At 67.1% G+C, this 55,573-nt stretch carries 61 protein-coding genes (1 of these 61 cut by a window edge); 18 read left to right on the top strand and 43 right to left on the bottom strand.

What is annotated here, in order from left to right:
* The 4 genes from IRT45_RS22980 to IRT45_RS22965 form a co-directional block, all read right to left on the bottom strand.
* On the bottom strand, window positions 1-702 hold the 5' portion of the coding sequence (locus tag IRT45_RS22980) for an LLM class F420-dependent oxidoreductase (RefSeq protein WP_194807892.1). The gene continues 162 nt to the left of window position 1, outside the view; only the first 702 of its 864 coding nucleotides appear in the window; it begins with the start codon at window positions 700-702; the stop codon falls past the left edge of the window.
* A 119-nt stretch (window positions 703-821) separates the two neighbouring features.
* Window positions 822-1,085 (bottom strand): hypothetical protein, encoded by a 264-nt coding sequence (locus tag IRT45_RS22975; protein WP_194807891.1) that lies wholly within the window; start codon window positions 1,083-1,085, stop codon window positions 822-824.
* On the bottom strand, window positions 1,082-1,516 hold the full coding sequence (locus IRT45_RS22970; protein WP_194807890.1) for a PIN domain-containing protein: 435 nt from the start codon (window positions 1,514-1,516) through the stop codon (window positions 1,082-1,084). Before IRT45_RS22970 ends, IRT45_RS22975 begins: the two co-directional genes overlap by 4 nt.
* Complete coding sequence (locus tag IRT45_RS22965; protein WP_194807889.1) at window positions 1,513-1,752, bottom strand: CopG family transcriptional regulator; 240 nt, start codon at window positions 1,750-1,752, stop codon at window positions 1,513-1,515. Before IRT45_RS22965 ends, IRT45_RS22970 begins: the two co-directional genes overlap by 4 nt.
* A 109-nt stretch (window positions 1,753-1,861) precedes the next feature.
* On the opposite strand from IRT45_RS22965, the gene IRT45_RS22960 reads away from it, so the two are divergent.
* Entirely contained in the window at window positions 1,862-2,452 is a 591-nt protein-coding gene (locus IRT45_RS22960) for an HdeD family acid-resistance protein (protein WP_039778780.1), read from the top strand.
* A gap of 124 nt (window positions 2,453-2,576) precedes the next feature.
* The gene (locus IRT45_RS22955; protein WP_194807888.1) at window positions 2,577-2,840 is read left to right on the top strand and encodes a GlsB/YeaQ/YmgE family stress response membrane protein; all 264 of its coding nucleotides are present in this window, start codon (window positions 2,577-2,579) and stop codon (window positions 2,838-2,840) included.
* 58 nt (window positions 2,841-2,898) lie between these two features.
* On the opposite strand, the gene IRT45_RS22950 is transcribed toward IRT45_RS22955, so the two are convergent.
* The 7 genes from IRT45_RS22950 to IRT45_RS22920 all read right to left on the bottom strand — a co-directional run bounded on the left by IRT45_RS22950 (window position 2,899) and on the right by IRT45_RS22920 (window position 10,474).
* Window positions 2,899-3,942, bottom strand: coding sequence for an MCE family protein (locus IRT45_RS22950; protein ID WP_194807887.1), 1,044 nt, complete (start codon window positions 3,940-3,942; stop codon window positions 2,899-2,901).
* A gap of 213 nt (window positions 3,943-4,155) precedes the next feature.
* Window positions 4,156-5,358, bottom strand: a complete 1,203-nt coding sequence (locus IRT45_RS22945; protein ID WP_194807886.1) for a hypothetical protein — start codon at window positions 5,356-5,358, stop codon at window positions 4,156-4,158.
* A gap of 217 nt (window positions 5,359-5,575) precedes the next feature.
* Window positions 5,576-5,926 carry a hypothetical protein gene (locus tag IRT45_RS22940; protein WP_194807885.1) on the bottom strand — a complete coding sequence of 117 codons (351 nt, stop codon included), beginning with the start codon at window positions 5,924-5,926 and terminating at the stop codon, window positions 5,576-5,578.
* A gap of 105 nt (window positions 5,927-6,031) precedes the next feature.
* Window positions 6,032-6,943, bottom strand: a complete 912-nt coding sequence (locus IRT45_RS22935; protein ID WP_309241108.1) for a short-chain dehydrogenase/reductase — start codon at window positions 6,941-6,943, stop codon at window positions 6,032-6,034.
* The gene (locus tag IRT45_RS22930) at window positions 6,940-8,457 is read right to left on the bottom strand and encodes an NAD(P)/FAD-dependent oxidoreductase (RefSeq protein ID WP_194807884.1); all 1,518 of its coding nucleotides are present in this window, start codon (window positions 8,455-8,457) and stop codon (window positions 6,940-6,942) included. Before IRT45_RS22930 ends, IRT45_RS22935 begins: the two co-directional genes overlap by 4 nt.
* A 53-nt stretch (window positions 8,458-8,510) precedes the next feature.
* Complete coding sequence (locus IRT45_RS22925) at window positions 8,511-9,602, bottom strand: PDR/VanB family oxidoreductase (protein WP_194807883.1); 1,092 nt, start codon at window positions 9,600-9,602, stop codon at window positions 8,511-8,513.
* On the bottom strand, window positions 9,599-10,474 hold the full coding sequence (locus IRT45_RS22920) for a metal-dependent hydrolase (RefSeq protein ID WP_194807882.1): 876 nt from the start codon (window positions 10,472-10,474) through the stop codon (window positions 9,599-9,601). Before IRT45_RS22920 ends, IRT45_RS22925 begins: the two co-directional genes overlap by 4 nt.
* A 119-nt stretch (window positions 10,475-10,593) precedes the next feature.
* Between IRT45_RS22920 and IRT45_RS22915 the strand changes: the two genes are divergently transcribed.
* The 5 genes from IRT45_RS22915 (at window position 10,594) to IRT45_RS22895 (ending at window position 14,918) form a co-directional block, all read left to right on the top strand.
* On the top strand, window positions 10,594-11,256 hold the full coding sequence (locus IRT45_RS22915) for a TetR/AcrR family transcriptional regulator (RefSeq protein ID WP_194807881.1): 663 nt from the start codon (window positions 10,594-10,596) through the stop codon (window positions 11,254-11,256).
* A gap of 141 nt (window positions 11,257-11,397) precedes the next feature.
* Window positions 11,398-12,747, top strand: a complete 1,350-nt coding sequence (locus tag IRT45_RS22910; protein ID WP_062999746.1) for a cytochrome P450 — start codon at window positions 11,398-11,400, stop codon at window positions 12,745-12,747.
* Complete coding sequence (locus IRT45_RS22905) at window positions 12,744-13,577, top strand: SDR family oxidoreductase (RefSeq protein ID WP_194807880.1); 834 nt, start codon at window positions 12,744-12,746, stop codon at window positions 13,575-13,577. Before IRT45_RS22910 ends, IRT45_RS22905 begins: the two co-directional genes overlap by 4 nt.
* Before the next feature lie 165 nt (window positions 13,578-13,742).
* The gene (locus tag IRT45_RS22900; protein WP_194807879.1) at window positions 13,743-14,555 is read left to right on the top strand and encodes an RNA polymerase sigma factor SigF; all 813 of its coding nucleotides are present in this window, start codon (window positions 13,743-13,745) and stop codon (window positions 14,553-14,555) included.
* A gap of 39 nt (window positions 14,556-14,594) precedes the next feature.
* Window positions 14,595-14,918 (top strand): hypothetical protein, encoded by a 324-nt coding sequence (locus IRT45_RS22895; RefSeq protein WP_063010175.1) that lies wholly within the window; start codon window positions 14,595-14,597, stop codon window positions 14,916-14,918.
* 119 nt (window positions 14,919-15,037) lie between these two features.
* Here IRT45_RS22895 and IRT45_RS22890 read toward each other — a convergent pair whose 3' ends face one another.
* The gene (locus IRT45_RS22890; protein WP_063064183.1) at window positions 15,038-15,292 is read right to left on the bottom strand and encodes a CsbD family protein; all 255 of its coding nucleotides are present in this window, start codon (window positions 15,290-15,292) and stop codon (window positions 15,038-15,040) included.
* 105 nt (window positions 15,293-15,397) lie between these two features.
* The gene (locus IRT45_RS22885) at window positions 15,398-15,922 is read right to left on the bottom strand and encodes a DUF6328 family protein (RefSeq protein ID WP_194807878.1); all 525 of its coding nucleotides are present in this window, start codon (window positions 15,920-15,922) and stop codon (window positions 15,398-15,400) included.
* A 62-nt stretch (window positions 15,923-15,984) separates the two neighbouring features.
* Here IRT45_RS22885 and IRT45_RS22880 point away from each other — a divergent pair, with 62 nt between their 5' ends.
* Together IRT45_RS22880 and IRT45_RS22875 are read left to right on the top strand one after the other, a co-directional pair.
* The gene (locus IRT45_RS22880; protein ID WP_194807877.1) at window positions 15,985-17,040 is read left to right on the top strand and encodes an AraC family transcriptional regulator; all 1,056 of its coding nucleotides are present in this window, start codon (window positions 15,985-15,987) and stop codon (window positions 17,038-17,040) included.
* 85 nt (window positions 17,041-17,125) lie between these two features.
* The gene (locus IRT45_RS22875) at window positions 17,126-18,826 is read left to right on the top strand and encodes an FAD-dependent oxidoreductase (RefSeq protein WP_194807876.1); all 1,701 of its coding nucleotides are present in this window, start codon (window positions 17,126-17,128) and stop codon (window positions 18,824-18,826) included.
* Here the strand turns inward: IRT45_RS22875 and IRT45_RS22870 are convergent.
* The 3 genes from IRT45_RS22870 to IRT45_RS22860 form a co-directional block, all read right to left on the bottom strand.
* Window positions 18,823-20,622 carry a glycoside hydrolase family 15 protein gene (locus IRT45_RS22870; RefSeq protein WP_194807875.1) on the bottom strand — a complete coding sequence of 600 codons (1,800 nt, stop codon included), beginning with the start codon at window positions 20,620-20,622 and terminating at the stop codon, window positions 18,823-18,825. The two genes, IRT45_RS22875 and IRT45_RS22870, sit on opposite strands and share 4 nt — an antisense overlap.
* Window positions 20,623-20,714: 92 nt before the next feature.
* Window positions 20,715-22,244 (bottom strand): catalase, encoded by a 1,530-nt coding sequence (locus IRT45_RS22865; protein ID WP_194807874.1) that lies wholly within the window; start codon window positions 22,242-22,244, stop codon window positions 20,715-20,717.
* Window positions 22,245-22,312: 68 nt separating this feature from the next.
* Entirely contained in the window at window positions 22,313-22,636 is a 324-nt protein-coding gene (locus tag IRT45_RS22860) for a hypothetical protein (RefSeq protein ID WP_228534799.1), read from the bottom strand.
* On the opposite strand from IRT45_RS22860, the gene IRT45_RS38070 reads away from it, so the two are divergent.
* The 3 genes from IRT45_RS38070 (at window position 22,518) to IRT45_RS22845 (ending at window position 24,539) form a co-directional block, all read left to right on the top strand.
* A complete protein-coding gene (locus IRT45_RS38070; RefSeq protein WP_375540140.1) occupies window positions 22,518-22,955 on the top strand; it encodes a hypothetical protein in 438 nt (145 codons plus the stop codon). The genes IRT45_RS22860 and IRT45_RS38070 overlap by 119 nt on opposite strands.
* A 127-nt stretch (window positions 22,956-23,082) precedes the next feature.
* Entirely contained in the window at window positions 23,083-23,241 is a 159-nt protein-coding gene (locus tag IRT45_RS22850) for a hypothetical protein (protein WP_194807873.1), read from the top strand.
* Between the two features lie 53 nt (window positions 23,242-23,294).
* On the top strand, window positions 23,295-24,539 hold the full coding sequence (locus IRT45_RS22845; protein WP_309241107.1) for a serine hydrolase: 1,245 nt from the start codon (window positions 23,295-23,297) through the stop codon (window positions 24,537-24,539).
* 28 nt (window positions 24,540-24,567) lie between these two features.
* Here IRT45_RS22845 and IRT45_RS22840 read toward each other — a convergent pair whose 3' ends face one another.
* Entirely contained in the window at window positions 24,568-26,880 is a 2,313-nt protein-coding gene (locus IRT45_RS22840; protein ID WP_194807872.1) for a cation-translocating P-type ATPase, read from the bottom strand.
* Window positions 26,881-27,069: 189 nt separating this feature from the next.
* Here IRT45_RS22840 and IRT45_RS22835 point away from each other — a divergent pair, with 189 nt between their 5' ends.
* A complete protein-coding gene (locus tag IRT45_RS22835; RefSeq protein ID WP_194807871.1) occupies window positions 27,070-28,146 on the top strand; it encodes a substrate-binding domain-containing protein in 1,077 nt (358 codons plus the stop codon).
* Here the strand turns inward: IRT45_RS22835 and IRT45_RS22830 are convergent.
* The 3 genes from IRT45_RS22830 to IRT45_RS37515 form a co-directional block, all read right to left on the bottom strand.
* Window positions 28,086-29,534, bottom strand: coding sequence for a hypothetical protein (locus IRT45_RS22830; protein ID WP_194807870.1), 1,449 nt, complete (start codon window positions 29,532-29,534; stop codon window positions 28,086-28,088). The two genes, IRT45_RS22835 and IRT45_RS22830, sit on opposite strands and share 61 nt — an antisense overlap.
* 319 nt (window positions 29,535-29,853) lie before the next feature.
* Window positions 29,854-30,009: a hypothetical protein gene (locus IRT45_RS22825; protein WP_157104334.1), complete on the bottom strand. Its 156-nt coding sequence runs from the start codon at window positions 30,007-30,009 to the stop codon at window positions 29,854-29,856.
* A gap of 209 nt (window positions 30,010-30,218) precedes the next feature.
* Window positions 30,219-30,341, bottom strand: a complete 123-nt coding sequence (locus tag IRT45_RS37515) for a hypothetical protein (RefSeq protein WP_255535591.1) — start codon at window positions 30,339-30,341, stop codon at window positions 30,219-30,221.
* A gap of 492 nt (window positions 30,342-30,833) precedes the next feature.
* Between IRT45_RS37515 and IRT45_RS22820 the strand changes: the two genes are divergently transcribed.
* Window positions 30,834-31,610, top strand: coding sequence for an oxygenase MpaB family protein (locus IRT45_RS22820; protein ID WP_309241106.1), 777 nt, complete (start codon window positions 30,834-30,836; stop codon window positions 31,608-31,610).
* 95 nt (window positions 31,611-31,705) lie between these two features.
* Here IRT45_RS22820 and IRT45_RS22815 read toward each other — a convergent pair whose 3' ends face one another.
* From IRT45_RS22815 to IRT45_RS22755, 13 genes are all read right to left on the bottom strand, one after another.
* Window positions 31,706-32,578, bottom strand: coding sequence for an oxygenase MpaB family protein (locus IRT45_RS22815; RefSeq protein ID WP_194807915.1), 873 nt, complete (start codon window positions 32,576-32,578; stop codon window positions 31,706-31,708).
* 496 nt (window positions 32,579-33,074) lie between these two features.
* The gene (locus IRT45_RS22810) at window positions 33,075-34,328 is read right to left on the bottom strand and encodes a TetR/AcrR family transcriptional regulator (RefSeq protein WP_194807869.1); all 1,254 of its coding nucleotides are present in this window, start codon (window positions 34,326-34,328) and stop codon (window positions 33,075-33,077) included.
* Window positions 34,329-34,359: 31 nt separating this feature from the next.
* The gene (locus tag IRT45_RS22805) at window positions 34,360-35,097 is read right to left on the bottom strand and encodes a hypothetical protein (protein ID WP_194807868.1); all 738 of its coding nucleotides are present in this window, start codon (window positions 35,095-35,097) and stop codon (window positions 34,360-34,362) included.
* A 12-nt stretch (window positions 35,098-35,109) separates the two neighbouring features.
* Window positions 35,110-36,303 carry an MCE family protein gene (locus tag IRT45_RS22800; RefSeq protein ID WP_194807867.1) on the bottom strand — a complete coding sequence of 398 codons (1,194 nt, stop codon included), beginning with the start codon at window positions 36,301-36,303 and terminating at the stop codon, window positions 35,110-35,112.
* A complete protein-coding gene (locus IRT45_RS22795) occupies window positions 36,300-37,493 on the bottom strand; it encodes an MCE family protein (protein WP_194807866.1) in 1,194 nt (397 codons plus the stop codon). Before IRT45_RS22795 ends, IRT45_RS22800 begins: the two co-directional genes overlap by 4 nt.
* Window positions 37,490-38,593, bottom strand: coding sequence for an MCE family protein (locus IRT45_RS22790; RefSeq protein WP_194807865.1), 1,104 nt, complete (start codon window positions 38,591-38,593; stop codon window positions 37,490-37,492). Before IRT45_RS22790 ends, IRT45_RS22795 begins: the two co-directional genes overlap by 4 nt.
* Complete coding sequence (locus tag IRT45_RS22785; protein ID WP_194807914.1) at window positions 38,593-39,624, bottom strand: MCE family protein; 1,032 nt, start codon at window positions 39,622-39,624, stop codon at window positions 38,593-38,595. The genes IRT45_RS22790 and IRT45_RS22785 overlap by 1 nt, the downstream gene beginning before the upstream one ends.
* A complete protein-coding gene (locus tag IRT45_RS22780) occupies window positions 39,624-40,646 on the bottom strand; it encodes an MCE family protein (RefSeq protein ID WP_194807864.1) in 1,023 nt (340 codons plus the stop codon). The genes IRT45_RS22785 and IRT45_RS22780 overlap by 1 nt, the downstream gene beginning before the upstream one ends.
* Entirely contained in the window at window positions 40,643-42,094 is a 1,452-nt protein-coding gene (locus tag IRT45_RS22775) for an MlaD family protein (protein ID WP_194807863.1), read from the bottom strand. Before IRT45_RS22775 ends, IRT45_RS22780 begins: the two co-directional genes overlap by 4 nt.
* Window positions 42,095-42,103: 9 nt before the next feature.
* Window positions 42,104-42,967 carry an ABC transporter permease gene (locus IRT45_RS22770; protein WP_194807862.1) on the bottom strand — a complete coding sequence of 288 codons (864 nt, stop codon included), beginning with the start codon at window positions 42,965-42,967 and terminating at the stop codon, window positions 42,104-42,106.
* A gap of 1 nt (window position 42,968) precedes the next feature.
* On the bottom strand, window positions 42,969-43,787 hold the full coding sequence (locus tag IRT45_RS22765) for an ABC transporter permease (protein ID WP_228534803.1): 819 nt from the start codon (window positions 43,785-43,787) through the stop codon (window positions 42,969-42,971).
* Between the two features lie 302 nt (window positions 43,788-44,089).
* Complete coding sequence (locus IRT45_RS22760; RefSeq protein WP_194807860.1) at window positions 44,090-44,281, bottom strand: hypothetical protein; 192 nt, start codon at window positions 44,279-44,281, stop codon at window positions 44,090-44,092.
* Between the two features lie 2 nt (window positions 44,282-44,283).
* Complete coding sequence (locus IRT45_RS22755) at window positions 44,284-44,508, bottom strand: hypothetical protein (RefSeq protein ID WP_106955070.1); 225 nt, start codon at window positions 44,506-44,508, stop codon at window positions 44,284-44,286.
* 466 nt (window positions 44,509-44,974) lie between these two features.
* Between IRT45_RS22755 and IRT45_RS22750 the strand changes: the two genes are divergently transcribed.
* Window positions 44,975-45,223, top strand: a complete 249-nt coding sequence (locus tag IRT45_RS22750; protein ID WP_194807859.1) for a hypothetical protein — start codon at window positions 44,975-44,977, stop codon at window positions 45,221-45,223.
* A gap of 34 nt (window positions 45,224-45,257) precedes the next feature.
* Here the strand turns inward: IRT45_RS22750 and IRT45_RS22745 are convergent, their stop codons facing one another.
* The 6 genes from IRT45_RS22745 to IRT45_RS22720 are packed head-to-tail and all read right to left on the bottom strand — an operon-like array spanning window position 45,258 to window position 49,697.
* The gene (locus IRT45_RS22745) at window positions 45,258-45,497 is read right to left on the bottom strand and encodes a ferredoxin (protein ID WP_194807858.1); all 240 of its coding nucleotides are present in this window, start codon (window positions 45,495-45,497) and stop codon (window positions 45,258-45,260) included.
* Entirely contained in the window at window positions 45,488-46,582 is a 1,095-nt protein-coding gene (locus tag IRT45_RS22740; protein WP_194807857.1) for an NADH-ubiquinone oxidoreductase-F iron-sulfur binding region domain-containing protein, read from the bottom strand. The genes IRT45_RS22745 and IRT45_RS22740 overlap by 10 nt, the downstream gene beginning before the upstream one ends.
* On the bottom strand, window positions 46,579-47,145 hold the full coding sequence (locus IRT45_RS22735; protein ID WP_194807856.1) for a ferric reductase-like transmembrane domain-containing protein: 567 nt from the start codon (window positions 47,143-47,145) through the stop codon (window positions 46,579-46,581). Before IRT45_RS22735 ends, IRT45_RS22740 begins: the two co-directional genes overlap by 4 nt.
* Window positions 47,142-48,122, bottom strand: a complete 981-nt coding sequence (locus IRT45_RS22730) for an FAD:protein FMN transferase (RefSeq protein WP_194807855.1) — start codon at window positions 48,120-48,122, stop codon at window positions 47,142-47,144. The genes IRT45_RS22735 and IRT45_RS22730 overlap by 4 nt, the downstream gene beginning before the upstream one ends.
* Window positions 48,119-48,421, bottom strand: coding sequence for a hypothetical protein (locus IRT45_RS22725; RefSeq protein WP_194807854.1), 303 nt, complete (start codon window positions 48,419-48,421; stop codon window positions 48,119-48,121). Before IRT45_RS22725 ends, IRT45_RS22730 begins: the two co-directional genes overlap by 4 nt.
* Window positions 48,422-48,473: 52 nt before the next feature.
* Window positions 48,474-49,697, bottom strand: coding sequence for an oxygenase MpaB family protein (locus IRT45_RS22720; RefSeq protein ID WP_194807853.1), 1,224 nt, complete (start codon window positions 49,695-49,697; stop codon window positions 48,474-48,476).
* A 135-nt stretch (window positions 49,698-49,832) separates the two neighbouring features.
* Between IRT45_RS22720 and IRT45_RS22715 the strand changes: the two genes are divergently transcribed.
* Window positions 49,833-50,537 (top strand): TetR/AcrR family transcriptional regulator, encoded by a 705-nt coding sequence (locus IRT45_RS22715; protein ID WP_063001875.1) that lies wholly within the window; start codon window positions 49,833-49,835, stop codon window positions 50,535-50,537.
* Between the two features lie 469 nt (window positions 50,538-51,006).
* Here the strand turns inward: IRT45_RS22715 and IRT45_RS22710 are convergent, their stop codons facing one another.
* Complete coding sequence (locus IRT45_RS22710; RefSeq protein ID WP_194807851.1) at window positions 51,007-51,846, bottom strand: enoyl-CoA hydratase/isomerase family protein; 840 nt, start codon at window positions 51,844-51,846, stop codon at window positions 51,007-51,009.
* A gap of 97 nt (window positions 51,847-51,943) precedes the next feature.
* Here IRT45_RS22710 and IRT45_RS22705 point away from each other — a divergent pair, with 97 nt between their 5' ends.
* Window positions 51,944-52,303, top strand: a complete 360-nt coding sequence (locus IRT45_RS22705; protein WP_194807850.1) for a helix-turn-helix domain-containing protein — start codon at window positions 51,944-51,946, stop codon at window positions 52,301-52,303.
* Between the two features lie 65 nt (window positions 52,304-52,368).
* Here IRT45_RS22705 and IRT45_RS38065 read toward each other — a convergent pair whose 3' ends face one another.
* Together IRT45_RS38065 and IRT45_RS22695 are read right to left on the bottom strand one after the other, a co-directional pair.
* Entirely contained in the window at window positions 52,369-52,911 is a 543-nt protein-coding gene (locus tag IRT45_RS38065; RefSeq protein WP_375540139.1) for a recombinase family protein, read from the bottom strand.
* Window positions 52,912-53,047: 136 nt separating this feature from the next.
* Window positions 53,048-53,611 carry a TetR/AcrR family transcriptional regulator gene (locus tag IRT45_RS22695; RefSeq protein WP_194807849.1) on the bottom strand — a complete coding sequence of 188 codons (564 nt, stop codon included), beginning with the start codon at window positions 53,609-53,611 and terminating at the stop codon, window positions 53,048-53,050.
* Window positions 53,612-53,716: 105 nt separating this feature from the next.
* Between IRT45_RS22695 and IRT45_RS22690 the strand changes: the two genes are divergently transcribed.
* Window positions 53,717-54,640 carry an NmrA/HSCARG family protein gene (locus tag IRT45_RS22690; RefSeq protein WP_194807848.1) on the top strand — a complete coding sequence of 308 codons (924 nt, stop codon included), beginning with the start codon at window positions 53,717-53,719 and terminating at the stop codon, window positions 54,638-54,640.
* 310 nt (window positions 54,641-54,950) lie between these two features.
* On the opposite strand, the gene IRT45_RS22685 is transcribed toward IRT45_RS22690, so the two are convergent.
* A complete protein-coding gene (locus IRT45_RS22685; protein ID WP_194807847.1) occupies window positions 54,951-55,151 on the bottom strand; it encodes an SCP2 sterol-binding domain-containing protein in 201 nt (66 codons plus the stop codon).
* Between the last annotated feature and the right edge of the window lie 422 nt (window positions 55,152-55,573).

Below are 55,573 nucleotides of genomic sequence, written 5' to 3'. Positions count from 1 at the left end.
GGCGGTCTTGCGGATCGCGTCGTAATCGCGCCCCTCCGCCGCGCAGTGCGCGCGCAGCACGTCGAGTTTGTGCGTGACATCCTCGGGCGAGGAGGCGAACAGATTGCACGCCTCGGCGTAGCGGGCGACCAGCAGCAGGGTCTTCTTCTCTCCGCCACCACCGATCAGGATCGGCGGCCGCGGACGGCTCAACGGCGCCGGTACACACAGTGTTTCGTCCAACCGGTAGTGGGCGCCCCGGTACGGGCCGTTGTCGTCGCTCCACATCTGCAGGCAGATCTGCAGCGTCTCCTCGAGTCGTTCGAAGCGCTCCCCCATCGGCACCAGCGGCACACCCAGCCCGCGCTGCTCCCGCTCGTACCAGGAGGCGCCGATACCGAGTTGCGCACGCCCGCCCGACAGCACGTCCAGCGTGGTGACGATCTTGGCGAGCAGACCGGGATACCGGTACATCACACCGGTCACCAGCACGGCCAGGCGCATCCGCTCGGTCAGCGCGGCGACGTATCCCAGCGTCGTGTAGGCCTCGAGCATCGGCTCCTCGGCCACGCCGGTGTGTTCCATCTGGAAGTAGTGATCCATCACCGTGAATTCGGTGAAACCGCCCTCCTCGGCGATCCGCGCGGTCTCCGCGATGGCACCGGCGGTGCGCGCCGGATCGGCGGGAGTCGAGAAGTTCCAGTAGTGCAGACTCAGTTCCATGACGCCTCGATTCTGCGCAGCGGTGGACAGGTGTCGATACCCGCACCCAGCCTATCCATCGCCGTCGCGCCGACCGCCGACGACCGGTGCGGCCGGCGTGAAACCGTTGCGGCCGTTGCCTATTCGAATTCGGCGCGATGGTCGCGGGCCCATTCCCGGAAGGTGCGGGCGGGGCGGCCGGTGATCTGCTCCACGTCCGGATGGATCACCGAGGTGAACGAATCGAGCGCGGTGGCCCGTAGCGCCATGATCGCGTCGGCCATCACCTCGTCGACCCCCGCGCCGAGCAGGGCGGCACGCGCCTGCGGCCCGCTCAGGGTGTGCAGATGCCGGTCGCTCCGGAGTCGGCGAGCCCGACCACGGAGTCCGGCTGGTGGCCTCACATATCGAACGGAAGGATTCGGAAGGACCGCATACCGGGTGACAGCGGCTCGATGGCACGGAAATCCCGCTGGTCCAGCGTGAGGATCAGATCGGTCTTGTACCTGTCCGCCAGAACGACACCGACCCCGTCGGCCAAATCGAGCCGCAAACCCTCGTATTTTCGCCGGACGGACTGGGCCGCAACGACATCGGCAGGCTTCAACTCCGCCAGCCGGTATTGCCCTTCCGTCATGCGATCCGCCAACGCGTCTACAACCTGCATCGCCGCGGAGAAGCCCAGATCTCGGTGGACCAAATGGTCCAGCTCGGTGATCACCAGCGGAGAGATTGCCAACACCTCTTTGTCCAATATCTCGGCGATGCGCGACTGTTCGGGCTGGTCGGCATCGAATCCGGCGAACAGCGCCGAAGTATCCGCGACGATGATCACCGCCGGGCCGCTCGCTCCTTGATGTGGGCATGAATGTCGTCATCCATGGAGTCCGCATCACGGACCCGCCCGCTCCGAAAGACCGGCAGCGCACGCCTTTTCGGGGGGCCGGACGCTTCCAGAAGTTGCCGGATGGCGGTCCGGATCAACTCCGCCTTGCTGACGCCGGTAGCCGCGGACTCGGCGTCGAGACGCATTTCCAAGTCCTCGGGAAGGTACACGGTCGTCTTGTTCATGCCATATATGGTACCACCCACCCACGTGCGGTCACACCCACGCACAACGTAACTCGTTCGATACTGGTTAATTGCCCGCTATCGAGTCCACTGGACTTATCCTGCCCACATGACAACCAGCAAAGAGGGAGTTTACGTGGGGCCATTGCACCAATTGGCCCGTGGCGCATGGCAATCATTGCTGGTCATCGGCCTGCTGTCGGTGATCGTCGGGATTATCGTGCTCGTCTGGCCCGGTCCGACGCTCGCCGTGGCCGGCATTCTGTTCGGCGTATATCTGCTGATCTCCGGAATTCTGCAGTTGGTCGCCGCCTTCGGCCCGCACGTCAGCACCGGCTACCGGGTGCTGACCCTCATCAGCGGCATCCTGTCGTTCATCCTCGCCTTCTTCGCCTTCCGCAGCATCGGCAACTCCCTGGTGCTGCTGGGCCTGTGGATCGGCATCAGCTGGCTGTTCCGCGGGATCGCCGCCATGGTCGCGGGAGCCGAGACGCCGCAAGGGGTTCCGGGTCGCGGCTGGTCGATCTTCTTCGGCATCCTGTTGTTGATCGGTGGTATCGCACTGGTGGTCTGGCCCATCCACTCGATCACCGTGCTGGCACTGGTCGTCGGCTGGTGGCTGATCTTCATGGGCGTGATGGAGATGATCTACGCCGTCGAGGTACGCAGCGTGGCCAAGAAGACTCCCGTCGACCTGTAATCGGCCGGGCACACCCCTTCGCCCCGGGCGCGAATTCGCCTGGGGCGACGTCGTGTGCCTGCGAACAGGCCCTTTCCCCTGCTACCGTCGGGTCCCCTACAGGTTGCCCGCAAGGAGATTCACCATGGGTATCATCACGATGATCATCATCGGCCTCATCGCCGGTGCGATCGCTCGCCTCCTGGTTCCCGGTAAGGAGAACTTCGGCTGGATTCTGACCATCGTGCTGGGCATCGTCGGCGGTTACGTCGGCGGGACCCTGGGCAGTCTGGTCTTCGCCCCGCACAAGTTCAGCGTCCACCCGCCCGTTCAGCACACTTTCCTCGGCGCGATCATCGGTGCCGTGATCATTCTGGTCATCTACAAGGCGATCCGCAGTCGCGCCTGAGCGCACGAACGACGGGCCCGGCTCCTACTTCGGAGCCGGGCCCGTTGCCGTCATGGGGTCAAGGGCGGCAGACCGCCGACTGGTTGTGCCCGCCGATCTGCGAAAACAATCCACGCGGAAACAGGATGCCGTACAGCGAGATGTCGAGGGAGCACAGATACGCGGCGGCGTAGGTCCCGTCCCCGGAGAACTTGCCGACATCGGACAGGATTCCGGGCAGATCGATCGCGGCCTGATCCAGTTTCGCGCCGTTGCCGATCAGCAGCGTCAGCGCGTCCCGGGTGGAGTTCTGCGCGGGGGCCAGCTTCGGCTGCACCTGCGCGACCATCGCCACCAAACTGTCACTGGCACCGGCGATCTGCTCCGTCGAGGCCAGCAGCGACTGCCCCTGTTCGTAGAGGCCGCTGATCAGCGCGCGGGTCTGGGTGATCAGGGTTTCCAGTTCGTCGCTGCGCCGGGCCAGGCCCGACATCACTCCGGACAGGTTCGTGATGATGTCTTTCAGGATCGCGTCGCGCCGCTCGAAGTCGGTGGCCAGCGCGGCGGCCTGGGTGATGAAGGTGGACAACGACACCCCGTCGCCCTGCAGCGCCTGGATCAACGTCGTCGACAGGTCGTTCACCTGCTCCGGGAGCAGATTCTCGAACAGCGGCTGAAAACCGTTGAGGAACGCCGAGATATCGAAGGAGGGCTCGGTGCGTTCCAGCGGAATCCGCCCGCCGGGCGCGAGGAGGCGCGAATCCGGCGCGGTACCGGGCGCCAGCGCGAGATACCGCTGACCGATCAGGTTCTGATAGCGGACCAGCGCCTTGGTGTCGCTGTAGAGGTGCTGATCGCGCTGCACCTCGAAGGTCACCTTCGCCAGATGCTTGTTGGTCTGGGGGTTGACGTCGAAGCCGATCGCGGTGACCTTGCCGACCCGCACACCGGCGATGCGCACGTCGTCGTTGGGCCGCAGCCCGAGCACATCGCTGAAGATCGCCGAATAACGGTCGGTCGGGCCGTTCACCGTGCGCGCCAACGTATTCCAGATCACCACCGTGACCAGAATCGAGACGATGGCGAATGCGCCGAACCCGAGTGCCTGCTTGCGGATACTCATCGGCATCCGGAACCACGGACGAGCAAAACCACGCCTCCTCGAACTTCCACACGAAACCCGAAAACGCCGGCGATGATTGCGCTGACCGCAGGCACTGTAGTCGGAGGCGGCCGATTGTGACCTATGCCACGCCGGTCGGGAACGACAACAGCCCGGCGCTGGTCGCGCCGGGCTGTTGTGCAGACGGTACGAGGGGACGTACCGGGGTATGGATCAGTCGATGATCGAGCCGTTGGAGCCCGCGCGCTGCTTCGCGGCGCGTGCCGCCTTCCGCTCGGCACGGATCTGTTCGAGTTCCTGCTCGAGGCTGTCCGCGATGCGGAACTGGCCGGTGTCGTAGGCGCTCAGCGGATCCGAGTCGTCGTCGGCGGCATCGGATTTCGGGGACTTGCTCGCCTTGCCGTCGGCGACCGAATCCGCCGCATCGGTATCGGACCGGCGACTCGAGGACTTCTTCGGGGTCCAGATGTCCGGCTCGACGATCGGATCGACCGTCTCCACCGTGCGCGCGGATTCGGTGGCCGGCGCCTCGGTGGTGGTGTCGCCGGCGCCCGGCAGCGCGGCCATCGGGGCCGGGCGGGTGTCGGGCGCGGACTGCCGGATGAAGCTGACGAAGGTCGGCATGCTGCGGCGGATCTGTTCGGCCGGGTCGGGCAGATCGCGGATCTGATCGGTGGCCTGGGTGATGGCCTGGCCGTAGCGCTGGCTGGCCGCGTCGTGGACCAGCAGCGCCACACCGATCATCACCGGCGCCACGGCGTGCACGCCGACGTTGTACCAGTCGCCGCTGCGCAGGTACGGGTAGGTGTTGAGGCCGACGGTCAGCGCCAGCAGGGCCAGTTCGGCGAGCGCGACCTGACGGCGGCTCTGCAGGATGCCCCATTCGGCGACCTTGTTGGTGCCGATCATGATGATGACCAGGCAGACGCTGATCATGCCTTCGAGCAGGTAGCTGAACCAGTACAGCGGATCGCTGGCGCCACCGGGGGCGATGTTGTGCTGCACGTTGACCGCCGACCACAGCATGCCGGCGATGACCACACCCGCGAGCGCGCGCATCGACCAGGCGCGATGCCGATACAGCGACGCCACCTTGGCGTGCGGGCTGGATTCTCGTCTCTGCGCCGCAATTGCCTTGCGGGCCATCAACAGATCTCGCATATCGGCCTTCGCGATCGCTTCGGAGGTCTGCCTGGCGCGGTCGGACGTCGATGCCGCCGCCTGTACATTTTTCCAGCGCTGTTCGCGTTCCTGCTCGCGGATCTTCTCCGCGAGTTCACGTTCGGCCTGCAGCTCGTTCTCGGAGAGGGCCTCGGTCAGCGCCGGATCGAACTGGTACGCAAGCCGCCCGCGGGCCTTCTCGACCCGTCGCGCGAGCTGCCTGACCTCATCTTCTCCGGGGTGTTCGACGGTCAACTAGACCACCGCCCGGTGAGATACGGTGGCCGGCAAGTGTTCACGAAGTGGGAACGGCACATGCCATTCATAGTCGATGAACCGCCATCTGCGAAACTGCGGATTAGCCCCAATGCCAGACTTATTCGGCGTGTCGCGCGCGGCACGCCGATTCGGCGTGTCGCAATGGGCTGTGAGGCAGCGAGATTCACCCCGTTCGGGGTTCGCGGGCGGGGGCTCAGGCAGCGGCGGCGCGCGCCAGTATCCGGCGCACCTCGTCCGGCTCCTCCACATCGACGACGATCCGGCTGAATTCGGTGCCGGTCAGTTCGATCCGCACCCCACGACCGTCGAAGCGGGTATCCCAGAACTCCTTGCGGCCTTTGCCGCGGAAGACGCCGGCCGCGATCACGCCCGGGAAGAAGGTGCCGGGCGCGCGCATCCACGGCGGCCGCAGATCCACCTCCGCGGGCGCGACGGCCACGACGTGGGACAGATCGAAGCGCACCCGTTCGCACAGCGAGAGCAACCGGTGGGTGCCACGGACATGGACGGTGACCGTCGTACCCGTGATCTCGATATCGACCATCGCACACCTCATCTCGCCGAGTGGGTCCTCGGGATCCATGGTGCCGATCGGTCCTGATCGGAATCTGTGCCGATCCTTTGAAATCTCTCAGATTTGCGAATCCGGTTACCGGCCGCGATCTGCGAGGATGCGCTGTTCGAGCCGCTGCGTCAGCGAGCGCACCCGCTCGTCGACGCTCAGCTTGTGATCGAGGGCCACGTTCACCGCGCCCCGCAGCAGCGCGTACGGCTCCCACCCCGCGGGCGCCACGGTGCGCGCGGACCGGCGTTCGATGGCACCGGCGATCACCTCGGCGGCCCGCCGGGCGGTGATGCGCTGATTCAGCGGCCAGGGCAGCAGCGCGCCGAATTCGGCGCCCAGCTCGTCCTCGTCCAGGGTGTCGTGGGTCATCGCCGTCTCCACCACGCCGAAATAGGCGATTCCGGCCGAGGCGCCCGTTCCGCCGAGTTCCACCCGCAGCGCGCGCCCGAGCTGTTCCACCCCGGCCTTGCTCACCATGTACGGCGAACCGCCCATTCCGGGGGCGAACGCGGCACACGAGGAGACCACGACGACGTGACCGTGCGCCGCGATGACGTCGTCGAGCGCGGGCTGAACGGTGTTGAAGGCGCCGGTGAGGTTGATCGCCAGCACCCGGTCGAATTCCTCGGGATCGAGCAGCCGCACGGTCGCCGGGCGCGGGACGACGCCGGCGTTGGCCACCACCACGTCGATGCGCCCGAAGTTCTCCCGTACCTGTCCGACCGCCAGCCGTACTCCCTCCCGGTCGGCCACGTCGACGGTGATCGCGACCGCCCGGATGCCGAGTGCGGCCGCACTCGCGCGCACGGCCTCGGCGTCGATGTCGAACAGCGCGACGTAGGCGCCGCGGTCGTAGAGCAGCCGGGCCAGCTCGTAGCCGATGCCGGCGGCGCCGCCGGTGATCACCACGACCTTGTCGCGCACGTCGAGTCGCTCACCCCCGCCGAGCACCGGGGCCAGCAGCGTGCGCACCATATCGAACGGTCCTGTGATCATCGGATACTGCTCATCTCTGCGGTGGTCGGATCCGGTACGTGGCGCGACAGTAGATAGGAGTCCGCGTCGAAACTCGCGACTCGGCGGCGGTATTCGAAACTCCAGTTCGGATACAGTCCGGCGTTCTCGCCCTTGTCGGTGGTGTAGTAGCTGTCGCAGCCGCCGCCCAGCCACACGGTATCGCGACTGCGCTGCCGCATCTCGTCGAGGAACCGGTCCTGCACCGAGGCCCGGACCTCGACGCGGTCGACCTCGTTGTCGCGCAGGGTTTTCAGCGCGTCGACGATGTAGGTGATCTGCGATTCGATCATGAAGATCGCGGACTGGTTCCCCGCGGCGCCGAACGGGCCGAGGGTCAGGAACATATTGGGGAAGCCCGCGATGGCCGCGCCCAGATAACTGCTGGGCCGGCGACGGTAGTGGTCGGCCACGGTCAGTCCGCCGACGCCTTCGATCCGGTCGTAGAGTTTCGGTATCGCGCCGAACCCGGTGCCCCAGACGATGGTGTCGACCGGATGTTCCGCACCGTCGGTGGTGACGATCGATCCGGGGCGGATCTCGGCGATGGATTCCGTCACCACGTCGACGTTGTCGCGCGTGAGGGCCGGATAGTACGCGTCGGAGAAGATCGCGCGCTTGCATCCGATCATGTAGTCCGGGGTCAATTTTCGCCGCAGGGCCGGATCGCGGACCTGGCGGCGAAGTTGCATCCCCGACAGCGCCTGGAACGGATGGCGGAAGCGACGGTCGACGAATCCGACCAGCCCGAAGCTTTCGATACCGGCGTAGTAGGCGCCCCGCAGCGCGGTACCGAGCAGCGGCATCCGGCGCAGCAGTGCGCGCTCCACGCCGAGGGTGGACCGATCCAGGCGCGAGACGATCCACGGCGCGGAGCGCTGGAAGACCGTGAGCCGTTGCACCTTCGGCGCGATCTCGGGAATGAACTGCACCGCCGAGGCACCGGTGCCGATCACGGCGACGCGCTCGCCGGTCAGATCGTGCTCGTGGTTCCAGTGCAGCGAGTGGAACTGGGTGCCGCGGAAGGTCTCGCGCCCCGGCATATTCGGAATCTTCGCCTCGCTGAACGGGCCGACCGCCGAGATCAGCACATCGGCGCTGAGCACTCCCCGATCGGTGCGCACGAGCCACCGCCGCCGCGATTCGTCCCACTGCGCGCGCAGCACATCGGTGCCGAAACGCATATGCCGCACCACATCGTGGCGCTCGGCGACATCGCGCAGATAGCCCAGGATTTCAGGCTGGCGTCCGTAGGTGCGCGACCAGTCCGGATTCGGCGCGAAGGAATAGGAGTAGAGGTGTGAGGGGACATCGCAGGCGCAGCCGGGATAGGTGTTGGCCTGCCAGGTGCCACCGAGATCATCGGCGCGTTCGAGAATCAGGAAGTCCTCGAATCCGGCCGCGCGCAACGACACCGCGAGGCCGATTCCGGCGACTCCGGCGCCGATCACCGCGATCGGGGTGTGTTCGGCGGGGGCGCTCTCGGATACTGCCATCGTCGAATTCCTTTCGGTGCGGGCGTCGTTGCCCGAAACAACCGGTCTCGTGCTCACAGGTCGAGTTCGAGAGTGTCGCCCGCCGCGCGCGAGACGCAGGTGAGCATGGTGGTCTCACGTTCGGCGGGGCTCAGCCGCCGATCGCGATGGTCGACGGCGCCGGCGTGCACGCTCACCGCGCATGTGCCGCAGAATCCCTGCCGGCACGAATAGGCGACGTCGGGCAGGACCCGGCCGATGGCCGCCAGGGCCGACTCGTCGGCCGCCACGTCCACGGTGTGACCGCTGCGCCGCAACCGGATCCGGAACGGCCGGCCCTGCTGCACCGGCAGCGGCGAGAAACGTTCGGTGTGCACCGAGACGGTCGGCTCGTGGGCGGCCTCGGTGTCCAGCGCGGCGGCCATCAGCGGTGGCGGACCGCAGACGTAGATCGCGGTGCCGCGCGGCACGTCGGCCAGAATCAGATCGAGGTCGGCGAGACCGAATTCGTCGTCGGGCCGGACCTCGAGCCGTCCGCCGCGATGGGCCGACAGCTCGTCGAGGAACGGCATCGTCGCCCGGCTGCGGCCGAGATAGATCAGCCGCCAATCGATTCCGCGCCGTTCGGCGTCGGCCACCATCGGCAGCAAGGGGGTGATGCCGATGCCGCCCGCCACGAAGACGTAGTGCGGTGCGTCGATATAACCGAAGGCGTTGCGCGGCCCGCGCACGCGCAACCGGTCCCCCACCGCCACGTCGCGATGGATCTCGTCGGATCCACCGCCGCCCTCGGGCAGATGGCGTACGGCGATGCGGTAGCTCCCGCGATCGGCCGGGTCACCGTTGAGCGAATACTGCCGCTGGCGCCCGGAGGGCAGAAGCACGTCGATGTGCGCACCCGGAACCCAGCTCGGCAACCGTTCGCCGTAGGGAGCGACCAGCGTCAGCACGACCACATCCGCGGCCTGCGTCTCGCGCCGGGCCACGATCAGCTCGCGCTCGAAACCACTGCGCCGCACCGGATTCGGCCGCGACAGCACCTCGATCGGCGGTTCCGTGGTGACGCCGCGGCGATACAGGTCGAACACCGCGCCGACCGCCCGCAGCGGCAGCGACGGCCGATACTCCGGCCGGTCGGCGGCGACCGGGTACGCCACCGCCGTCATCGCCGGCCCTCGCGCGCCGCCGGAGACTGCGCGAGATACCGCAGCGCGTTGTCCATACTGCCGAGCTGGGAGGGATGGAATCCGGGCCGCAGATAGCGCGGTATCTCGGTCAGGAAGGTCGACATGCGCGGCACCACGCCGCGGGCGGAGGCGCTGAGGAACTGCAACGGCCAGAACCGTCCCTTGCGGGGGTCGGGATCCTTGCCGAACAGATAGCCGCCGGCGATCACGAACAGCACCAGCAGCGACGAGCTGGCCAGCACGGCCGTGCGGGCCTTGCGCAGATATCCGCCGTCGACGTGCATGTACGCGTCGTAGACCACGCTGCGGTGTTCGACCTCCTCCGCGCCGTGCCAGCGAATCAGGTCCAGCATCGCCGGATGCATGTTCTTGGCCTCGAGCACGTCGTTGGTGAGCAGCCATTCGCCGATGACGGCGGTGTAGTGCTCCATCCCGGCGAACAGGCCCAGCCGCTCGCACAGCCACTCGTGTTTGGCGCGGCCGGTGAGGCCGTGATCGCCGAGCATCCGATCGACCAGCCAGGCCACCGTCTCCACCATCGGGGCCACGTCGAGTCCGAGCGACTCCAGGTGGCGGCGCGCCTGCGCGTGCGAGCTGGCGTGCTGATTCTCCTGGCCGATGAAACCCTGAACCTCTTCGCGCAGCCGCTCGTCGTCGATATAGGCCAGCGCCTCGGCCAGGGCCGCGGCCATCGCGCGTTCCCCCTCCGGGAGAACCAGGTGCATCACGTTGATGATGTGGGTCGCCATGACCTCGCCCGGAATGTAGTGCATGGGGACGGAGTCGAAATCGAATCGCACATCGCGGGCCCTGATCGCGTGGGCTTGGTCGTCGTAGACCGAGGTGTTCATGGCGCGTCCTTGCGGGTGGTCGAAGCGATGCTCCGACCGTAATGTTGACATCAATGGATGTCAACAGCACTCGATGTCAACTCATCGCCCCGTCGGCGGCCCCCGGTAGCATCACGGCCATGGCCGATTCGCCGCACACTCCGAAAACGGGCAGCCGCCCCTGGCGTGGGCGCGAACCGGCCGATCGCATCGCCGCACGTCGTGAACGGCTACTGCAGGCCGGTTACGAGCTCATGGCCGGCGTCGGCGCGGCCGAGACCTCGATGCGCGGAGTATGCCGACAGGCCGGGCTCACCGAACGTTATTTCTACGAGAGTTTCGCCAATCTCGACGATTTGACGACCACCGTCCTCGAGAACACCGTCGAACAGTGCCGGGATCGGCTGCTCGCCGCACTGGCCGACGCCCCCGAGGACCGGGATCTGCTGTTCGGTCACGTGGTGCGCGCGTTCACCGATTTTCTCACCGAGGACCCCCGGCGCGGGCGCATCCTGTTCGTCGAATCGATCGCCACCCCGGCGCTGACCCGGCGCGGCAGCGAACTGGTCGCGGTGATCACCGGGCCGATCGCGTCGGTGATCGCCGCCGACGACACCGACACCCCGGCACCCGACGAAACCGACGCGACGCTCAACGCGATGGCCATCTTCGGCGCGCTCGCCTATTGCTACCGCCCGTATCTGATCGGCGATATCACCATCGACCGGGAGCGGTTCGACAACCACGCCGCCGCGATCATCCGGCAGCTCAGCACCGTGCGCTCGGCGCCGGTCCTGCGCTGAGCACCAGCACCCGAATCCCGTCCCGCACATCGGTCCGGCACTGCCCGAAACAGTGCCGGACCTTGCCTCGCCCACCCTTCCGTAGTACCGTCCAGACACGTGTCCATCACGGATGGATCCGGGAATGCGGAAGGATTTCTCATGACGTTGGTCAAGCCGCGGCAGGTCTCCGGGGGCGAACACGAGCACGGCCACCTCGAAGAGTTCCGCACCGATCCCATCGCGCTGATGCGGCGGGTGCGGTCCGAGTGCGGCGATGTGGGCTCGTTCCGGCTGGCCGACAAGGACGTCATCCTGCTCTCGGGCGCCGAGGCGAACGAATTCTTCTTCCGCGCGGCCGACGAAGATCTCGACCAGGGTGCCGCCTACCCGTTCATGAAGCCGATCTTCGGTGACGGCGTGGTCTTCGACGCCAGCCCCGAGCGCCGCAAGGAAATGCTGCACAACCAGGCCCTGCGCGGCGACTTCATGCGCGGGCACGCCGAAACCATCGCGCACGAGGTGCACCGCATCCTCGAGGGCTGGGGCGACGAGGGCGAAATCGACCTGCTCGAGTTCTTCGCCGAGCTGACCATCTACACCTCCTCGGCCTGCCTGATCGGCAAGAAGTTCCGCGAGGAACTCGACGAGCGGTTCGCGCACCTGTACCACGAACTCGAACGCGGCACCGACGCGCTGTGCTACGTCGACCCCTACGCGCCGATCGAGAGCTTCCGCCGCCGCGACGAGGCCCGCGCGAAGCTGGTGGAACTGGTCCAGGAGATCATGAACGGCCGCATCGCGAATCCGCCGCAGGGCAAGGAGGATCGCGACATGCTCGACGTGCTGGTCTCGATCCGCGACGAACAGGGCGAGTTGCGATTCTCCGCCAGCGAGATCACCGGCATCTTCATCTCGATGATGTTCGCCGGCCACCACACTACCTCCGGTACCGCGGCCTGGACGACCATCGAACTGCTGCGCAATCCCGAGGTGCTGGCCCGCGTCGTCGGCGAACTCGACGAGCTCTACGCCGACGGCCAGGACGTGAGTTTCCATGCGCTGCGCCAGATTCCGCAGCTCGAGGCGACATTGAAGGAGACGCTGCGGCTGCATCCGCCGCTGATCATCTTGATGCGCGTCGCGCGCGGCGAATTCGAGGTGTGCGGGCACAGCATCGCACCGGGCGATCTGGTCGCGACCACACCGGCGGTCTCCAACCGGATCGCGGAGGACTTCCCCGAGCCCGACCGCTTCGATCCCGGCCGCTATGTCGACCCCAATCAGGCGGATCTGGTGAACCGCTGGACCTGGATCCCGTTCGGCGCCGGACGGCATCGCTGCGTCGGCCAGGCGTTCGCCCTCATGCAGTTGAAGGCGATCTTCTCGATTTTGTTGCGGGACTGGGAATTCGAGATGGCGCAGCCCTCCGACAGCTACCGCAACGACCACTCCAAGATGGTGGTGCAGTTGCAGCAGCCGTGCACCGTCCGGTACCGGCGGCGCGGGTGAGCACCAGACTGCCGGGGACGGTGGTCGCCGTCACCGGCGGCGCGCGGGGGATCGGCTGTTCGATCGCCGAACACCTGCGCGACGCCGGTGCGCGAGTGGCGCTCGGCGATATCGATGCGGACGCCGTCGCCGAGGCCGGATCGCGGCTCGGCGCCGCGGCCGCCTTGGCGCTCGACGTGACCGACCCGGACTCGTTCGCGGACTTCCTCGCGGCGGTCGAGACCGAGGCCGGCCCCGTCGACGTCCTGATCAACAACGCCGGCATCATGCCCGTCGGCCGCTTCACCGACGAATCCGACACCATCACCCGCCGCATCCTCGAGGTCAACGTCCTCGGTGTCATGAACGGCACCAAAGCCGCACTGCCACAGATGCTTTCGCGCGGGCACGGCCACATCGTGAATATCGCGTCGCTGGCCGGGGAGAATCCCACCCCCGGCATGGCGACCTACTGTGCGAGTAAACAGGCCGTCCTCGGCTTCACCGAGGCCATGCGGCTGGAATGCCGCGGCAGCGGAGTCCACTTCTCGGCGGTGCTGCCGACATTCACCCGCACCGAATTGATCGTGGGTACCAAGGCGCCGATGGGTCTGCTGGCCGAACCCGAGGATGTCGCCCGGGCGGTGACGCGGCTGATCGCGCGACCGCGGCGCCGGGTCACCGTGACCAGGCTGGCCGGGGTGGCGATGGCGTTCAACAAACTCACCCCGCGCGCGTTCGGCGAATTCACCGCCCGCCGCATGGGCGTGCACCGAATATTCACCGATGAGGTCGATCGAGCCGCCCGCGCGGACTACGACCGGCGGGTCGGTAACACGCCGGAAGGCTGAAAACACAAATTCCGGCCGGTGCCGGATATTATCAGAAACGGCGTACGTCCTGGTCACCGCCCGGAAATCGGCAAATATTCCGGCGTACGCCCTTCGACGTCTTTTGAGAGCCGCACCAACGGGTACCCAGTCTGGGTCGGATCAGTTGGAAGCGAGGTATCTCGAATGACACATGAACCGATCGCCCGGCGTGCCGAAACCGCCGCACGCCACGGTGCCAACAGTTATGACAACATCGAACCCTGGTTCGAGAAACTGGCCGCTCTGGATCATGCCGATCCGCATCGGGAGTCGGTCCGAGCGGAAATCATCGAACTCTGCCTGCCGCTGGCCGAGCATATCGCCCGGAAATTCTCCGGCCGCGGCGAGACGTTCGACGATCTGCACCAGGTGGCGAGGCTCGGTCTCGTCCTGGCCGTCGATCGATTCGATCCGGCACGAGGAAATTCTTTTCTCTCCTTCGCCGTGCCGACCGTGATGGGCGAGGTTCGCCGTCACTTCCGTGATTACACCTGGTCGACCCGGGTCCCGCGCGCCGTCAAGGAATTATGGCTGCGCATCGGTCCGACGACCGAACATCTGGCTCACGAACTCGGGCGCATGCCCACGGCCCGCGAGCTGTCCGAAGCCCTCGACGTCGACGGTCCACAGGTGGTGCAGGCCATGATCGCCGGCAACGCCTACCAGCCGAATTCCATCGACGCCGTCGTCGACGCCGACGACGGCGCGATCATGGACAAACTCGGCGCCGAGGAACAGTGCTACCAGCTGACCGAGGACGCGATGGCGGTGCGCCCGCTCATCGACGCGCTGCCCACCCGGGAACGCAGAATTCTGATCATGCGCTTCTTCGAATCCAAGACGCAGAACCAGATCGCCGAGAAACTGCAGATCTCTCAGATGCACGTCTCCCGCATTCTGTCGCGCACGCTGAAAAGTCTTCGGCAGCAGGCACTCTGCGAGCCGCAGCCGACCTAGGGATCGAACCGTCCATCCACACGACCGAAAGGTGTAGTCATGCCCAAGGAATGGTCTGCCAAAGAAGAACGCCAATACGAACATGTGAAGTCCTCGGCTCGGAAACGGGGTGCGAGTAAGGGCCGCGCAGAGGAAATCGGCGCACGCACGGTCAACAAGAATCGCGCACAGGCGGGCAAAACCCGCACCGCGAGCCGCAGTTCCACCAACGATACGTCTCCGCAGCGCCGCGGGGGCCAGCGTTCCGGAAAGGGTTCGCAGGGGCCGACCCGTGATCAGCTCTACAACGAAGCGCGCCAACGCAATATCAAGGGCCGCTCGAAGATGACGAAGAAACAACTCGCCAGCGCGCTCGGCCGGTAATACCGAGGATCACGAATTCCCGGTACGAATCCGATTCTCGCGCACGATGTTCGAACGAAGAAAGGGTGCCCGGTCGCTACGGCCGGGCACCCTTTCGGTTTGGTTGGCTCACCTCACCGTCAGGAGCCGCCGTTGCCTTGGTAGGCCTGCTGCCGCTTCTCCTCCACACCGGCTTCCGCACGATGCTTCTCGGCCTCGGCCTCCTTCTGGGCGGCCTCGCGCTGCGATTCGGCGCGGCTCTGCTGGGCCTTGCCCTCCTCGCGCAGGTCGTCCTTTCCGAATACCTGGCCGGCGGCTTCCTTGGCCTTACCCTTCGCGCCTTCCACGACGCCTTCGAGGCCTTCGCGGCCTCCGCCCTTCTCGTGCTCCGACAAGGGATTCACCTCCAACGCGTCGAAATCACTGACATCGGGCGCGATACCCGGCGACCCCGGCACGAAACGCCCTCCGACCGCTATTTCGGGCCGCTGTGGGCGTCCTCACCGCGTCTCGCTGCCGCGCCGGCGCTCCCGCCACGGATGGGCGAACCAGGTCAGGAGAAACAGCACCGCGAAACACACACCGATGACGGTGGCGGCGACCGCACCGGCCACCGTGTCGAAGATCAGCACGGCGACTCCGGTGAGCGCGATGCCGAGCAGCGCCAGCCCGACCAGCGCGAACGTGTGGGCGGTGCGCACCACGCTGCCGAGGCGATGCTGGCGGAACAGGATGCGGTGGGCGGCGACCGGCGCGATCAGGAAGACCGTCGCCGCGATCGAGGCGGTCACGACCGCCAGATACAGCCCGCGCATCGGGGTGGACACCGTGGTGAACCTGGCCTGGAACGGCAGCGTCAACAGGAAGCCGGTCAGCAGCTGCACGCCCGTCTGCACCACTCGCAATTCCTGAATCAAGCTGGTCAGATTGCGGTCCAGCTGTTCGGTTTCCGTCTCACCACGGACCTCGCGGTCCCATTCCCGATCGCGGTCTTCCCGGCCGCCGGCGGACTGCGCCTGCTCCATCCGACAACCCTATCCCGGGCGGATCGTCCCGAGAGATCAATAGTTTCGGCCATAATGGTGCCATGCACACCGTCGAGGCGCCCGAGGTCCGCACCTGGAACTTCCCCCGCGGGATCGCCAGCGTCGCGGTGATGATCGAATTCGCCGCCGAACACGGGGTGGACCGGGCGCGGCTGCTCACCGGATCCGGTATCGGACCGGCCGCGCTCACCGATCCCGGAGCACAGATCCCGGCCGAGGCCGAATTGGCGGTGGTGCGCAATCTGGTCGCCGAACTCGGCGAGATACCCGCACTCGGCGTCGAGGTCGGGCGGCGGTACCGGCTGAGCACCTTCGGCATCTTCGGCTTCGCCTGCGTCACCAGTCCCACTCTGCGTGAAGCGATTTCGCTGGCGATGCGGTACTACCGGCTCGGATTCGCCTTCTGTACACCGATCGTCGAGTACCGGCGCGACGATGTGATCGCCTGGATTCATCACGAGCTCATCCCGCCGGATGTGCAGACCTTCCTGGTGGAACGCGACATCGTCGCCATGCATCGGGTGATGGCCGATCTGCTCGGCCACGACTTCTCCTTCGCCCGGATGGAATTCGGTTACGACGAACCGCCGTACGCCGATCGGCTCGAGGACGTGCTCGGTGCGCGGCCGCGCTTCGGGCGCGCGCACACCATGTTCACCGTCGCACCGGAAATCCTGGCCCAGCCGCTGCCGCAGGCGAATCAGCAGACCTGGGCGGTCTGTATCGCCCAGTGCCGGGATCTGGTGCAACGCCGCAGCGCGCGCACCGGGATCGCGGCCGAGGTCCGGGAACGACTGCTGCCCGGCAGCGGGGCGACCGGTATCACCACCCCGCCGCCGATCGAGGCCGTGGCCCGGGAGCTCAACATGAGCGTGCGGACGCTGCGCCGCCGCCTCACCGAGGCCGGGACCAGTTATCGGGCGCTGCTCGACGAGGTGCGCCGGGCGCTCGCCCAGGAGATGCTCTCGGGGACGCCGCTGACCATCGACGACATCGCCATCCGGCTCGGCTACGCGGAGGCGACACCGTTCATCCACGCCTTCAAGCGCTGGACCGGAACCACACCGGCCGCCTACCGGCGTGACCGGAACTATTGATTATCTGGCCGCCGATCTCTGCGTCCGCCCCCTGATCTGCCCATACGGTACGAGTGGACGATCGGTAACAGGAAAGGGCGCGGCGATGGGGTTCGACTACGACGTGGTAGTCATCGGGTCGGGATTCGGCGGCAGCGTGAGCGCGCTGCGCCTGACCGAGAAGGGCTACCGGGTCGGCGTCCTCGAGGCCGGCCGCCGCTTCGCCGACGACGAGTTCGCGAAGAACTCCTGGCGCGCGCGGCAATTCCTGTGGGCGCCGCGCCTGGGATGTTTCGGCATCCAGCGCCTGACCCTGTTGAAGGACACTTTCATCATGAGCGGCGCCGGTGTCGGCGGCGGCTCCCTCGTCTACGCGAACACCCTGTACGAACCGCCCGCGAAATTCTTCGCCGACCCGCAGTGGGCCCACATCACCGACTGGGACGCCGAACTGGCGCCGCACTACGACCAGGCCAAACGAATGCTCGGCGTCACCACGAATCCGGCGACCACGGCCTCGGACCGGGTGCTGCGCGAGGTCGCCGAGGAACTGGGAGTCGGAGCGTCGTTCCGGCACACGCCGGTGGGAGTCCTGTTCGGCGGCAACGGCACTCGCGCCGGGCAGGAGGTGGCCGACCCCTACTTCGGCGGTGTCGGCCCGTCCCGGCGCACCTGCACCCATTGCGGCGAATGTATGACCGGATGCCGCCACAACGCCAAGAACACGCTGGTGAAGAACTACCTGTATCTCGCCGAGAAGGCCGGGGCCACCGTGCATCCGCACACCACCGTGGTGGATGTGGTGCCGCTACCCTCGGGCGGGTACCGCGTCGACACCGTCCGCACCGGGCGCTGGGTTCGCAAGGCACGCCGCAGCTTCACCGCCGAACAGGTGATCTTCGCCGCGGCCGCACTCGGCACCCAGCGGCTGCTGCACCGGCTGCGCGACCGCGGCTCGCTACCGCACATCTCCGCGCGGCTGGGCTATCTGTCGCGCACGAATTCCGAAGAGCTGCTGTCGATTCGGAGTCGGCGCGCCGATACCGACTTCACCAAGGGCGTGGCCATCACCTCCTCGATCCATCCCGACGCCGACACCCATATCGAACCGGTGCGCTACGGCAAGGGCAGCAATGTGCTGTCGCTGATGACGACCGTGATGTACGACGAGGACGGCAGCACCGCACGCACCCGGCTGTGGTTGCGCGAGAACTGGCGGCGCCGCCGCGATCTGGCGAAGGTGCACAATCCGCGCCGCTGGTCGGAGCGGATGATCGGCCTGCTGGTGATGCAGTCGGTGGACAATTCGCTCACCACCTACACCGAACGCGGGCTGTTCGGACGCCGGATGACCACGAAACAGGGTGAGGGACAACCCAATCCGACGTCCATTCCGGCCGGGCACGAGGTGGCCCACCGTGTGGCCGACAAGATCGACGGCATCGCGACCGCCGGTTTCACCAGCCTGTTCGGCATCCCGATGACCGGACATTTCATCGGCGGCTGCGTGATCGGCGATTCACCGGACACCGGCGTCGTGGACCCCTATCAGCGCATGTACGGCCATCCGGGCCTGCATATCGTCGACGGCTCGGCGATTTCGGCGAATCTCGGCGTCAACCCGTCGCTGACCATCACCGCACAGGCCGAACGGGCGCTGGCGCTGTGGCCCAACAAGGGTGAGCCCGATCAGCGTCCGCCGCTGGGCGCGCCCTACCGGCGGCTGGCACCGGTCTCCCCCACGGCGCCGGTGGTTCCCGCCGACGCCCCCGCCGCGCTGCGGTTGCCGATCGTCGACATCACCTAGTTGCCCCGATCCGTCGGCACCACCGCTTCCGACGGCAGCTCCGGCGCGAGCGGTCCGAGCCGCAGCGACGCCTCCAGCAGCATCGCGTGCACGAACGCCTGGGGCAGATTGCCGCGCAACTGCCGCTGGCGGACATCGAATTCCTCGGCGAACAGGCCCGGGGTCCCGCACGAGGCGCGATTGCGCTCGAAGAAACGCATCGCGGTCACCGGGCGGTCGAGCTGGGCGGCCGCCATCGCCATGGTGAAGCCGCACAGCAGGAACGCGCCTTCGCTCATCTCGAGCGGACGATCGTCGTGACGGTAGCGGTAGACGCAATAGTCGGTGGTCAGATCCCGCTGGATCGCGAAGAAGGTGGCCGCGTAGCGCGGGTCGTCGGCCGGTACCGCACCGCGGATCAGCGGCAGGAGCAGCGCGGCGTCCACTCCCGGTTGATCGGGAGCCCGCTGCCAGCGACCGGTCGGATGCACTCCGGTGCGGGCCGCCTCGGCCACCAGCGTATCGGCCAGCGAACTGCAGTAGGCGGTATCGGCGCCGGTGTCCGGGCAGGCCGCGACCGCGCGTAGCCCGGCCGCGCAGATCAGGCGGGAATGGGTCCACAGCCGGTCCTCGATCTCCCAGATCCCCGCGTCCGGGCGGTGATGGTTGTCCGCGATCGCCGACACCGCGATGTCGACCGCGCGGCGGTGATCGCCGCCGAGCCGATCGTGCCGAGCGGCCGCGGAGAACAACAGCAACGCCTCGCCGAAGATGTCGAGCTGAAACTGCCCGCGAACCCGGTTGCCGATGACGGGCCGCGCACCCGGATATCCGGGAAGCTCGATCTCGCGCACCCGCGGCACACTCTTGCCATCGATGGTGTAGGCGGGCGCCAGCGTAGGACCGTCGTCGAGCAGGCGGGCGGCAGTGAAACCGACCGCGGCGTCGAGCAACGGATGGGGGCCGCCGATCGCGATCGCCTGCCCGGCCAGGCATTGGTCGCGGATCCAGACGTAGCGGTAGTCGTAGTTCTCGCCCCGGTCGGCACGTTCGGGCAGGCTGGTGGTGGGCGCCGCCACCATGCCGCCGGTATCGGCGGTCATCCCGCGCAGGATCGCGAACGCGTGCGCGCTGTCGCGCGGCGCGGCCGTGGCACCGAAATCCGGGCGGTCGCGCCGCCAGGCGTTTTCGGTTGCCTCCCAGTAGGTATCGGGGTCGGGAAAATCATCGGGCAGGGTGCGATCGGACATTTCCAGGATCAGATCGTGGTAGCCGCCCGCGGGTACCGACAGGTGAGCCGTCCATCCCCGGCCGGAACCGTCCTCGTCGATCTCGGCGCCGGGCGCGCCGGTCCAGCGCATTCGCAGCCCGCCCGCGCGAGCCGTCCACACCCCGTCCGCGCGGCGCGGATGGTGTATCGGCGCGGCGCCGAACCGCGCGACCGGCCGCAATTCCACATCGACCTCGGCATCCTCCTGCACCGCCACCACCCGCCGCATCAGCACCGCCCGATGCCGATCACCCGGAAAGGCCAATGCCTCGCGACATTCGATCACCGCACTGCCGGACAGCCACCGCGACCGCCAGATCAGCGTGCCGTCCTCGTAGTAGCCACCCCAGACGAACGGCCCCGACGGCGTGACGGCGTACATGCCGGAACCGCCCAGCAGGCTCGCGAAGACGGCGTCTCCGTCCCAGCGCGGCAGGCACATCCACGAGATGTCACCGCGCGGACCGACCAGGGCGCCGCGCTGACCGTCCGCGATGAACGAGTACTCCCGCAGGACATGGGGGGCGGCAGCGGAATTCGCGATCATGATCGGGACATACCACGAGAAGACCCGCTCAACCGCCCACCCGCTACCGGCGGGGTGGGCGGATTCGACCGCATTCGCCTGTCCGGTTCTTCTCAGGCCTTGTGCTGTGCGGACGACCGAGCGGGGTTGCCCTGCGCGGCCGCCTTCGGATCCTTCTCGTCCTGTTTCGCCCGGACCCCGGATTCCACCCGGTCGCCGAGCTCCTTGTCGACATTGCGCCAGTATTCGAAGGCGCGTGCCAGGACCGGCTCGGACACCCCGTTGAGCAGATGGCCGACGATGTTGTCCACCAACCGTTCTCGCGCCGCGTCGTCGAGCACCTGGCGCACGAGAGTGCCCGCCTGACCCCAATCGTCGTCGTCGCGGCGCAGCGTGTACGCCGCACGCACCATTTCGCCGTCGGTGTACCAGCCGGCGGTCGGACCGGCGCGGCCGGGTTCGGCGTGCGGACCGCCCTTGGAATTCGGCACGTAGACCGGGTCACCCGGATTGTGGTGCCGCATGTGGCCGTCCTTGGTGTAGGAATGCGACGGCGACTTCGGCGCGTTGACCGGCAATTCCTTGTAGTTCGCGCCGATCCGGTAGCGGTGGGCGTCCGGATACGAGAACCACCGGCCCAGCAGCATCTTGTCCGGGCTCGGCCCCGTGCCCGGCACCGCGCTGCTCGGCTCGAAGGCGGCCTGTTCGATCTCGGTGTGATAGTCGGACGGGTTGCGGTTCAACGTCATCCGGCCGACCTCGTAGAGCGGATAGTCGCCGTGCGGCCACACCTTGGTCAGATCGAACGGGTTGAACCGATAGGTCTTGGCCGCCTCGAACGGCATGATCTGCACCTTCAGCGTCCAGCTCGGATAGTCGCCGCGCTCGATCGCCTCCCACAGATCCCGGGTGTGGTAGTCGGTATCCATCGAGGCCATCTGATCGCCCTCGTCCTGGGTGAAGAACTCCACACCCTGGTCGGTGAGGAAGTGGTACTTGACCCAGTGCTTCTCGCCTTCGGCGTTGACCCACATGTAGGTGTGGCTGGAATAGCCGTTCATGTGGCGCCAGGTGCGCGGGATCCCGCGATCGCCCATCAGCCAGGTGACCTGGTGCGCCGACTCCGGCGACAGCGTCCAGAAGTCCCACTGCATGTCGTGGTCGCGTAAGTTGTTGTCCGCCCGGCGTTTCTGCGATCGGATGAAGTCCTGGAACTTCATCGGATCGCGGACGAAGAAGATCGGGGTGTTGTTGCCGACCAGGTCGAAATTGCCGTCCTCGGTATAGAACTTCAACGCGAATCCGCGCGGATCACGCCAGGTGTCCGGGCTGCCACGCTCACCGGCCACCGTGGAGAACCGCGCCAGCATCTCGGTCCTCGCTCCGGGCCGGAAGACCTTCGCGCAGGTGTAGGCACTCATATCCTGCGTGGTCTCGAAGACACCGAACGCGCCGCCGCCCTTGGCGTGCGGCTGACGTTCGGGGACGCGTTCGCGATTGAACGCGGCCATCTTCTCGATCAGGTACGCGTCGTGGAGCAGGATCGGGCCGTCGGGGCCTATCGTGAGCGAATCTTCGTCGCCGGCCACCGGAATTCCGGCGTCGTCGGTGGTGAAACCGCCGGCGCGAGTCTTCTCGACCATTTCTCTCCTCTCCGGACCGGATCGGCGCGGCGATCACGCCCCGCGGCGGACCAGCGGTCCTACCCTGATCAGTGCCCCTGTCGCTGATGCGGCTCCCACTGGTCGCGAGCCTGCGTCCGCTTGCTCTCGAGCGCGATCCACGCCACGCCGCTGATCAGGCACACCGCGCACACCACACCGGCCACGATCGCCCATCCGCCGAAGCCGTATCCGGCGGCGGTGAGCGCGAGCGCCAGCGCGACGAAACTCAATGCACACAGCACGATGCCCGGAATGTTGTACGTGTCCTCGATTCCCTCACCGGCATGCTTGCGCGGCGCTCGCAGCATCCGCCGCCGCTGCGCCTGCTCCTGCGATGTGCTTCCACGCGCCATCCGCGGGTCCGTCATCATGGCACCTCCGTCTCCCGGTTTCGGCCGCACAGGGCACACTCCTCCCTGCTTGCAGGCGTACTACCCGGGTTCGGCGGTTCGAATCAGGCAAATGCCTCCGCCCCGGCGTCCGGTGTCCGCCGGCCGAACGGTTTGCCAGGCCCGCGGTCGCGCGCGCCACCGTGCCGAGGATGCGGGGCGGGTGGAGGTGCGCGCGGATCTGGTCGGCGATCAACGCGACGACCGGCAGATGGAGTCGGCGGTCAGCCGGTTGAGTCTGGCACCGTCGGTGACCAGTGTCGGATGGCGCATGGTCGAACCGGTCACGCCCGGGCTGTAGGGCGCAGGCGGGGTGAGATCGGTCAGAGCCCGCTGAGAGTTCCCTGGTAGAGCGGTCGCACCCCTCGCCCCGAGGCCGGTGTGGCACCTACCGTGAGGGTGATCGACCGACCGATGAAGGAGAGCTCGTGGGTTCCACCGATGCCGCCGAATGGGCCGATACCGCGGCCGCCAGCGCGGGCCGAGCCAGCGGCTACGCCCGCGACACCGCCACCCGGGAGCTCGCCTACGCCGTCGAGGCGCTCGGCAAGGCGGTGGGAGCGCTCGCTCGCGAATTGCGCAGCTGAGCCGCGACGACGCCCCGACCTGCACCGATGCCCCCGATCACTATGCTGACGCCGTGAGCACTGTGGCCCCGATGGTTTCCGTCCCCGCCGATCCGGACACCGTGACCGCGGTGGGTCCCGAGGACGACCCCACCGCGGTGGGTCTGCGGCCGGGCGAGGTCGAAGCGGTGTGGGAGTCGGTCCGCGCGTGGTACCGGATGGGAACCACTCCCGCGATCCAGATCTGCCTGCGCCGCCACGGCGCCGTCGTGCTGAACCGGGCCATCGGTCACGGCTGGGGTAACGCCCCCGGCGACGGTCCCGACGTCGAACGCACACCGATCACCGTCGACACCCCGTTCTGCGGTTTCTCCACCGCCAAAGGCGTCGCCGCGACGGTGATGGCGATGCTGATCGAGCAGGGCGCCTTCGCCCCGGAAGACCGGGTGTGCGACTACATTCCGGAATTCGCGGCGCACGGCAAGGGCCGCATCACCATCGCCGATGTGCTGTCCCACTCCGCCGGGGTGCCGTTCATGCCGGCGGGTTACCGCGGCTTCGACGCCGTCGTGGACGAGGAACTCGCGGTGCGGGCGCTGATCGAGTTGCGGCCGAGCTGGCCACCCCGGCGATTCCGCGTCTATCACGCCCTGACCAGCGGGTTGATTCTGCGCCTGCTGGTCCAGCGCGCGACCGGCAAGCGGATGCGCGACCATCTCGCCGACCAGGTGCTGAATCCGCTCGGATTCCGATGGACCACCTTCGGCGTGGCCCCCGCCGACGTCGACCGGGTGGTGCCGAGCGTGCGTACCGGACCGCGGCCATCCCGGGCCTGGTCGGTGGTGGCCGGTAAGGCGCTCGGTGGCGGCATGAGCGCCTCGACGTCGGCGGAATCGGTGCGCGCGTTCCTCACCGCGGAGCTGCCCTCCGGCAATCTCGTGACCACCGCCTCGGAACTTTCACGCTTCTACGAAATATTGTGTCGCGGTGGGGAACTCGACGGTGTGCGGATCCTGTCCCCCGACACGCTGCACAGCGCGATCGCCCCGGCGCCCCGGATTCCGGGCATCGCGGGCCGGGTCGGTCGCGCCGGATTCGAGCTGGGCGGGCGCCGGTCGAAATTCGGCGATCACACCGAAACCCATTTCGGCCGTAGCGGTCTGACCACCCAGTACGGCTGGGCCGACCTCGACCGCGGACTGTCCGGCGCCATCTTGACCAGCGGCAAGTCGACCGTGGACACCGAGCGGCCCTGGCGGTTGTGCGCACAGATCTCGGCGGTCGTTCCTCGCTCGCCCATCGCCCGGCCGCAGGGGTAGCACCGTCCGGCCGGCTCTACCCCTGCCGCTACGGCAAGCGAAGTCGTTTGAGCGACACCGCGTTCAGCGCGACGATGATGCTGGAGCCCGACATGGTCAGGGCGGCGATCTCCGGACGCAGGGTGAATCCGAAGGCCGGCTCGAACACACCCGCCGCGATCGGGAGGGCGACCGCGTTGTAACCCACCGCCCACGCCAGATTCTGATGCATCTTGCGCAGGGTGCCGCGCCCGATCCGCAACGCGGTGGGCACGTCGAGCGGGTCCGATCGCATCAGAACCACATCGGCGGTGTCGATGGCCACGTCCGTACCGGCGCCGATCGCGATGCCGAGGTCGGCCCGCGCCAGCGCGGGCGCGTCGTTCACGCCGTCGCCGACCATCGCGACTTTCCTTCCGCCGGACTGTAATCGCGCGATGGTGTCGGCCTTGTCACCGGGCAGCACCTCCGCGATGACGGTGTCGATACCCAATTCGGCCGCGATACGGTCGGCGGTCGCGCGATTGTCGCCGGTAAGCATCACGACTTCCACGCCGAGATCGTGCATGTCGCGCACCGCGGCGGCGGCGGTCTCGCGGGGCGCGTCGGCGATGCCGACGACCGCGACCGCCTTGTCGTCGACCGCCACCAGCACCGCGGTCTGCCCGCCGTCCGCGATCCGGGCCCGAGCGGCGGTCAATTCGCCGAGTTCGATCCCCTCGCGATCCAGCAATCGCCGGTTGCCGATGACGACGCGCTGCCCGTCGACCGTGGCGACGGCGCCGTGGCCGGGGACGTTCTCGAACTTCTCGGCCCGCGCGGGCGCGACGCCGCGTTCCTCGGCGTAGCGGACGATCGCCTGGGCCAGTGGGTGTTCGGACTCCCGCTCGACGGCGGCCACCGCCGCGAGCAGCCGGGGTGAGGGCTCGGCCGCCGCGGTCACGAATTCGGTGACGGCCGGTTGCCCCTTCGTCAGGGTGCCGGTCTTGTCCAGCACCACCACGTCGACGCGGGCCGCGGTCTCCAGTGCGAGGGCGTTCTTGAACAGGATGCCCCGGCGAGCGCCGAGTCCGGTGCCGACCATGATCGCCGTCGGCGTGGCCAGGCCGAGTGCGTCGGGGCAGGTGATCACCACGACGGTGATCGCGAACAACATGGCGGTGGCGAAGGTGGCACCGGCGAGCAGCCATCCGGCCAGGGTGGCCGCACCGCCGATCAGCGCGACCAGGACCAGCCAGAACGCCGCGCGGTCGGCCAGCTTCTGGCCTGGTGCCTTCGAATTCTGCGCCTGCTGAACGAGATTCACGATCTGCGCCAGCGCGGTGTCGGAGCCGACCTTGTCCGCACGCACGCGCAGGGTGCCGTCGACGTTGATGCTGGCGCCGATCACCGGAGCACCCGGTTGTTTGTGCACCGGCAGACTCTCTCCGGTCACCATCGACTCGTCGACCTCGCTGTCGCCGTCTTCCACGACGCCGTCCACCGGGATCTTGGCACCGGGCCGCACCAGCAGCAGATCGCCGACGGCGACCTCGGCGGTGGGAATCTCCACCTCCGCGCCGTCGCGCAATACCACCGCGCGCGGCGGCGCCAGATCCAGCAGGGTGCGGATGGCGTCGGTGGCCCCGCCGCGGGCGCGCATCTCGAACCAGTGCCCGAGCAGCACGAAGGTGGCGAGCATGGTCGACGCCTCGTAGAAGACCTCGCCGCCGCCCGTGAGGGTGATGGCCAGTGAATACAGCCAGCCCGCGCCGATGGCGACGGCCACCAGGACCATCATGTCGAGGGTCCGCGCCCGCAGCGCCTGCCACGCACCGGTGAAGAAGATCGTCGACGAATAGCCGATCACCGGCAGGCTCAGGATCAACGCCCACACATCCTGGCGCAGCCCGAACGGCACCGGCAGGTCGATGCCGAACATATCCGTCGCCATCGGCGACCACATCATGACGAGCACCGAGAAGACCAGCGCGACCAGGAATCGGTTGCGCATATCGGCGGCCATCGCGGCCATCGACATGTCGTGATGGTCGTGCGTGCCGTGATGATCGTGCGGAGGTTCCGCGGGTTCGTGCCGGTGCGCGCCGGCCGGTTCGGACGGCTCGGCCAGGGGGTCGCAGACGTGCCAGGGAACCGACAGTCCGGAGCAGTGGATTCCGCAGTCCCGCAACCATTCCCGCAATTCGTGAACCGAGGTCCGGGCCGGGTCGAAGCCGACCGTCGCGGTCTGGGCGGCGGGATTGACCGCGGCCTCGAGGACACCGGGACGGGCTTGCAGGACCCGGGTGGCGACCTGCCGGCGGCTCGCCCAGTGCAGGCCACTCAGATCCAGCACCACGGTTGCGTGACCGTTGTCCACCATGTGCACGACTCCTCTCGACCGGCGCGAGCGACTACCATGACCATATACCCGCAGGGGGTATATGCCAAACAAGGCCACTTCACCTGCCCGGAAGGTCGGGGCTCGCCACGATCACGGGCTGTCGTTAACATGGTCGGCTCGGGGGGCGACTATTCGGCGAAGGATGTTTCGGGCGCGGAGGTTCCGGTGATGTCGAACTCCCGCGGCGGGCGCGACACCGTCGATATCGCGCTGGTGGTGCCCGGTAGCGGACCGGCGGGCCTGTTCGGCCCGTCCTGTGAGGCGTGCGCCGCGCTGGCGGCGGAGGACATCAATCGCGCGGGCGGAATCCTGGACCGGCCGGTGCGATTGCACACGGTCGACGCGGGCGCGCCGCTGCCGCTGCTGGCCGAGCGCATCGATCGTATGATCGGCACCGGCGCCGTCGACGGCGTGGTGGGCTGGCATCTGTCCAACGCCCGCCGGGTGCTGACGCCCCGCACGGCCGGACGGGTGCCGTACGTCTACACCACGTTCTACGAGGGCGGCGAGAATTCCGACGGCGTGTACATGGTCGGCGAGACGCCCGATCATCAACTTTTTCCGGCGTTGCGCTGGCTGCGCGCGGAACAAGGCATCCGCCGGTGGTGCATCGTCGGCAACGATTACGTGTGGCCACGCGAAACCGCCCGGGTCACCCGCGAGGCGGCGGCATTCGGGGATATCGACATCGTCGGCGAGACATTCGTCCCGCTCGGCAGCCGCGCCTTCGGGCCGGCCCTCGACCTGATTCGCCGCTCGTCCGCCCAAGGGGTGCTGCTGCTGATGGTCGGCGCCGACTGCGCGGCGTTCAATCGCGCCTTCGCCCGCGCGGGCCTCGACGAGGACCGGCTGCGGCTGAGCATGATGATCGGCGAGGACGTCCTGTACGCCGGCGGCCCGGACAGCACCCGCGGATTGTTCACCGCCTCAGGCTATTTCGAGAGCGTGGTATCGCCCGAGGCGATGGAATTCGGCAGCCGCTACACCGCCCGGTACGGCACCTTCGCTCCGGCGCTGAACAACATCGGCGAATCCTGCTACGAGGGTCTGCTGCTGTTCGCCTCGCTGGCGGAGGCGGCGCGCAGCCTCGACGTGCGCGATATCGAGCGCCATGCCGCCCGGGTGCGTTATGGCGGCCCGCGCGGTGAGGTGAAGGTCCGCGGCGCGCACACCACCCAGCCGGTCTACCTCGCCGATGCCGACGGCGTCGATTTCGCCGTGGTGAGCGAATTGCGCCGCGCCTGAGCCGGATTCGGCTCGGGACCCGCCACACCGTCGGCCCCGCGCCGGCCGAGAGCACCCTCCGGCCTGAGCCGCCCGATCAGCAGGACTATGGCGGCGCAGCCGATCCCGATCCCCGCGGCGACGATCCCCGGCACCGCGGTGACGGCCGCCTCGGCACTGCGGAACCAGGTGTGGGAATACTCGAGCCGGCCTAGGTCGCGACCCTGCAGCGCCACCCCCGCGGAGGGCACGAAGAGGATGACGATTCCGACGACCGCACTGGTCGCACGCGGGCCGATCGCACATCCCAGGGCGTACCCCGCCATCGCGGCCAATGCGATACAGCTCGGCACGGTCACCGCCGCGGTCGGCACGTCCACCAGCACGGCACTCGCCGCGGCCGCGATCGCCAGCACGACCGAGCCCACGACGGCCGGCATCGGTAGCCGGATTCGCCATCCGGCGTAGAGTCCGGCACCCGCGGCCGCGACCACCAGCCCGGTCGACCAGGAGGGCCGCGGGACGGTGAGCAGAGCCGACCCCGCCGAGGCGAAGGCGACCATGACCACGATCAGCATTCCGTCCCGTTCGGGCAGCAGCAGCGCCGCCACCGCGGTGGCGAGCAGCAGTATCGCCCCGCCCACCAGAATCGACACGAGCGCACCGCCGCGGGCCATCCACACGGACGTGGCCAGGGTCGCCGAGACGATCACGACCGCGGATACCACCGGTTTCAGCGGTACCACCGCGCTGTCGTCGGGTTCGGGTTGCCGCTCTTGCCGGAACAGCACGGCCGTGAACAGCATCAGTCCGAGCGCGACGAGAATCAGCCAGACCGGAGGCGCCCCGCGCAGGATGCCCTCCCCCGGGACGGCAGAGGCGAAATCCGGGGCCTGGGTGAGGTCGGCGAACAGAATCGAGGCCAGCGCGCCGAACAGATAACCCCCGGCCGGGGCGCGGCGATGCCACACCGCCGCGGCCAGACAGCCCAGGACCACGCCGGCGAGCATGGAGTCGACGTAGTTGAGCGTCGACAGCGTCCGGGTCTCCAATCGGACGAGCAAGGTGTGGTTGACCAACATCGCCGCGGTCGCGCAGAAGACGGCGCACCAGGCGAGGCGACTGTTGCCGATCGCCGCCGATACCGAGACCGCGATCACCGCGATCAGCGCGCCGGCGGTCAGCGCCAGCGGCATATTGAAGATCAGCAGGTCGACCTGCAGTGCCGACCCCGGCGAGAGCCAGGACTGGCTGATCGGCATCATCATGGCCAGCCCGGCGACCCCGGCGCTGATGCAGGCGGCCGAGGTTTCCGCGGCCACTCGCAGCCATTGCGTGTCGGTGATGCCGGCCGACAACCGTTGTACGTGCCCCCGGATATCCGGAGAACCGAAAGTCACAGCACTCATGCCGGACTCCGTCCCCAGCAGGTAACGCCTGGGCGTGACTACCCCGCCGATTCGTTAGCCGAATGATTGCGGGACCGACACTACCGGAGCGCGGAAACACTCCCCGAGCCTATGATCGGCATCAGAGCCCGAAAAACGACAATTCGATGAGGATTTGCTAACGGTTCGGTCGCGACGGATACAGCTTTCGTATCAATTCCGTCCGCCACCGCGTGTCATCACCCGTTTCGCCAGGTCGCGCCTGGGTCTCTCACGGGTGCGCCCGTTGCCGGATCGTGTCCGAGATCCCCGGACCGATCGGCGACGGGCGCCGCGTGGATCACCGGGCTACGTCGTCGGCGGGCGCCTCCCCGCCCTCGGGTCCGGCCGAGGAACTCGCACTGCGAAACAGCGGACGATGCGCCACCCCACCGGCGGGCGCCGGCGTCTCGATGGGTACCGGACTGTGGCTGAACAGATTCGGCTGCTCACTCATATCGGATGTCCTTTAGATTCTCACCATCGACGGCCCGTCCGGCCAGCGAATCGGCCGCACCGCTCGCGCGCACAGCGCACTGTGCGATTACCGACAGGACTTACAGTACACCCCCGATAACCGACCGCGGGCGCGACGAGCCGGACCGGCCATCCGGGTCGCGGCGCGGAATCGGTTCGGCGGGCACACATTCCGCGACCGCGCGGCGGTCAGCCGCGCCCGTGCCGCAGTTCGTACTGCTCGCGTTGCGCCGCCGCACGCTGCCGTTCGGCGACATCGGCCAGTTCGGGATCGAGTCCGTGCTCGAGCAGTTCGCGACGGCCGCGAAACACACCTGCCGGTCCAGCCGCAGCGGATCCTCGACGTCGGTCGTCATGTCGCTCCTCCTGTCGAGGCCAGACTAGTGCACTAATAGTTAGTGCACAAACTATTAGCGCACTATCACACACTCAGCCTCGGTGAACGGGTTCCGGCGCGGCCAGCCGGGCCGGATCGAGTCAACCGACCGGGAAGGAGTCTCGGTAGTTACCGGCGGATTCTGATGCGATACCGAGGTCGATCTCCGACGCGACGATCACCAACTAGCCGTTCACTTGCATCTATTCCGCACAATCCGTGACCACAAGTGATCTTTTCTCGCGATTATGTTGACGCTCATTCACGGTCGGTGATGTACTGTTCCACGACGACCGGCCGAACTCGTGGTGCCCGTGGGTGTGATCGACCGGACCGTCTGTCCGGGCTCGCTCCGTCGTGGTCCCCAGTTCCCGTCCGCATGGGGCGAGCCCGGATTTTCGCAGCGGAGTCGGAGAGGGCGGGGCGCAGTGGCCAGGCCGGGTCAGCGGGATTCGTTGTTGCATCGCTATCTGGGAGATCGGCGGTTCGCGCTGTGCCTGCCGCGGGCGCTCGCCTTTCAGATCCTGCATCCCGGTATCGCCGCCGGTCTGGTGCAACACGCGCCGAATCGGCTGTGGGAGCACAAGAAACGCACCGTATCGCAGATGGTCTACATGGCCTACAGCGAGCGGGATATGCGATCGGTGATCCAATTCGGGCACGAACACGTGAAGGGGCGCGACGAATGGGGCGCGCGGTATCACGCTCTGCAGCCGGAGATCTTCTTCTTCCAGCACGCCACCTACGTCGATACGCTGATGACCTCGGTCGACATCTTCGGTCGCCCGCTCTCCGATCACGACCGTGAGCGGCTCTATCACGAATGCTGCGAGTGGTATCTGCGGCACGGCATCTCCGCGCGCGCCATGCCGCGGACGTGGCCGGAGTTCGTGACCTACTTCGAGAATGCCTGCGCCGGATTGCGATACGGCGACAACGCCGCGGCGCTGGCTCCGCAGGTGCTGCGCCCCGACGCGTGGATCCCGCGGCGCCTTCCCACCGCCGCCGTCCGCGCGCTCATCGCCGCTCCGGCGCGTGCGTTGCTCGGAGTCGACCTGCATCGCGGCGACCGATTCGCGCTGCGCCGCTATGCGGCGACCACGAGAAGCCGTATGGCGCTACTCCCCGCTCGTATGCGCTATCTACCCCAGGCCCGCACCGCGCACGGAACGAACGCGGCGAGAGCGATATCGCCTGCCACATAGTTGTCGACCGCCGCCGGAAACGCGGACCGTGCGGCGGATCGGCCGGATCCGCCGCACCTGTCACGGGCGGCAAACGATGTGCCGCACCGGTGAATTCACACGAGAACCTTCTGCTTACGGATCCGCCGCTGCACATCCCGCATCATCATCTTCGTCCCCGAGAACCGGATGAACTTGGGGATGAACCGGTTCACGAATCCCACGAACAGGAACAGATGCTCGAATCGGCGCTGATCGGCCGCGCTCCACTCCACTCCCATCTGTTCGCGGAAATGCGGAGGCAGGAATCCGGCGGTGAGAAAGCGCAGCAGCCCGCCGAAGATCAGTCGCATATACCAGTGGATCATCCGAAGATGCAGCAGGTCCCCGATATACGCGCGGAACGCGTCGTCGACGATCACCTGCCGGCAGGCCTCGACCCAGTACTCGTCGAAGTCGGCGCGCGTCTTCGGCCACATGTCGGGATGCACCTGCAGGGTGGTGCCGAAGGTATCCGCCCCCTGATAGAACGCCTCGAGTTCCTCCGGTGACATCTTGCCGTTGATCAGCTGGTGGGAATCCTCGAACCCGATGTAGATACACGCCGCGACATACAGTTGCAGATTCCGGTCGAAGGCGTTGTACTTCACCTTCGAGCCGGGCTTGGACCGCACCTGCCGGTGCGCGACGTTCACCGCCTCGCGGAATTCCTTCTTCTCCTCCGGCGTACCGAGAATCGCCACCGCCAGATACGAGGCGGTGGTGCGCAGTCGCTTCCACGGATGCACCATGAGCGCACCGGATTCCACGGTGCTCTCCATGACGCCGGCCGCCACCGCGGGATGCGCGAACTGCATCGCGACGTTGGCGGCGGCACCCGCGAACATCCAGAAATCCAGGGAGTCGGGCAGTTGCGCGGGGCGCTTGCGCGGCGAGCGATGGAAGTCCGGGATGTGGATGCGCGTCTGCTCCAGCGTCAGCGGCGGCATCTGCGCGACGTCGGAGTGTGGAGCTCGCCGCTCCTCCGCCCGGCCCCGCCCGACGGGCGCGGATTCCTCCGGGACGTAGGAATCACTGTGCGGGTCGGTGTAATTCGGCTCCCAAGGCTGCGTTGCCGTTGTCATGCGAGTCCTCTCTCGGAACGTTTCGCCGGCGCGACCGGAGATGCGCCGGGCCCCGCGCTTCGGGGCGCGGGCGGTGCCGCCGGGATCGGGCGGCACCATGCGACACGGGAGCTCGGGGGCCCACCCGGCAGACCGGCTCGTTGCGGAGCCGACGCGACAACCACCGATGCGCGGTTACCGGCGCTCTCGCGGATTTCTCCCTCTGCCACGGCGACACCCCCTCGTATACTCCTCAGGGTCGGCCCGGCGCCCACTATGTTACTCAGAATTCTCATTTGATCAACGGGTCCGCAACACAATATTCGAGACTTCAGGACTGATTCCGCCAACTAAGTTGCCGCGAATTCGGTTGACCTCACGACTATCGCGCCGCGAGTCGTCCGAACAACGTCATCTCCATCAGTCTGACCACATGGGCACGAGGACACATCTGCTGGTTGTTCCCGAACAGCCGCCCCAGACCGACGACGAGCCCGAACCCGGCATGGACGAGGATGCGGGCCTGCGCCCGCGCCAGCTCCGGCCGCGCATCCACCAGCAACTCCACCCATTCGGCCACCACCAGCCGCTGGATATTGCGCAGCACCGTCCGCTCGTAGGCGCCGACATTGCCGAATTCGGCGTAGTAGACGAACGTCAGCTCACGCTCGGCGAACGAGCCCGCGACATAGAGGTCGATCAGTGTCGCCAATGCCTCCTCGGAGGTGTGCGACGCCTCCACCGCGGGTGCGATCGCGGCGGCCATCCGGTCGGCCACCCGCCGGAAGGCCGCCGCCAGCAGGGCATCCTTGCTGCGGTAGTACCGGTACACCGCCGAGGCCGCCGACAATTCGGCCGCCGCCGCGATCTCCTCGACGCTCACATTCGGGTAACCGCGCTCGTGGAACAGCTCGACCGCCTTGTTCAGCAGCACCTGATGTTTGAACGATTGCGGAATCTCGCTCGCCCGCACGGGTTCCGGCTGGTCGGCGGCTACCGGCAGGTCGGTTCGGATCAACGACCAGGCCGCCTCGCTCAGCACCACCGCGAGCGATTTCGCCGGCAGATGCGCGTGGTGGTCGCCGATACTGCTCACCACACTGAAGATCGCGACCGCGCGAACCAGGCCCTCGCGGCGGGCCAACTCCGGCCGCAGTTCGCCGATCAGAGCGCGCAGCGCGGAGATCGCGGTCTCGAACCGTTCGTCGAAGATCCGGCGATCGTCGCGATCGAGGTAGCGGGCCTCCCACCGCGCCAGGGCGGCCGTCGGACGATTGGCGATGGTATCGGCCACGACGGCGTCGATGACGAGTCCGAGTCGCGCTTCGGCACTGTGGCCCTGCACCTCCGCGGGCAGCGTCACCGCCGTCACCGCGGCGGCGGACAAACGCAGCAGCTCCTCGCGGAACAGCGCGTACTTGCTCGGATAGTGCCGGTACAGCGCCGCCGAGGAAATCCCGAGCCGGGCGGCGATATCCTCCATGCTCACGCCGTGATAGCCCAGCGATCCGAAGGCCGCCGCCGAGGCGGAGGCGATCTGCGCCCGGCGGTTCTTGGGCCGGCGGCGGATCACGCGTTCGGGGTTGTGCGTGGCCGGCGCCGTCGCCTTCGCGCGACCGTCCTGTGCGCGACTCACATTGTCTGCCAATCCTTTTCGCCGAGGACCGCTACGACTGCGGCGGCAGCGGAGTCAGCGGCGTGCTGATCTTGTCGACCAGCCAGCGGTCGCCCTGCTTCTGCAGTCGCATCACCGTCGACAGCTGTCCCGGTTCCGGTTTGCCCTGGGTGCCCAGGCTGGTGATGGTCTGGCCGATCACCACGATCGCCTCCGCGGAATTCTTGTCCCCGGAACGGATCGCGCACTGCACATCGGTCGACTTCGCGACGACCTCGCCCTTGGCCAGGACGTCGCTCAAGTCCTTGCTGTTGGATTCGAACTGCTTCTTCCACTCACCGGAAGCTCCGGCCAGCACATCGCGGACGTACTGGTCGAGATGTTTCGAATCGTAGGTCGAGACCACGGGACCGTAGGCGCAGGCGGCCTGGCGGGCCTGAGCCTGCGCGTCCAGCACCTCCTCGTGATCCTTGTTCTGCAGGTAGAAGTAGATACTCGTGCCGATCGCGGCGCCCAGGACCACGGCCACCGCCGCCCGCAGACCGATCCGCATACCGCGTCCGCCGGAATCCGGACGCAGTCGCGACAACGGCGAAACCTTCGCCGCGGTGGTCGTTTCGGTGGCGGCCGCTGCGCCGGGAACCGACTCGGTGGTATCGGATGTCCCCGCCGCATCCGATCCGACCGTGTCGGATGCCGCGGATGCCTCGGCTGCCGCGGTCTCCGCTTCGTCGACGGCGTCGACCGTGGGTTCGCGCTCCTCGGCGCCTCCACTTTCCTTGTCGCTCATCGTGTTCGCTTCCTAATTGTCGGGTAGGGGGCCGGACGGGATGGGCCGCGACATCTCGTTGCCGGTGACGCCCGGCGGCGGTCCGGATCCGTTGTCGGGGAGATTCGGCCGCGGTGCATTGGCCGAACCACGCACCTGCAGTGCGGGATCGGCGGTGAGGCAGTAGTTGTACAGCCGCACCCGGGTATCGGTCATGATCTTGGTCGGTGCCACCGGAATCGTGTCGTAGTCGCAGGTCGGACGCGGCCAGAAGTCGGCGAGCGTGTGATACGCGCCGTCGTGGGCGGGCACCCCGAGCGCTTGAATACCTTGGCGCAGTGCGGGAAACAGTGCCTCGATCGCCGGCTGGCGCAATTTCGCCGCCTTGGTGATGGCGACGAAATTGGTGACCAGATCGGTCAGCGGATCCTGATTCTTCGCCACCACGTCGCCGAGTGTCGCCAGCTCACCCGGGCCCTGGTCGAGGAATTTCCGAATCTCGTTGTCGGCGGCGGTCGCCTGCTGGAACAACGCGCTGCCCGCCGCGGTGAGGGTGCTCAGGTCGGGCTGGGCGTGCGAGGTGGTCTCCGCGATCACCTGCAGGTTCTCGAGCAGCTGGTGGGTCTGCGGCAGCAGATCGGACAGCCCCGCCATCGCACGACTGATGCCGGAGATCATGTTGCGCAATCGATCCGGGCCCCCGGCCAGCGCCGTGTCCAGTTCGTCGACGATGACGGTGAGCCGGTCCGGATTCAGTCCGCCGATGAATCCGCTCAGGTCGGTCAGCAGATTCTGCACGGGAATCGGCACGCTGGTGCGTGCGCGCTCCACGACGGCGCCGTCGGACAGATACGGACCGGTATCGGCGTCGGGCCGGAAGTCCAGGTACTGCTCGCCCGCCGCCGACAGCCGGCCGACGTGCACCGCACCGCCGACCGGAATCTTCGCGCTGTCGTCGATCTCTGCGATCGCGTCGATTCCGTCACCGGCGACACGCACATCGGCGACCTTGCCGACGCGGGTGCCGCGGAAGGTCACGTCGTTGCCCGGGAGGATGCCGCCCGAGGTCGCCAGTTGCACGGTGACGGTGAACGTGTGCGGAATCGGATTGAACCGCAACACATATCGGGCCAGATATCCGGACCCGATCACCAGCACCACGATCAGGCTGAGATTGGCCAGGGCGATGCGCCGGCGCACCACCCAATTCCACAGCGGAGTATTCATCGCTCACCACCCTGCTGGGAAGGTTCGGTCGGGACACCGGGCGCGTCCGGCGGATTCGCGCCGGGAGGCGCCGTACCCGGCACCGGCTGCGGCGGACTGATGACCCGGCCGAACACTTTCTCGAATACCTGCGCCAAACTGCCGGCGAAGGCCGGAACGTCGCCGATTTCGGGCCATCTGCTGCCGTGCGGATCACTGAGCGCACCGATGCTCAGATACGACACCACCGGCATGACCGCCAACGCCGGCCCCCGGAAGCTGGCCATCAGCGACGGATAGATTTCGTCGAGGCCCTTGAGCGCCTCGGTAAGATTGCCACCCATTTCCGTGAAGCCCGACATCAATTTCTGAATGCTGTCGAACAGGCTCAGGAACTGCGGGCTGGTGGTATCGGTGAAATCTCCCAGGGCCGCCATGGTGGTCGACACCTTGGTGGTGAGATCGACGATGCGCTGATTGTTCTCGTTCACCAGTCCGAGCAGTTGCGGGAACGTATCGGCCGCCGCGCCGAGTTCCTTTTTGCGCCTGGCCAATTCACCGGAGAGCGTATTCAATCCCTGCAGGGTGGCGTCGATATCGCCGGTGCGCTGATTGAGGGCGGTGATCACGCTGGTCATCTCGCTCAGCAGATGCGCCAGTTGCGGTCCACGCCCGGCGAACATCGAATTCATCTGCGTGGTGATCTGTGCGGCCTGGTTGATACCGCCGCCGTTGACCAGCATGGCCACCGACATCATCAGCTGCTCGACGGAGGCGGCGGTGCCGGTGTGGTCGACGCCGATGGTGTCTCCGTCGCGCAGCGGCGGACCCGCTTCCTGCGCGGACGGCAGGGTCATGGCCACCGACATATCGCCCAGCGGCGTGGCCTGGCGCAATTCCACCGTCGTCCCGCGCGGCAGCACGATGTCGGAGCGGATCTGCATCCGCACATCGGCGACGAAATTCGTGGTCTCGATGCCGGTGACGGTGCCGATATCGGTGCCGCCGATGCGCACGTGGGCGTGATCGGGCAGATTCAGCACATCGGTGAACGCGGCGTGCACGGTGTAGCCCGGACCGCCGATGCCCGGCTTGGGCATCGGCACATTCTCCAAGGTCAGGCCGCACCCGCTGATGCCGAGTGTGGTGGCGGTCGCGACGGCGGTGAAAACGATGCCGCGGCGGGAGTTTCTGCGCTGTGATCGTGTCATTTTCCGCTGATCCCCAGAAGTGCGGCGGTGAGTCCGAAATCGGGCCCCATATCGGCGATCTTTCCGGTCCGGCAGCCGTCGAGGCGCATCATCACCCGCTCACAGAAGGTGGACAGCGCTTCACCGTCGAGCACGGATTTGTCGAGCAGGCCGTGCAGGCGCAGCGCCTGATGTTCGTAACTGGTGGCATTGGCCAGGTTCTCGAACATCAGCGGCGCGACATCCACGATTTCGGTGAGGTTGCGGGCATTGGCGCGCATCTGATCGCTGATCGCCACGAACCGGGTCAGAGCCCCGGCGAGCTGGTCCTTGTTCTGTCCCACCACCGTGGCGGTATTGGCGACGAAATCGTTGAGCTGGGTGAGCACCGCCTGCAAGCCGGGCGCCTGATCGCCCATCAGCTTCAGCAATTCGGTGAGCCGGCCGCTGAAATCCCGTACGGTCTGGTCGTTCTGGGCGATGACCTGAGTGACGTCGTTGAGCTTGACGATCGTATTGGAGATCTGGTCCTTGTTGGCGAACGTCGTCTCGAACGCGCCCGAGAGCGCGTCCAGAGTCTCGCGCAGTTTGTCGCCGTTGCCGTTGAGCAGCGGGAACAGCACCCGGCTGGCCATCGGCCCGGTGTCGCTGTCACCCTTCAGCGACGCGCCGAGCTGGTCGAAGGTCTGCATGATGCGGTCGAGCTCCACCGGTGTCCTGGTGCGCGGCAACGGAATATGCGCGCCGTCGGCCATGGTGGGCCCGGTTCCGTCGTAGGCCGGCGCCAATTCGACGTGACGGTTGGTGATCAGCTGCGGATTCACCAGTGCGGCCATGGCGTCGGCGGGAAGTTTCACGCTCTTGTCGACCTGCATGACCACCTGCACGTAGGTGCCCTTGGCCTCCACCGATTCGACGGTGCCGACCGGCACACCCAGCACATCGACCTCGTTGCCGGCGTACAGCCCGGCCACATTGTCGAAATCGGCGCTGATGCGCATGTTGTCGCCGAGCACCTCGTTCGCGGCCGTACCGAGCGAGCCCGGCAGCAGTGAACAGCCCGAGGCGGCGGAGGCGACCAGGCACACCGCGGCGAGTTGGGCCAGTGCGCGCAGTTTCATCACTTACACCCCTGAACGACCTGTGCGAAACAGATCCAGTTGTCGGGGAACAGTCCCCACGGCACATACACCTCGCCGTACGGTCCGTTGCCCAATACGTTGTTGAACTGCCGCAAGGTGACCGGCATGATCTCGTAGAGCCGGTCGAGGTTGGTCTTGTTCTTCTCCAGCCCCTCGGACATGGTGTTCAGATCCCGGATCATCGGGCCGAACTGGTTGTTGTTCTCCAACCCCATGTCCTGCAGCAACTTCGACAGTGAGGCGACATTGTCGAGCAGGTTCTTCAGCAGTTGCTGGCGCTTCTGCACGGCCTGACCGATGGCCTCGCCGCGGGTCAGCAGCATCAGCACACTGTTCTGGTTGTCGGCGACCAGCTGGGAGACCTGATCCATTCCCTTCAGCAGGGTGTCGACCTCGTCGCGGCGGTCGTTGATCACCTTCGCCAGCGAGCCGATGCTGTCGAGCGCCTGCACCGCCAGCTGCGGTGAGTCGCCCATCTGCTGGTTCATGGTGTCGAGCGCCTCCCGCAACTTCTGCGGGTCGATCCGCTCGATCCGTTCGAACGACGCCTTGTACTGCGGGTCCTGGATCACCTTGCTCAGGTTGTAGGGCACGCTGGTGTGATCGAGCTTGATCCGGTTGTCCGGCAACCCTTTTCCGTTGCCCGGCACCAGATCGACGTGCAGCCGCCCGAGGATGGTCGACATCTTGATCGCCGCCCGCGCGTCCGGTCCCAGCCGCAGATCGCCGCGCACCTTCAGATCCGCGACCACCTTGGCGCCGTCGAGCCGCACCGCACGCACCGCGCCCACCTCGATCCCCGAGACGTCGACGGACGCACCGGGACGCAGCCCGGCGGCTTGCGCGAATTCGGCGTGAATCGTCTTGTCCCCCAAGCGGGCCTGGGTGAGCACGCTGGAGCCGAGCAGCAGGATCAGCACGGTCGCCGAGGCGATCAGGCCGAGCCGCAGATACCGGTTGCGCAGGAATCCGAACACCTTCGGCAACCTCGGTCGCGCGAATCTCGCCATCACCGGCACACCTCCGAATGCGCGTTGCCACCGATCTGGGAGAACAGGCCCGGCGGCAGGAGCACGCCCCACAGCGAGACGTCGAGACCACAGAAGTAGGCGCTGGCGTAGGCGCCGTAACTGGAGAACTGGGCCACCCGGTTCAGCATGTTCGGCAGTTGCACCGCCGCGCGGTCCAGCGACGCGCCGTTGAGCAGCAGCAGCGCCACACCGGTGGTGGCCTTGTTCTGCGCGGCCGCGATGCCGGGCTTGACCTGGGCCACCAATCCGACCAGCGAATCGGTCGAGGTGGCGACCTGGTCGACCGACGACTTCAACGCCTCACCCTGGGCGTAGAGCCCGTCCATCAGCGAACGGGTCTGGGTGATCAGTGTCTCGAGTTCGTTGCTGCGATGCGCCAGGCCGGACATCACGCTGCTGAGGTTCGAGACCACGTCACCGAGGATCTTGTCGCGCTGGCCGAAGGTTCCGGCCAGCTGCGCGGCCTGGGTAATCAAGGTGCTCAGCGAGACCTGATTGCCCTGCAGCGCCTGAATCAGCGTCTCGGACAGCGAATTCACCTGATCGGGTTGCAGCACCGAGAACAGCGGCTCGAAGCCGGACAGCAGGGCCGACACGTCGAACGACGGCTCGGTGTGCTCGAGGGGAATGCGCCCGCCCGCCGGCAACGATGTGCCCGCTTCCTTCCCCGGAGCCAGCGCGACGTAACGCTGGCCGATCAGGTTCTGGTAGCGCACCATCGCCTTGGTCGTGGTGGTCAGATGCTGGTTGCTCCGGATGCTGAACTCCACGCCGGCCTTGTAGTCGCCGACGAAGTCGATCTTGTCCACCCGGCCGACCCGCACCCCGGCCATGCGCACGTCGTCGCCGACCCGCAGTCCGAGCACATCGGAGAAGACGGCTGAGTACCGGCTGGTCGAGCCCGGCACCGTGCGTTGCAGGCTGCCGTAGATGGTCGAGGTCAGCGCGATCGCGACGACCGCGAAGATGCCGAAACCGATCAGTGCCTTAGTCGATTTCACTGCGTCACACCACCTTCCGGCGTCTCGCCCACAGTCAGATAGCCCCCGGCGAGGACCGGCCCCAGCAGCAGGAGCTGCGCCACATTCGGCGGACCGCCGACCACCGCGGCCACCGCGGCGGGCCCACGCAGGGCGGCGGGACGGGTGGCCGCCGGATCACCGGGCGTGGCGCGGTAGGCGGCCGGTGCGGTGATGCCGGGGATCAGCGGCAGGCTCGGCAGACCGGGCAGCGCCGGAACGCCGGGCAGGGCGGGCAGGCCGGGGATCAGCGGCTGCTGCGCGGGCGCGGTCGGCGCCGCGGGAGCCGGCGTCGGACGGGGTCCGGCCGCGTCGAGCCAGCGCGGCAGCTGCTGTTGCGGATAGACCTGCGGTGGAGCCACATTCGGCACGGTCGCACCACCGCAGCGCGGACCGTACTCGTCGCCGTAGTGCGGGCAGTCCTTCGCGGTGTACTGCTGGAACGGAGTGAGCGAGGCGTCCATCGCCCACACCATCTGTTGTTTCGGACCCCAGTGGAACGTGGTCTTCAGACGTTGCAACGCCGTGTTGAGGTTGGCGGCGGTGAACGGAATCGCCTCGGGATCCTTGGCCAGGCCGCCGAACAGATCGTCCAGACCGGCGACGAGGAATTTGCCCGAATCCGGGTTGCGCGCGAACAGGTGGTTGACCGAGTCGACGGCGCCACCCGCATTCGTCAGCAGCGCGACGAGATTCGAGCGGCGCTCGGTGAGGGTCCGCGCGGTCGTCACCGAGTCCGACAGCACGCCCACCAATTCCGGCGCCGACTGACTCAGTGCGGTGGCGGCACGGCCCAGATCACCGAGCAGGTCGCCGATATCGGGAATATCGTGCACCTGGGTGACCCAGGTGTCGAGCCGTTCCACGGTCGAACCCGGCACCCGCGCCGACGGTTCCAGCGCCGCGGACAGCGTCGCCAGCACCCGGCCCAGCTTCTCCGGCTGAATATTGCTCAGCACATTGCGCAGGACGTTGAGCGTGGTCTGCAATTGAACGGTCGCGGCACCGGTGTCCTGGGCAATGGTCGAGCCGGAATGCAGTTTCGCGGTGTCGGGCCCGTTGTCGACCAATTCGATCGCGGTCACGCCGAACAGGTTGTTGGGAATGACACGGGCGGTGACGTTGGCCGGAATCGCCTCGGCGACACGCGGTTTCAGCGCGATATCGGCGCGCTGCCGCTCCCCTTTCGCCACCACCTCGACCGCATCGACGGTGCCGACGACCATGCCGCGGAATTTCACGTCGGCATGTTTGGGCAGCCCGTCTCCGGTACTGGTGAGAACGGCATGGACGGGAACCTTCTCGGTGAAACGACCGGTGTAGCGCAAGGCCAGCAGATACAGCAGCGCGGCCACCACGAGCAGCATCGCGAGACCGGCCAGCGTGAGCTGGCGAGCGGTCGCACCGCGGCCACTGGGATCGAGAATCACGAACGACACCTATCCTGAGATCCGGAATCCGGGGTCGATACCCCAGATCGCCAGGGTGAGAAAGAGATTCGCGAACACCATCACGACGATCACCATCTTGATCGCCCGCCCGGCCGCCACTCCGACTCCCTCCGGCCCGCCGCTGGCGACATAGCCGTAGTAGCACTGGATGAAGGTGGCGAGCAGTGTGAAGAGCACGACCTTCAGCAGCGAATAGAAGACGTCCGGCCCGATCAGGAACTGGAAGAAGTAGTGGTCGTAGGTCCCCGCGGTGGTGCCGCCGAGGAACAGCACCGTGAGTTTGGTGGTCAGATAGGCGGCGGCCAGACCGACGCTGTAGAGCGGGACGATCGTCACCGTCGCCGCGATCATCCGGGTGCTGACCAGGTAGGGCAGCGGCCGGATCGCGCACGATTCCAGCGCGTCGATCTCCTCGGAGATCCGCATCGAACCCAGCTGCGCGGTGAACCGGCAGCCCGATTGAATCGCGAAGGCCAGGGTCGCCAGGATGGGCGCCAATTCCCGGGTGGTCGCGAAACCGGCGATGGCGCCGGTCAGTGGGCTCATGGTCAGGAGGTTCAACGCCGTGAACGACTCCATTCCGACGATGATCCCGCCGAACGAACACAGGATGAAGACGACGCCGATGGTGCCGCCACCGACGATCAGCGACCCGTTACCCCAGCTCACATCGGCCGTCAGCCGGGCGAGTTCCTTCCGATAGTGCTTGACCACGAACGGGATCGCGGCCAGCGCCTGGAAGAAGGTGATGGCCTGATGCCCGAGGCGCTGGTTCGCGTGCACCGGGGCCAGCGCCGCATGTCCGACGGCGCGCAGCGGCCGGGCCGCGGGCGGCGTGTAGGAACTGGCCATCTCAGCCGACCTTCGTCGGGAGCAAGGTATTCGACAGCTGGGTGAGAATGATGTTGGTAGCGAACAACATCAGCGCGGAGCTGACCACCGCGGAGTTCACCGAATTCGCGACACCGGCCGGTCCGCCGCTGGTGTGCAGACCCACATCGCAGGCGATGATCGCCGTGAGCGCGCCGAAGATCGCGGCCTTCGTCAGGGCGATCAACAGATCGCTGGCGACCGCGAACGACGCGAACGATCCGATGAACGATCCGGGAGTGCCGGATTGGGCGTACACGTTGAACATGTACGCCGTCGCGAATCCGACGAAAACGATGAAGCCGCAGAGCAATACGCTCACCAGTACCGCCGCGGCCAGCCGCGGAGCGACCAGCCGGCGCACCGGATCGACACCCATCACCCGCATGGCGTCGATCTCCTCGCGGATCGTCCGCGATCCGAGGTCGGCACAGATCGCCGAACCCACCGCACCGGCGATCATCAGCGCCGAGACCAGCGGCGCGCCCTGACGGATGATCCCCAGTGCGGCAACCGAACCGATGAACGTCGTCGCGCCCACCTGGTTCACCAGCGCACCGACCTCGATGGACACCACGACGGCGATCGGAATGGCCACGAATACCGTCGGCGCGGCCGAGACATTGGCCATGAAGGCGCACTGCCTGATGAATTCCTGGTACGGAAACCGGCGCTGGATCATCGCGACGAAGAGCTGAACGAACGCCTCCCGCCCCAGCGCGACCTGTCGGCCGAGGGTTTCCAGCGAACGTTGCGGATGCCGGCGCCAGAGGCCGCCGGCCGCCTCGACAAGTCGCTGCAGTTCGCCCTCGTCGGCGGTCCGCCAGGGCGGAGCCGGCGGATCCGGCCGATCGGAGACTCGAGTCGACGTCACAGCGGTCGTTCCTTTCTCACGCTCACCGCTTGTCGCGGGCAGCCGCAACGAAGCTGCCGGGCGGTGAGCGTGTGAAGTGTTACACACCGATTCGGTGCGACACAAGATAGTAAGTTATCGACTGTTCTCGCATTGCCGAATCGGATCGATGCGATATTGCACGAGTTTCCGCCCGCGCGACCAGCCACTAAGTTATGGAATATTCCGTCTTCAGACGGATGCTACCCGGTTCATTCGGGGAGATTCTCCAGGTAGTGCTGCAGCAGCACCAACAGCGCCCCGAGCAGTGCGATCCCGGCGCCCACCGCGCACAACACCGCGACCCACAGGCCGAATCGGAGAACAGGATTGACCTTGATTCGCCCACCGAGGATCTTGACGCCGATCACCAAGATGTCGATGAGCCACACCAGCGCCATCATGACTAGGTCATGCAGACGTTCGAGAAGGTGAGCACGGGCCAGCACACGATCGATCCCAGGAAGGATATGACCACGTCGATGCCGTGCATCTGCTTCAGGTGCGAGGTGTGCGTCAGGGTCCAGATCACCCCGATGATGCCGTAGGGCACGGCGAGAATGATGAGCGTCCCGAGGAATTCGGACACCTTCATCTCGTAGCTCAAGAGCCGATCGAGTCGCTTCAGCATTGCGACGCAAGTCCTTTCACCCATCGGCCGGATATCCGGTGCACGCACCTCCCGCACGCACCGGATACGGGCACCCTCGCCCGCTGGCCGCGGTCCCCCGGTGATCCGGGAGCCCGCAGATGCGTATGTTACTGGAAATTCACGTTTTGTGAAGTCATCGCGCGGAACTGGCAGGACGGCGAATAGTCCGTGCTCATATGTCAAGGCGGTACCGACCCGCAAAGCCGGGCGTTGGTCGGAAGTTATCGGAAATTCCTGCACATCCGCAGCCATAGGGATTAACATGAGAGTGTGCCGCCGACCGTCGGACTCTGAACTGCCCACGGGTGTGACCGCGACGGACCCGGCACGACCGGTGCGTGAGCCCGGCGGTATCGCAGGGGGATCGCCGGTCTCTGCAGCGGATCCCGGCCGGCTCGATTGTCGTTCACCGACACCGCCGGGTCCACCGAATCGAAGGATCACCGTGACCAGCGAAACCATCCATCTGGACGGCGCATCCGGGCGGCGCAGTATCGCCGCTGTCCGGTCGCGCGAAATTCTCAACTACTTCGGCAAATGTCAGGCCTGCGGCTACCCGGCACAGGCCGTGCTGCGCACCACGCTCTACAGCGACGGCACGATCACCGATGCGGTCATCGCGACCTGCGCCTCACCGTGCGGTTGGTCCGGCACGTCGGCGCCCACGGTGATGACGGCACACGCGGAACTCTGATCTCGAATGCGCTGGGCGCCAGCGTATCTACTCGTCAGCGGACCGGTGGCGCGACCCAGCGCAGGGCCGCGGCCGGGCAGAGTTTGATCGCCTCGATCGCGAGCGCGGCGTCCGGCTCGGAATCGGTGAGGACGGGATAACCCCACTCGTCCGGAACTATCTTCTCCGGCAGCACCTGCGCACAGATGCCGTGGCCGGTACAGGCGATGCGATCGACCGCCAGGACGCCGGACGGGGGCCGGCCGATACCGAGGGCTCGAGCTGTCAGGGACACGATCCATCCTTGTTGTGGGCCGAAAAGCGTTCTCTCCCGAGGCTTTCGACGAGAAGCGATGTGCCGAACACGTCCAGGGCGGAAGCCAGGAACCGGGCCACGCCGTCGGGAAACCGGCACGCACCCCGCCCCGGAACACGGGCGAGCCTGCGCAGGAGCCGCTCGGCGGTCTCGGCCGGGGCTCGCCGCTCGAGCAGATCGCTCAGATCGTCACGCAGCGCGGGCAAACCGAACATGCACGGGCCGCACTGGCCGGCGGATTCTCCCGCCGCATAGGTCAGCGCGGACAGCACCACCTGCCACGGATCGCTGCCGGCGGCCAGGACACGAAAAGTGCCGACCCCGGTCCCGAGTCCGAACGGCGCCAGAGCCGATCGCGACCACAGCGTATGTCGCGCCTCGGCGGGCAGGAATCCGCCGCTCAGACCGTTCACCCACAGCGCCTGCGGAGAGGTGGTGAGACCGCCTGCCCGATCCAGGATTTCGGAGACGGGCAGCCCCGCCTCCGCGGCATGGACTCCGGGGTCGCGGACACCGTCGGCAACCGTCACCAGCCGCGGGCCCGGCTCGTCGGCAGTGCCGTAGGAGCGGAACCAGCCCGGCCCGTATTCCGCGAGCTGCTGAATCCGCCACACCGTTTCGACGTTGAGTACCAGTGTCGGCGCGAGTCGTCGCCCGCGCGGGTCCCGGCCGCCGCCTGTGATCGGTTCGAACCGCATCACCGGTCGCGCCGGACCGCCGTGCGCCAGCCGGACCAACGCCGACTCCTCCGACGACACATACCGCCGGGGCACCGCGAGGGTGTCGACCCCCGCCGCCTCCAGCACGGCCAGCGTCCGCGAACCCCGGTGCGCGGCCACCCGCACCCGCTGCGCCGTAACGCGCCGGGCGCCGTCGAGCACCTCGGGCAGATGGTGCGCGACGACCCATGCGTCCTTGGCCGAATCCCATTCCCCGTCACAGGCATTGACGATCAACTCGGCCCGGTGGCGGGCGGCGAGTTCGAGTTTGGCGGCGGTGGGAAAGTTCGCCCCGCCGCGGCCGCGCAGCCCCGCGGCCGCCAGCAACTCCGGCAGTCCGGTCACGTCCACTCCTGAGAAGCGATGTCCGAGCGGCGATGTCGATCCGCGTCGGGCAGGGCCCAGCGCCACACCGCGCCGATCGCCAGCGCCACACCGCAGGCGACGGTGACGGCGGACAGCGCCGGATCCTGTGCCGAGGCCATCGTCAGTCCGTGCACGACCGCCAGCGGCGCCATCGCGTAGGCGAGCAGGTGCACCGCACGCCATATCCGGGTCGGCAGCCGGTGGCGCAGCAGGGACGTCGCGAGGACGGCCAGCAGGATATCCAGGGCGAGGGTGCCCAGCGCGACCCATTGCCGCTCGTAGCCGGCCGTGAACGGCACCACCGTCGACAGCCATCCGAGAGGGACGTACGTATCGACCGTCGCGGTCACGATGTGCGCGGCCAGGAAGACGATCGTGCCCAGGGCCAGCGTGCGATGCAGCCCCATCGCCACGGCCGATACCGCGAGCCGGGGGCGCACCCGCGCGGCCGTGAACATCCCGAGCAGCGCGACCAGGGTCAGCAGCACGAGGCTGACCACCCCGGCGGCGCGCGAGACGTACCACAGCCACGGACTGGTCATGACACGTGCCGCTTCCGCGCCGCGGTCGGGGCGGGCCACCCCGGAGTCGTCACCACCTCGTGGTCGACGGTCATCAGGCAGGCGGGCACGCCGCGATCGGTCAGCCATCGCGGCGCCTGATCGTCGAGGATGATCGCGGCCGTCGAGGCCGCATTGGCCTGCACCGCATCGGGTCCCGCGCAGGTGACCTGCGCCCACCGCGTCCGGGCGGACCGGCCGGTGCGCGGGTCGATGATGTGATGGCGGCGAATGCCGCCGCGCACCCACGTGCGCAGCCGCGTCGACGAGGTCGCGAACGCCTGCCCGGTCGAGGTGACGACCTGCACCACGGCGTCGTTCCAGTCCCGCACCCCGATGGACCAGCCCTGCGGCGGGACGGTGCCCGCGACGGCGATGTCGCCACCCAGATTCACCAGATAGCCACCGGGCCCGGTCCCGGCCAGTTCGGCGGCGATCGTATCCGCCGCCCACGCCTTCGCACTCGCGCCCAGATCCAGCACGGTTCCCGCGGGCAGCGCCACCTCCCATCGCTGCTCGTCGAAGATCATGTGCCGCAGGGGAATCGAGATCCGATCGGGTGCGGGCGAGCCCACGTCACCGCGGGCGCGCACCACATCCAGATCGTCGTCGTAGCCGCAGGCGATCAGCGCCGCCCCCAGGGAGGCCGAGACCAACCCCGAGGTCAAGCGCTGGGTGCGCGTCGCCGCCCGCAGACACGCACCGAGGGTCGTGCCGACCGGGATGCGCAACTGCTCCGAACGACCCGCTCGGGCCGCATCGGCACTGCGCGAATTGATCTGCGCGAGTTCGGAATCCGCGCGAAAGCGCGAGGCGGCACGATCGAGGTCGTCCAGCCGCGCGCGGACCAGGCCGGTCGCGCGAGCCAGCTCCCGGGCATCGGTGCAGACGACCACGACCGATGTCCCGATCGCCGGAAACGTCTCCGAGGCCACCGCCGCGCCTCGCGCGGTACTCATGACCCGGCGGTGTGCTCGTGCGGTTCGCTGTCGGAATTCTGCACCGGCGGCGTGGGCGTCCACTCCCCCGGCCGGCTGCTATCTGGTTGCGGCGCAGCAGAAGTCGGCACCGAGGCCGGAACGGCCGGGTGCCCCTCCACGGACACCCGCTGCGCGGTTTCCGCCGGTTTCGCCGCATGGCCGATGGTCCCGCCCTGCACCGCCAATTCCACGGCGAGTCCACCGACGGCGACCGTCGCGGCGACGAATATTCCCGTTGCACCGCGCCGGATTCGCGAGAGATTCGGGTTCGTTGTCATCTTTGTTCCACCTTCGCCTCCGAAGACCGCTGTCGCCCGCGAAGTCGGCGAATCACCGGTTGGTCTGCGGGATTTCGATGCTCAGCGGCATCCGCAGTTCGGCCATGTACCACAACACGAACTGCCGCAGGAATTCGTCGAACAGCCAGGTCGCGTCCGCGGTCGGCGGGATCACGCCCATCACGCCCTCGCGCACCGCGACGAACGGTCCCCAACTGAACTTCAGCAGCGGATCCCACACCGGCTCCCGCGCGATCCGCAGATCGTCGGCGATCTTGTCGCCCAGGATGAATCGGGTGAACGCGCCCAGGATGGGCTTGCTGAGCAGTGTCAGATCGATATCGAAGCCCAGGTCCAAGAGGTTGTGCGCAAGCGCGATCCCCTCCGGCGTCGCTTCGATGATCGGGTCCAGTTGCTGCTTGGCCTGGGCATCGGCCTGCTCCCACGTCGCGGGAATGTATTCGTCACGAATGCCGAGGAAGTGGCCGGCCAGCTGCCAGGTGTGCAGGTAACCCTCCGATTCGACCTGCGGGATCTGCAGATTCCAGGCCCGGAAGGTGCGCATGATGGTCGTGGCGAGGCTGTGCCAGGTGACCATCTTGTCGTCCTGGCTGATCGGCGTGTGCTCCTTCGGCCAATGCGGCGACTGCGGCAGCAGATGCCGGACCGCGGCATGGATGATGCGGGTCTTGACGCAGGTCACGATCATTTCGCCGCCAGGCTGGTAGGCGTTGACCGTGCCGATGTCGTAACCGAATTTCGCGGTCTTGGCGATGCGGTCCTTCAGATGCGAACCGCCCCGGGAGTAGTACACCGCGCGCGCCTCGTGCGGAATGACGTTCGCCATCATCCCGCTGGCGAAGGCGTAGAGCACACCCAGATACGTTCCGCGCTTCTTGTTGAATTCGAAGCCGGCTGCCATCTTGGCCTGGTCCGCCCACGACGGCAGCTGCCGCGCGTACTCCATGAAGTCGCGCATATTCTGCGGCAACCCGGCCGGAATCGGCTGATCGTTGTACACCCAGGTCCGCAGCAGATTGTTGATCCGCGGAATGTCCTGGTGGTCCATGACATCGGCGATCACCGGATCCGCCTCCGGATCCCACACGGTCAGCGGGTCGGCGCCGCCGCCACTGCCGACCACGGAACCGCTCGGCGACCACGTCCACGGATCCGCCCGCGCGGTCCGCGCCCCGAGTGCGAGCGCGCCCGCAGCGCCGATCAAACCACCGCCTGCTCGCAGGGCATCGCGCCTGCTGAGACCCAGTCCGTCCATGCTATTGTCCCTCTTCATTGAGAAGCAGATACAGAGATACAAACCCTGTTTCTGAGTATCTTGATGAGACCACACCGTGGTCGCGATCACAAGAAGTTGTCAGGATTTTCGAAACGAAGCGCGCGAGAGGACACCGTGAAGCTCGGATCACCGCCCTCGAAGGGTTCAGGGAACGGCACGTCACCACTCGAACGCGCGTACACCGACGCGGTCGACCGCGTCGACGAGGGTGACGACATCCGCTCGCGCATCCTCGACGCGGCGGTCGAACAGTTCGGCGCCCTCGGCGTCCGCCGCTCGACCATGGACGATGTGGCCCGGCGGGCCAATGTTTCCCGCATCACCGTGTACCGCCGTTTCGCGACGAAGGACGCCTTGGTCGAGCAGGTGATCGTGCGCGAATACCGGCGCTATTTCGACCAGTTCCTGGTCGACATCCGGCACGCGCGCACGGCAGCCGACCGGGTCGTCCTGGGTTTCGTCAGCTCATTGAAGGTGATCCGCAAGAACCCGATCATCGGCGGCCTGCTCGCCGCCGAACCTGACATGCTCGTCGGATCCATGATCGGCGATCAGGGCCATACCGTCGCCATGGTGCGCCGGTTCGTGGCCGACCAACTCCGCCGTGAGCAGCGCGCCGGCCATGTCGCCCAGGAGGTCGACGTCGATCTGGTGGCCGAGTTGATGGTGCGGATCTCCGCCTCCTATCTGGCGGTTCCCAGCCAGGTCATCGACCTCGACGACGACGATCAGGTAGCGGCCCTCGCCCGGCACTATCTCGTCCCGATGCTCGAGCCGCCCCTCGACCCCGGCGCGGACGCGCCCGCTACTGGGCGCTGATCCCCGCAGATCCGAGATCGAGTCGGTTGAGCAGGTTCTGGATCAGAACATAGGGATTCATCGTCGAAGCCTCCGTCTCCACTGTGAGATACCGGCCGCCGCGAGCGGTGCGAGCCCGACGGTCGGTCTCGCCTCTAGGCAGCTCAGAATATTGATTAACATACATAACTAAGCCCAGCGATGTCCACTCTTTCGGAGAAGAATGGAGAGCAACTTAGACGTGACGTGCAGGCTACCGGGAGGCGGCCGCGAGCCGGGAGGGGAGAGCAGGTGAGCGGTCACGATCGCATGCCCCGAGGAAGCCGAGCAACCGGCGCGCGACCGCGGAGTCCGCGGTGATACGGAGGATCAGCCGGGGCCGGGAACAACGCCGCCGACGAACTGCGTCGGAAGCTGTCCGACCCCCGCGAGATCGTTCGACTGCCCATTGCGAAGCCCCGACTACAACCCAACGTTGCTCGACGAGGCACTAACTGATCTTGTCGACGAGCGTCTCGAGACGACGTTCTCCGTCGCGGGTTTGGGCACCGGCGGCCAGGGCAGCCTTCGCGAGGCGGGCTGCGGCGGGCTCGGCGAACAGTTCGTTGAGGACCTCGTTGGCTTTTCGCAGGCCGTGCGTTGTCGACTCCGCCGCAGCGTCGATCGCTTCGGTCGCGGCGCGGGCAACGCCGGGCGGCAGAGCGGCGATGCGGGCGGCGAGGATATCGACGACGTAGTCGAGCTCGGCGTCCGGCACGGCCCGGTTCACCCATCCGATCCGTTCTGCGGTCGCGGCATCTATCAGGCGCCCGCCGAGGATGATCTCCAGGGCGCGGGCGCGGCCGACGAGACCGGTCAGGTATGCGGTGCCTCCCGCACCCGGGATGATTCCCAGGGCACACTCCATCTGCGCCATGCCGGCGTGCTCGAGCGATGCGAACCGCATGTCCATTGCGGACAGTAGTTCCGCGCCGCCGCCGCGTGCCAGCCCGCGCAGCTTGGCGATGGTGGTCTGTGGCAGCGACCGGATCCGTTCGTGGACTCGCATCATCGGGTTCAAGGACTGGTCTTGCTCGGGTGCGATGGGGAGTTCACCGAACGACGCGAGGTCGTCGGCGAACGTCATGTCGCCGTGTGCGACGAAGAAGTCCGGGTCCGCGCTGGCGAAAACGATCACCCGTATGTCGTCGTTGTCGGACATCGCGTCTGCGAACCGGTCCAGGTCCAGCATGAGGGCAGCGTTGAGCAGATTGACTGGGGGGTTGTCGATCTCGACGTGAGCCACGCCACTGGTGATGGCGACCTTGAGGGTCGCGTATGCGTCAATCATGATTCCTGTCTTCCCAGGTCGGATCGATAGGTATCCCATGTATATCTAGTAGTTCACATATACTGCAACGAAACCAGGTATCGCGAAGGAGACCGCCATGACCGGATCGGAGCTCAACGGCGACGGCCGTCGCCTGCTCGACCAGCTCTTCGACAAGTGGTCTTTGCTGGTACTGGAGGCATTGTGCGACCGCCCCCGGCGCTTCAACGAACTTCGTCAACGCCTGCCCGCCGTCACACCGAAGTCACTGACCGCGTGCCTGCGGCGACTGGAGCGCAATGGCATGGTCGAGCGAGTTGTCGTATCCACGGATCCGGTCGCGATCGAATACCGCATCACCCGCTTGGGCCGGACCCTTCAGCCCCCGGTGGAAGCCATGCTGGGATGGGCCGTCAATTACCTCGACGCGGTCGAAGCCGCTCGCTCCCACTACGACAGGCAACGCATGTGCAACTGACATTCCCTGGCACGTCGTCACGCGGGCCGGCGCCGGGACTACCGACCATCACGCCGAACCGCTCGCTACTGGAGAAAGTGGCGGTAGTCGTTCGTCCGGGAGTGGATGCCCAGGGCATCGGCGACGACCGGCGCCGGGGCCTGCAGCACGAGCCGGCGCAGCGCGGAGACGCGGCCGGTGATGGTGGGGGGACGCCGTTCTCGGCGGACTGCTTGCCGAGGGTCTCGGGGCGCAGTGTTGCAGGGCTTGGCGTTGGCAGGTCGCGCTGAAACTGGCCGACCGAGATCAGCACGTTGACCAGCATGGTGGTTGTCGCGTCGGTCGCAGACAGGTCCGTGATGCCCGACAGCGCCCCGGACAAGGACTCGCAGCTTCACCTGGTGTCGTCTGCACCAGTCGCGCACGGCGAGGATGTCGGCGAGGTCGCGGCACAGCCTGTACAGCTCGGATACGGTGAGCCGGTCACCAGACCGCGCGTATCCAGCGAGCTCGCGCACCTCTTCTGATCGTTGTCCCGGAACTGCTATCCGTTCACCCGCGTATCTGTCGGAAAACCCTGTCGTCAATCGGGAACGGATCGCAATGGATCGACTGCGCTGTTTCCGCATGATCCGGGCGACTCGCGGATCCCCTCGGCGGCATGTCGTCAAAGGACGGCCCCCGCTGTCGGACCCGGTCCGGGGCCAGCTTCGTGGGCAGGTTGACGCACTGGGCCAGGGCCGCGACGGTGCCGCGCACGAGTGCTCAGGTGCCGTTGGCCCCGAACCCTGCGACCGTGAGCCGGAATGCGCGGTCCGCCTGCATCGCCGGGTCGGTGTAATTCTCGGTGGCCAGGGCGATTCCGACGATCACGATGAGTAGGTCGTCGATGGTGACGTCCTCCCGGACAGCCTGGTCGTCAATGGCCCTGCGTAGTAGTAAGGCGCCGGCCGCGCCGATGGCTGCCGCACAGGAGTCCTGGGTGGCCTCGTCCTGGAGTGGCTGGTAGGAGAGGACGTCTGCCAGACCGCGTGCGGCGAGTGAGTAAGCGAGCAGCTCGCGCAGCCATTCCACCAGTGCGGAGCGGCTGTCGCGCTCGGCGCTGAGCGTATGAGCGCGATCACACAGAGCGTGGACGCGCTGCCTGAAAACGGCTTCTAGCAAGGCTTTGCGGGTGGGGAAGTGGCGCCGCACGGTGGCTGATCCGACGCCTGCGACGCGGGCGATCTGCTCCAAGGATGCCTGGGCTCCTTGGGCCGCCACCTCGGCCTCGGCCACGGCGAGGATGTGCGTGTAGTTGCGGCGGGCGTCCGAGCGCTGGCCAGTCATGATCTCTCCAATATTGATAAGTGGCGGGCCCCGCCGTATTGTAGCGAATACGAAACGGCGCGCCCCGCCGTTTGCAGGCTGCGTGACCACTGAGGAGATGTACACATGACAACTGCCGCAACACCGGTTCTCGTCACCGGTGCCACTGGCCGCCAAGGCGGTGCCACCGCCCGTGCCCTGCTCGCGCAGGGAACACCGGTGCGCGCCCTGGTGCGCGACCCGAGCACGCCGCGTGCACGGGCCGTCGAAGAACTCGGCGCCAGCCTGTTCGTGGGCGATCTCACCGAACCCGTGACCCTCGAGGCGGCCATGGACGGCGTGCGGGCCGTCTTCTCCGTGCAGATGCCCGCATACACCGAGCAGGGGTTCGACTTCGCCGGCGAGGTCAGCCAGGCGGACAACCTCATGACGACTGCGCGGGCGGCCGGTGTGGAGCAGTTCGTCCAGTCTTCCACCAGCGGCGTGGACCAGCACGTCGAGGCTCCCGGCTGGGCCGAAGGACGGTGGGCGATGATGGAAGCCCCGCTCGGCACGAAGGCCGCGATCCAGGACCGGCTGCGCGAACTCGACTTTCCCTACTGGACGTTGCTCAAGCCGTCGTTCTTCATGGAGAACTTCGAGCCGTCCATGCGGTTCTACTTCCCCCGCGGCGTCGAAGGGGGCCTGGTCACCGTTGTCAAACCGAGCACGCACCTGGCACTCGTAGCAGCCAAAGACGTGGGCCGAGCCGCGGCGGCTGCCCTGTCGGCCCCCGTCGAGTTCCACCGAGTGGAACTGGAGCTCGCCAGCGATTACCTGACCATGACCGAAATCGCCGAGACCCTCTCCCGCGCCCTGGGCGTCCCATTGACGGCCCCGGACATGACCGAAGAGCAGGCGCGCGCCGCCGGCATGGGAGACATGGGTGCCACGCACGAGTTCATGGAGGTGGTCGGCCAGCCGGCCCGGCCACAGTTCGCTCGTGCGCTGGGCATCGACCTGACCAGCTTCGAAGAGTGGGCGCACGAACACCTGCGGACCTCCGCCTGAGCAGGGACGTATGACGTCAGCCTGTCGCCGCGATCCTGGCCGTGTAGCCGGAGCTGACGCTGGAGTTTCGTTACAACGAGCCCCGACGCACAGCCGAATGTAACGAAACTCGGTGTGCCGCAACAGGACGCGGCAAAGTCGTCCCCCGGGCCTGCACCGGGCGGCTCGGACGCTACTCGTGTTCACAGGCATTGCGGGGTTTGAAGATGAGGCAGCCGGGTGCGCGTTTGTCGGCTCCGCTCATTTTGAGCATGCCACTATCTGCGGTAACTCCTAAGCGTGACTTTTCTCGTCGATGTTCCCGGACCCCCTAATCGCTCTCGGCGATGACGGTCGACAGCCCGTCGAGGAGTGCCCGCAGCACTGCTGGGTCGCCCGACAGCGAGAGGTGCCCGGCGGTCAGCGCTTCGGTGAGATCGATTTGTCGACCGCCGATTCCGAGCAGGGTCGCCGAATCGGTGTGCACCTGTGCGTCCGGCGCGGACTCTGCCGGACCCGGCACTGCCGTCACGGTCCCGTTGAACCACACCGACCCCGTCGCGGCGGCAGACCGGATCCGCCGTGACTGCCAGAACACCGCCTAACACAGCTGCCACCTTCCTGACGTCGTGCTGCTGTGCGCCCCTGGGCAAAAGCGGCCGGAGGACGGTGGACCGGAACAACGAGGCCCCTGTGGCCTCCGAGCGGCACTTTCGAGGGCTCTCATCGCGAGGTTTCCGCAGGAGTGCTGCCTACCCTGCACCCATGTCGCCGCCGGTGGGGCTGCTGAAGCGGGCGGTTATGGGGTGATCAAGGCGTTTCCGGTTGTGCAAGGCGCTGGACTCGATGGGATCGCTGTTCGAACAGCCGGACGACGGCAACGCGGTATGAGTTGTCGTAAAAGTGTCGTCAGAATGGACAAAGGCCCAGCAAATGCCGGGCCTTCTACCTGGT

It is taken from the genome of Nocardia sp. BSTN01, from assembly GCF_015354405.1.
GTDB lineage: Bacteria > Actinomycetota > Actinomycetes > Mycobacteriales > Mycobacteriaceae > Nocardia.
This window is presented reverse-complemented; position numbering and strand designations above follow the sequence as displayed.

Excerpts from the sequence above, each read along its gene's own strand:
- IRT45_RS22965 (WP_194807889.1), bottom strand. The coding sequence starts at position 1,752 with ATGAACAAGACGACCGTGTACCTTCCCGAGGACTTGGAAATGCGTCTC.
- IRT45_RS22960 (WP_039778780.1), top strand. The coding sequence starts at position 1,862 with ATGACAACCAGCAAAGAGGGAGTTTACGTGGGGCCATTGCACCAATTG.
- IRT45_RS22955 (WP_194807888.1), top strand. The coding sequence starts at position 2,577 with ATGGGTATCATCACGATGATCATCATCGGCCTCATCGCCGGTGCGATC.
- IRT45_RS22950 (WP_194807887.1), bottom strand. The coding sequence starts at position 3,942 with ATGAGTATCCGCAAGCAGGCACTCGGGTTCGGCGCATTCGCCATCGTC.
- IRT45_RS22940 (WP_194807885.1), bottom strand. The coding sequence starts at position 5,926 with ATGGTCGATATCGAGATCACGGGTACGACGGTCACCGTCCATGTCCGT.
- IRT45_RS22935 (WP_309241108.1), bottom strand. The coding sequence starts at position 6,943 with ATGATCACAGGACCGTTCGATATGGTGCGCACGCTGCTGGCCCCGGTG.
- IRT45_RS22930 (WP_194807884.1), bottom strand. The coding sequence starts at position 8,457 with ATGGCAGTATCCGAGAGCGCCCCCGCCGAACACACCCCGATCGCGGTG.
- IRT45_RS22925 (WP_194807883.1), bottom strand. The coding sequence starts at position 9,602 with ATGACGGCGGTGGCGTACCCGGTCGCCGCCGACCGGCCGGAGTATCGG.
- IRT45_RS22920 (WP_194807882.1), bottom strand. The coding sequence starts at position 10,474 with ATGAACACCTCGGTCTACGACGACCAAGCCCACGCGATCAGGGCCCGC.
- IRT45_RS22915 (WP_194807881.1), top strand. The coding sequence starts at position 10,594 with ATGGCCGATTCGCCGCACACTCCGAAAACGGGCAGCCGCCCCTGGCGT.
- IRT45_RS22910 (WP_062999746.1), top strand. The coding sequence starts at position 11,398 with ATGACGTTGGTCAAGCCGCGGCAGGTCTCCGGGGGCGAACACGAGCAC.
- IRT45_RS22900 (WP_194807879.1), top strand. The coding sequence starts at position 13,743 with ATGACACATGAACCGATCGCCCGGCGTGCCGAAACCGCCGCACGCCAC.
- IRT45_RS22895 (WP_063010175.1), top strand. The coding sequence starts at position 14,595 with ATGCCCAAGGAATGGTCTGCCAAAGAAGAACGCCAATACGAACATGTG.
- IRT45_RS22885 (WP_194807878.1), bottom strand. The coding sequence starts at position 15,922 with ATGGAGCAGGCGCAGTCCGCCGGCGGCCGGGAAGACCGCGATCGGGAA.
- IRT45_RS22880 (WP_194807877.1), top strand. The coding sequence starts at position 15,985 with ATGCACACCGTCGAGGCGCCCGAGGTCCGCACCTGGAACTTCCCCCGC.
- IRT45_RS22875 (WP_194807876.1), top strand. The coding sequence starts at position 17,126 with ATGGGGTTCGACTACGACGTGGTAGTCATCGGGTCGGGATTCGGCGGC.
- IRT45_RS22870 (WP_194807875.1), bottom strand. The coding sequence starts at position 20,622 with ATGATCGCGAATTCCGCTGCCGCCCCCCATGTCCTGCGGGAGTACTCG.
- IRT45_RS22865 (WP_194807874.1), bottom strand. The coding sequence starts at position 22,244 with ATGGTCGAGAAGACTCGCGCCGGCGGTTTCACCACCGACGACGCCGGA.
- IRT45_RS38070 (WP_375540140.1), top strand. The coding sequence starts at position 22,518 with ATGTTGTACGTGTCCTCGATTCCCTCACCGGCATGCTTGCGCGGCGCT.
- IRT45_RS22860 (WP_228534799.1), bottom strand. The coding sequence starts at position 22,636 with ATGATGACGGACCCGCGGATGGCGCGTGGAAGCACATCGCAGGAGCAG.
- IRT45_RS22840 (WP_194807872.1), bottom strand. The coding sequence starts at position 26,880 with ATGGTGGACAACGGTCACGCAACCGTGGTGCTGGATCTGAGTGGCCTG.
- IRT45_RS22835 (WP_194807871.1), top strand. The coding sequence starts at position 27,070 with ATGTCGAACTCCCGCGGCGGGCGCGACACCGTCGATATCGCGCTGGTG.
- IRT45_RS22830 (WP_194807870.1), bottom strand. The coding sequence starts at position 29,534 with ATGAGTGCTGTGACTTTCGGTTCTCCGGATATCCGGGGGCACGTACAA.
- IRT45_RS22825 (WP_157104334.1), bottom strand. The coding sequence starts at position 30,009 with ATGAGTGAGCAGCCGAATCTGTTCAGCCACAGTCCGGTACCCATCGAG.
- IRT45_RS22815 (WP_194807915.1), bottom strand. The coding sequence starts at position 32,578 with ATGCCGCCGCTGACGCTGGAGCAGACGCGCATCCACATCCCGGACTTC.
- IRT45_RS22805 (WP_194807868.1), bottom strand. The coding sequence starts at position 35,097 with ATGAGCGACAAGGAAAGTGGAGGCGCCGAGGAGCGCGAACCCACGGTC.
- IRT45_RS22800 (WP_194807867.1), bottom strand. The coding sequence starts at position 36,303 with ATGAATACTCCGCTGTGGAATTGGGTGGTGCGCCGGCGCATCGCCCTG.
- IRT45_RS22795 (WP_194807866.1), bottom strand. The coding sequence starts at position 37,493 with ATGACACGATCACAGCGCAGAAACTCCCGCCGCGGCATCGTTTTCACC.
- IRT45_RS22790 (WP_194807865.1), bottom strand. The coding sequence starts at position 38,593 with ATGAAACTGCGCGCACTGGCCCAACTCGCCGCGGTGTGCCTGGTCGCC.
- IRT45_RS22785 (WP_194807914.1), bottom strand. The coding sequence starts at position 39,624 with ATGGCGAGATTCGCGCGACCGAGGTTGCCGAAGGTGTTCGGATTCCTG.
- IRT45_RS22770 (WP_194807862.1), bottom strand. The coding sequence starts at position 42,967 with ATGGCCAGTTCCTACACGCCGCCCGCGGCCCGGCCGCTGCGCGCCGTC.
- IRT45_RS22760 (WP_194807860.1), bottom strand. The coding sequence starts at position 44,281 with ATGATGGCGCTGGTGTGGCTCATCGACATCTTGGTGATCGGCGTCAAG.
- IRT45_RS22755 (WP_106955070.1), bottom strand. The coding sequence starts at position 44,508 with ATGCTGAAGCGACTCGATCGGCTCTTGAGCTACGAGATGAAGGTGTCC.
- IRT45_RS22735 (WP_194807856.1), bottom strand. The coding sequence starts at position 47,145 with ATGACCAGTCCGTGGCTGTGGTACGTCTCGCGCGCCGCCGGGGTGGTC.
- IRT45_RS22730 (WP_194807855.1), bottom strand. The coding sequence starts at position 48,122 with ATGAGTACCGCGCGAGGCGCGGCGGTGGCCTCGGAGACGTTTCCGGCG.
- IRT45_RS22725 (WP_194807854.1), bottom strand. The coding sequence starts at position 48,421 with ATGACAACGAACCCGAATCTCTCGCGAATCCGGCGCGGTGCAACGGGA.
- IRT45_RS22720 (WP_194807853.1), bottom strand. The coding sequence starts at position 49,697 with ATGGACGGACTGGGTCTCAGCAGGCGCGATGCCCTGCGAGCAGGCGGT.
- IRT45_RS22710 (WP_194807851.1), bottom strand. The coding sequence starts at position 51,846 with ATGATTGACGCATACGCGACCCTCAAGGTCGCCATCACCAGTGGCGTG.
- IRT45_RS22705 (WP_194807850.1), top strand. The coding sequence starts at position 51,944 with ATGACCGGATCGGAGCTCAACGGCGACGGCCGTCGCCTGCTCGACCAG.
- IRT45_RS38065 (WP_375540139.1), bottom strand. The coding sequence starts at position 52,911 with ATGCGGAAACAGCGCAGTCGATCCATTGCGATCCGTTCCCGATTGACG.
- IRT45_RS22695 (WP_194807849.1), bottom strand. The coding sequence starts at position 53,611 with ATGACTGGCCAGCGCTCGGACGCCCGCCGCAACTACACGCACATCCTC.
- IRT45_RS22690 (WP_194807848.1), top strand. The coding sequence starts at position 53,717 with ATGACAACTGCCGCAACACCGGTTCTCGTCACCGGTGCCACTGGCCGC.